Genomic DNA, 57,671 nt, shown 5'->3' with positions numbered 1-57,671 from the left:
GGAAACAGCAGCTGTAAATCACCGTCAGAAGAAGATGGGCTATAACGCAGCAGAAGCGCTTTATAAAAGAGTACAGGAAAACCTGTCAAAAAATAGTTAGGGAGGAATAGGATACCATGAGACATTGTTTCGGGGTTGATATTGGTGGAACCACAGTAAAAATCGGCTTCTTTGCCCAAGATGGGACCCTAATAGACAAATGGGAGATAAAGAGCCGCACAGAAAACGGCGGTGAGAATATCTTGCCGGATATTACGAAATCACTGAATGATTATTTAACAGAAAAGAATTTGGATAAAAAACGCATGATGGGAATTGGCGTAGGCATTCCCGGACCCGTTAATAAGCAAGGCATCGTTCAGCAAACGGCCAACCTAGGTTGGGGTTATAAAAATATTAAAGCGGAATTCGAAGAGCTTTCAGGGATGAAGGTGAGAGTCGAAAATGACGCTAATGTAGCTGCTCTTGGCGAAATGTGGAAGGGTGGTGGTGATGGTTATGGTAATCTAGTCCTTATTACCCTAGGTACTGGTGTTGGTGGCGGTATCCTTGTGGGCGGTGAGGCCGTTGTCGGCGAGCACGGCGGTGGCGGTGAAATCGGCCATATGCAGGTGAATCCTTACGAGAAAGAAGTCTGTGGCTGTGGTCGTCGGGGCTGTCTTGAGCAATACGCTTCGGCTACCGGGATTGCTAGGCTAACCAGACGTCGTCTTGAAAAAGACGATTCTCCGTCAACACTTAGAGGCGGAGAAATTTCGGCCAAGACGGTCTTTGACGCCATGAAAGAAGGCGATGTCGTCGCTACAGAAGTGGTGGAAGAATTCGGAAGCTACTTAGGTAAGGCGATTGAAACCATTGCGGTTATCATTGATCCTCACATCGTCGTAATCGGCGGTGGGGTTAGTAAGGCTGGTGAGATTCTCTTAGATTACGTTAAGAAGAATTTTAGAAAAGAAGCCTTCTTTGCTAATAAAGAGCTGAAGTTTTCTTTGGCAAAGCTAGGCAATGATGCCGGTATTTATGGCGCTGCCAAGTTGTTTATAAACTAAAGATAGGTTAAAAAGAGGCACTAGAGCGAAAGTTTACTCTAGTGCCTTTTAATGAGTTTTATTAAGGGGTAGTGCCGCCTTCTGCCGGTGGTTCGGTAGTGCCGCCACCAGTATCGCCGCCATCACCCGTGTTACCTCCGGTATCGCCGCCATCGCCTGTGTTGCCTCCAGTATCACCGCCATTGCCAGTATTGTCTGTTGGGGTTTCACTATTGCTGTCGGAGCTTCCCGTACTTGGGGTACTCGGGGCTACGTAGTGGCCGCTACATACTTCTGTTGGTGCCGTGTCTTTGGCAAACCATTCGGTTATGACTGAGCAACCGGTACCAGCTAGCTTGCCAGTGATGCGACATACGCTTAGCTGTTCTACTGAAGCAGGTGGATCAAAGCCGAGAGGAGCCAGCCCTTCGTGAATACGATTCATAATGCTAGTCCAAATCAGCGGGTTAAAGTTATATGGCATATGTTTATTTTCGTCAAAACCAACCCAAACGGTACAGGTATAATACCGGGTAAAACCAGCAAACCAGTAATCCACGCTATCATCCGTGGTTCCTGTCTTTCCAGCAACGGCCATATCGCCCATACTATAGGCGGTTCCTGTACCATCTTTAACGACAGATTCCATGGCGCTTGTTAGTAAATAAGCAGTGCTATCTTTAATGGCTTGATGTTGTTCGCCAGTACCGTCTAAAAGGAGATGGCCATCCATGTCCAGAACCTTAGTATAAAGGGTCGGGGCGTTGTAGACACCGCCGTTAGCGATAGCCGCAAAGGCAGAGCATACTTCGTAGTTGCGTACCCCCTTTGTTAGTGAGCCTAAAGGTAAGCCGCCGGTCAGATCAGAAAAGACTTCTCCGTTAATTACCTCTGATTCAATCAAAGTAGTAATACCGAGTTTTTTAGCATAATCAAAGGCAACAGGTAAGCCCACCTTTTCGGTGATTTTATAAGCTACCGTATTGATGGATTCGTTAATGGCTGTACGTAGGGTTACGCTTCCTAAGTAACCGGAGTAAGCGTTCACCAGAGTAGTGCCATCAGATTTTTTAATAGCCTCGTCCTTTTCAACAGTCGAGAGGGTGGACATTCCCGTATCAAAAGCGGGCGCATAGGCGGTAATAATCTTAAAGACGGAACCAGGTTGTCTGGTGGTATCTTTATACGCTCTATTTAAGCTTTGGCTAGACGATTTCTCGCCACGGCCGCCCACAATCCCCTTAATCTGTCCGTTTGTCTGGTCGATTACAGTTACGGAAGCTTGAGGTTGAGGTGAGATATTAACCCGTTCGTCGTACGTATCACCGTCTCTCGCAACGGTGGCCTTCCATTGGTCGATTACCACTTGGGCTTCTTCAGGCGAAGAGAAAATCAACCCGTAGGGTCTTCCTAGTACTCCTTTAGAGAAATTGAAGATATGACCGCTACTATAGTTCTCTACAGTACCGTCGGCCCGGTGGATAGTACACAAGTAATCGAGCCCGTATTCGACGGCAGCCGGATAATTCGCGGCATTATTCATTTCTTGTTCACACACACCTTGGACATGTAAGCTTTGGGTAGACTGAATATTAAGGCCGCCACCGTAGAGCATGTGATAAGCCTTAGCTTGTGAATAGCTCAAATTAGTCTGTAAATCCTCAAGAATCTGTTGGGACAGGGCGTCCACAAAATAGCTGTTTGGCGAAGTGACTTGAGCAGAATAATTCTGCTGAATCCTAGCGTAGACATCGTCAGCTAAAGCTTCGTCATAGGCCGCTTTTTCAATATAACCCTGGGCTAACATTTTATCGAGAATGATTTGACGTCTGGCCTTGTTTAAGTCGGGATTGGTAATCGGGTTATAACGGGTAGGGTTTTGTGTAATCCCGGCAATTACCGTAGCCTCTGACAGGGTGATATCCTTAACGTCCTTGCTGAAGTAGGTCTTGGAAGCGGTCTGAACGCCTAAGGCATTTTGACCTAAGTTAACGGTGTTCATGTAGCTTTCGAGAATCATATTCTTATCCATCTCTTTTTCAATCTTTAAGGATAAGTACATCTCTTGGATTTTACGTTCTACTTTTTCGACTTTGGACTCGCCCTCAGCAAACTCAGGAAAGACCATGTTCTTAACTAACTGCTGGGTAATGGTACTACCACCACCGCCGTCAAAGCTTCCGGACGCGAGAACCGATACAGCGGCTCTTAAGGTACCCTGAGGATCCACACCCTTATGCTTATAGAAACGCTCATCCTCGACAGCCACAAAAGCGTGCTGTAAGTCGGCAGGAATCTCGTCGATGGTGCGGTAAATCCGGTTAGAGCCAGAAGTAACAAAGCGGTCAATCTCCGTGGTGTTATCATCAGCGTAAGCGATGGAAGTAAAGTTTTGGGGTTGCACATCTTTTGGCGTGATTTCTGGGGCGTCATCGATAATCTTCTTTAAGAAGATACCACCGCCGATTAGGGTAGCGATGCCGACGAATAATATAATCAATAAAAAGGCCTTAAAAAGTCGAACGCCGACACGCTTTTTCTGCCGGGTTGATTTTGAAGCCACGCGTTTTTGTTTTTGTTGGGTTTTTTTGTTACTATAGTTCATAATAAGTATACCCTCCTTCACAGTATTAAATTATAACATAAAGGTTAGGGTGGGAAAAGCTAATAATTTTCGTTAAAGTAATAAATAGAGGAGAATGTGCAGATGGAAAAGAAGATTTTATATAATGGGGGACAAGGCGAGGTGATCGAGAAAAAGTCCCGTTTTATCGCCACTACTTATCCGGTTAAGACGGAAGAAGAGGCCCTTAAGTTTATCGGGGAGATAAAGAAAAAGTATTGGGATGCTAGGCACAACTGTTACGCCTTCGTCTGTGGCGAGAACAATGAGCTTCAGCGCTTTAGTGATGATGGCGAGCCAAGTGGTACTGCCGGCAAGCCGATTTTAGAAATTCTCTTGAAAGAAGAGGTGCACGACGCCCTGGTCGTGGTAACTAGGTACTTCGGAGGTGTGTTGTTAGGGGCCGGCGGCCTTGTAAGAGCGTACTCAAAGTCAGCGAAGGCGGGTCTTGATGCATCGGCGGTAGCGGTTAAAAGAAAGGGATGGATGGTAGAAATTATAACTAGCTATCAAGATCACGGTAAAATTAAGAACGCCATAGAACTAGGAGAGTATTCGCTTTTAGATACCGAGTTTTCCCAGGACGTTTGCCTTAAGCTAATCGTTGCTACGGATAAAGTCTCAGAGTTAGAAAAACTCACCGCCAATTTAAGCAGTGGAAAAGCGGAGTTTACCTTAGGGGATGCGTGCTGGTTCGTAGAGAGCGAAGGGAAAGTTGTGGTATTATAAAAGGGCCATCGCTTGCGCGAGTAGCCCTTGTTTTTCGTATTTAGTTTAGTTGAACTCCGGTTCGATTAACCCGAAAGTTCCGTTCTTTCTTTTGTAGACTACATTTACTTCATCGGTCTCAGCGTTACTAAAGACGAAGAAGTCGTGTCCGAGAAGCTCCATTTGAATACAAGCATCTTCTGGGAACATGGGCTTAATGCCAAAGCGTTTCGTTCTAACGATTTTGATGTCGCCGTCGTTCGTATCATCGGCATCAGAATCATTGAAGAATTCTTGCTTAAAGCTACCGCTATCCCGGTGCTTCTCTACTAATTTATTCTTGTATTTACGTAGCTGACGTTCGATCACTTCTTCAACTAAGTCGATGGATACATACATATCGCTGCTGACTTGTTCGGAACGAACGATACTTCCTTTTACAGGAATAGTTACTTCGATTTTTTGCCTTTCTTTTTCTACACTTAAGGTTACGATAACTTCGGTTTCAGGAGTAAAATACCTTTCCAGCTTCCCCAATTTGCTTTCTACGGCTTCTCTTAAGCCGCTTGTTACTTCGATGTTTTTCCCACTAATAATAAATTTCATGGCGTCCAACTCCTTAAATAGATATTTCAGATATGTCTGACAAAGAGGTTCTAAAATCATGATTTATCTGATATATAGAGTATATCATGAATGTTTTCGTTTGTTAAGATAAAATTTGAAAATGAAAGGATAGAAAAAGATAATCCATAGTATCAAGACAAAGTAGGCAGAAAAGACAAAAGCTGGGTTCCCTTTAGGGAGTAATCCTAGGACTACTTTTAGAAGAGCAGTCGTAAGGAGACCGACGCCTAACTTTAATCCTTGTAAACTAAGCTTAGGACAGCGGGTACTAAATTTTAGCTTCGTACGCTCCAAATACCAACCAAGGGCGAAGCCTGTTCCCGCCCCGGCGGCCTTAAAAGCATCTAAAGCGATTGTCAAATCCAAACCTGGCCTAGTGGCCAGAATAGAGGCATAGATTAAGACACCTAAGGAAAGGATAAAAAGTCCGAGGGCGACCTTCTTGGTGTGCTTGTACTTTAAAAGGGTGTAGCGCTTATACCAAATGATAAAGGCTACTACTAGGGAGAGGGTCATCGAAACAAGCACGTCTTTGGGGGTGTGAACACCTAGGTACATTCGTGAAAACCCCACTAGTAAGAAAGCGCAGGAAAATACTATTTTAAGCCAGCGTTTTTGAGTTTTTAAAGCTAGGTTCGTATAAAGAGAAGTGGCACCCTGGGTGTGGCCACTGGGAAATGAATAGCCAGTGGCACCAGGGAGAGCGCTTTCAACCGCCTTAAAGTTCGGATCAAGAATCCAGGGCCGAGGTATGCGAAAGGTAATCTTTAACGTCTGGACAAAGAGTCCAGCGACGAAGTAGTTAAGCGCTAGCAAGTAGGCAAAGCGCTTATTCACGCACCAGTATAAGGTGCAGACGACACAGATAATCACCAGTTCTTCACCGAAGAAGGTGATTCCTTGCATAAGCACATCGAGGATCGGTATTCGGATTTTCTCTAAGGTCTGGAGGAAGTTCATCTATTTTTTGACTCTCTTTCGCATTTTGGCATCTAAAATCTTCTTCCGGATTCGTAAGTGGGTAGGGGTTACTTCTAATAGTTCGTCGGTCTCGATAAAGTCCAGGGCTTCTTCAAGGCTTAAGATTTTCGGCGGGCTAAGTCGCAGGGCATCATCAGCACCTGAGGATCTGGTGTTGGTCAGATGCTTCGTCTTGCAGACGTTAACCTCGATATCTTCGGCCTTGGCATTTTCACCAATAATCATGCCCGCGTACACTTTCTCACCTGCCCCGATAAAGAGAACGCCTCTTTCCTGGGCGCTGAAGAGGCCATAGGTGACGGCTTCGCCGGTTTCAAAGGCGATTAGCGAACCCAGCTTCCGGTAGGAGATATCGCCTTTATAAGGAGCGTATCCTTCATAAGCCGTATTGATAATCCCGTTTCCTTTGGTATCCGTTAGGAATTCGCCGCGATATCCGATTAAGCCACGAGCGGGAATGGCAAACTCGATCCGGGTGTAGCCACCGTTGGAAGCGCTCATGTTTCGAAGCTCCCCTTTGCGCATACTAAGCTTTTCGATAACGGCACCGGTAAATTCGTCGGGAACGTCGATGTAAGCCACTTCCATTGGTTCTAAGAGCTTATCGTTCTCGTCTCGGCGGTAGAGGACTTCGGCTTTACTGACGGCAAATTCATAGCCTTCTCGGCGCATGTTTTCGATTAAAACAGATAAATGAAGCTCGCCACGACCGGACACCTTAAAGCTATCGCCGTTTTCGCTTTCTTCCACCCGCAAGCTAACATCGGTATTCAGCTCTCTAAAGAGGCGCTCCCGGATATGCCTGGAGGTAACAAATTTGCCCTCAAGCCCGGCAAAGGGACTGTCGTTTACTAAGAACTGCATGGCAATCGTCGGTTCCGAGATTTTCTGGAAGGGGATTGCCTGGGGATTTTCGGGAGAGGCGATAGTATCGCCAATGGAGATATCGGCAATGCCAGAGATGGCAACAATAGAGCCAATGCTGGCTTCCTTTACATCTACCTTATCCAAACCGTCAAATTCATAAAGTTTGTTGATGCGTACTTTTTCTACTCGTTCAGGATCGTGAGCGTTGACCACTACAGCATCCATGCCCACCTTGATTACGCCGTTATCCACCTTCCCAACGCCGATACGACCTACATATTCATTATAGTCAATGGTGCTAATCATCACTTGGCAAGCAGCGTCGGGATCGCCAACGGGCGCAGGGATATGTTCTAAAATCGCCTCAAATAAAGGCTTCATATTCTTGTGATCGTCTTCAAGCTCTACAATTGCGTAGCCGGACTTGGCAGAAGCGTAGACCAAGGGGAATTCAATCTGCTCATCATCGGCATCAAGGTCGATAAAGAGCTCGAGGATTTCATCGATAACCTCTGTCGGCCGAGCCTCCGGGCGGTCAATTTTATTTACGCAGACGATAACGGGAAGCCCTAGTTCTAACGCTTTTCTAAGGACGAATTTGGTCTGGGGCATAGCGCCTTCAAAAGCGTCTACCACTAAGACCACCCCGTTGACCATCTTTAGGACTCGTTCAACCTCACCGCCAAAGTCGGCGTGACCGGGAGTGTCGATAATATTGATTTTAGTATTTTTATAAGTAACCGCTGTATTCTTCGAAAGGATGGTAATACCCCTTTCTCTTTCGATATCATTAGAGTCCATCACCCGCTCTCTAACTTCTTGATTTTCTCTAAAAACGCCGCTTTGCTTTAATAGCTCGTCTACTAGGGTTGTCTTACCGTGGTCGACGTGGGCGATAATAGCTATATTTCTAATGTCTTCTCTTTGTTTATTCATTTTAACCACCTTCTATGTTTGAATCGTTAACTAATGTAGTCTAGCACAAATGGAAGCAATAATAAAGAAAGTATTGAAAATCCGTATAGTTACCGCTATAATTGTTTGGTTGAAGCTAGCTTAAGAAAGAGGTATGTATGAAAAAGTTAATTGGACAAATTATCAAATTTGGTCTGGTCGGAATTATTTGTTTTTTTATCGATTATGGAGTAATGATTTTTTTGAAAGAAATAATTGGAGTTAATTATTTGCTTTCATCTGGGATTTCTTTTTCTATCTCTGTTATTATTAACTATATCTTAAACATGAAGTATGTTTTTGTATCTGAACCTGGCCGTAATAAGTTCGTGGAGTTTTTGATTTATTTGATTCTAAGCGTAATTGGTCTAGGTATTAACCAACTGGTAATGTGGCTAGGTGTAGACAAGCTGGGAATTAACTATATGTTTGTTAAAATTGGCGCCACAGCCATTGTGATGGTTTATAATTTTATTACGAGAAAACTTTTTTTGGAAAAGAAAGAGAAGAGCGAATAGTTATTGGGGATACCTATTTTGTTGAGGAAACTTTACAAATATGGTATCCTTTTTATTATGTAATTGCCGAGCGCAAATTCGATATCAATCAGGAAAAACACGGGAGGAATTAAGATGGTAAGAGCAATAATGCACGGTTGTAACGGGAAGATGGGTCAGGTTATCACGGGACTTGCACAGGATGACGAAGGGATCGCTATCGTTGCGGGAGTGGATCAATATACGGAACAAAAGAACGATTACCCGGTCTTTAAGAGCCTTGCGCAGTGTGATGTGGAGGCCGATGTGGTTATCGATTTTTCAAATGCTGCAGCTGTTGATGCATTAATTAGCGACTGCGTGGCGAAGAAGATACCGGTCGTTCTCTGTACTACCGGACTTACAGAAGCACAGCTAGAGAAGGCTGCTGCAGCAGCAAAAGAAGTTGCCGTTCTTAAATCCGCTAATATGTCGCTGGGAATCAATTTGCTCCTTAAGCTAGTGAAAGAAGCGACAAAGGTCTTGGTTCCTGCAGGCTTTGATACGGAGATTGTGGAAAAACACCATCGCCTAAAGGTAGATGCCCCTAGTGGAACGGCCCTTGCTCTGGCAGACTCCATCAATGAGGAATTGAATAATGAATATGCCTATAACTACGATCGTAGCCAGGTGAGAGAACCACGAAAAAAAGAAGAAATCGGTATTTCGGCGGTTCGCGGGGGAACGATTGTGGGCGAGCACGAAGTAATCTACGCCGGTCCTGATGAAGTAATCGAATTTAAGCATACGGCGTATTCAAAAACGGTGTTTGCTAAAGGGGCAGTAGAAGCAGCAAAATTCTTAGCTGGCAAAGCCCCAGGTCGCTATGGCATGGAGGATGTAATCTAGGAGGATGTAAGCCATGAAGAGTTTGGACAGGAAGTATCTGGAGCGGTTATCACAGCTGTTTCCGACGATTGCTAGCGCTTCTACAGAAGCGATTAACCTACAGGCAATCCTTAACTTACCTAAGGGTACTGAGCATTTTATGACCGATATTCACGGGGAAGATGAAGCGTTCTACCACGTGTTAAAGAATGGGTCTGGGGCGGTTCGCCGGAAGATTGGCGATGTGTTTGGAAAAACCCTTAGTGAGCAGGATAAGCGGGGACTAGCAACGCTGATTTACTATCCAAAAGAGAAGATGGAAATTATTAAAGAGCAAAGGGTGGATATGGAAGAGTGGTACCGTATTACCTTGTATCGCTTAGTGGAGGTGTGCAAAGCAGCCGCCAGTAAGTATACCCGCTCGAAGGTGCGTAAGGCACTACCAAGTGATTTTGCTTATATTATCGAAGAATTGATGACCGAGGTAAACGACGGCACCGATAAGGAACATTATTACAGCGAGATTGTTAATACGATTATCAGAGTTGGCCGGGCGGAGGATTTTATCGTGGCGATTAGTGAGCTGATTCAGCGTCTCGTTATCGACCACTTGCATATCGTCGGTGATATTTTTGATCGTGGTCCTGGACCCCATAAGATTATGGATAAGCTGATGACGTACCATTCGCTGGATATTCAGTGGGGCAACCACGACGTTCTCTGGATGGGCGCAGCAGCCGGTCAGCGCAGCTGCATTGCCAACGTAATCCGGATTTGTGCTCGCTATGGCAATATGGACATTTTAGAAGATAGCTACGGCATCAACCTGTTACCGCTGGCGACGTACGCTCTTAATACCTATAAAGACGATCCTTGTACCTGTTTTCAGCTAAAGGGCGATCCCTGTATTAACGAGAAGGAACAGGAACTCAATATAAAGATGCATAAGGCGATTGCCATTTTACAGTTCAAGGTGGAAGGGCAGATTGTTAAGAAGCGAGGAAGCTTTAAGATGGAAGACCGTAACCTCCTGGAATGCATTGACTACGAACGGGGGATAATCACTTTAGGTGGGAAGGAGTATCCTCTTAAGGATACATACCTGCCAACAGTCAATCCGCTAGACCCGCTGGCGTTAACAGAAGAGGAAGAAGAGATTATGAGTCGCCTGGAGTCCGCCTTTATCGGGTGTGAAAAGCTTCAGGCCCATATGCGGTTTTTGCTAAATAAGGGCAATCTCTTTAAGGTTTATAATAACAACTTGCTATACCACGGCTGCGTACCGCTAACGGCGGAAGGAAAACTGAAAGAAGTAGAAGTCTTCGGGAAGAAGTATCGTGGCAAAAAGCTATATGAAGTTTTGGAAAGCTATGTGCGAAAAGGTTTCTTTGAATTAGACCCTGAGGAAAGAGAAAAGGGACGGGACATGATGTGGTTTATCTGGTGTCATGAGAATTCGCCGCTATTTGGGAAAGACAAGATGACCACCTTCGAGCGATATTTTATCGCCGATAAGGAGACTCATAAAGAGAAGAAGAACCCGTACTACGTGCTCTCGGATAATGAGGAAACAGCCGATATGATCTTGGCAGAATTTGGCTTAGATGTGGCAACGGGACATATTGTCAATGGTCACGTACCGGTAAAATCTATTGAAGGAGAGAGTCCCTCTAAAGCAGGTGGCAAGATTCTTGTTATCGACGGCGGCTTCTCGAAAGCCTATCAGAAAGAGACAGGGATTGCTGGCTATACCTTAATCTACAACTCTTACGGCTTGATTTTGGTTTCTCACAATCCTTTTGAATCGAAGGAACAAGCTCTCGTCCATGAAAGCGATATTCACTCAGAGACCATCGTGGTGGAGCGCACACTGGTGCGGCAGCAGGTAGGGGATACGGATATCGGCAAAGAGCTCCGTGCCCAGATTGAGGATTTAGAACTACTGCTTAGCGCTTATAGAAGCGGTGAGATTGCAGAAAGGTATTGATTATTTGTCAATAACCCACGCCCATAATTCTATGGACGGAGCTTGTTAAAAGCTCTTGTTGACTAGCCTGAGTCTTAACTGACTACGTTATGTAAGAATATATAGACACCCGTGGATGCCTGTTCTAGTCTGCGGCTCTGTGGCATATGGTTAAACAGTTTTGATGGGTAGGAACCGTGCTGTATGCGTAAAACCTTATATAACATTGGCGAAGAACAACTAACCGTCTAATGGCGGAGTTATGCATTAAGTTGCAGAAAGGAGTGTCTTATGGTTTATGTCATAAGCAGAGAAGGACAGCCACTTATGCCGACCACTAGGCACGGTAAAGTGAAACACCTTCTTAGAGAAGGGAAGGTAAAAGTAATAAAACGCTGTCCGTTTACCATACAACTTACGTATGAGAGCACGACTCATACACAGCCAATCACTCTAGGAGTGGATGCTGGTAGTAAGACCGTCGGTCTTTCTGCCACAACTGAAACTGAGGAACTATACGCTTCTGAGACAAAGCTACGCACAGATATTGTTGAGCTATTAGCTACTAAAAGACAGTATCGCCGTAGTAAACGAAGTCGCAAAACAAGATATCGGAAACCTAGATTCTCGAACCGTGTTAGATCCAAGAATAAGGGGTGGTTTGCTCCGAGCGTTGAGCATAAGGTTAACAGTCATTTAAAACTAGTGGCTGACGTCTACAAAATATTGCCGATTACAGAATTGGTAGTAGAGGTGGCAAGCTTTGATATTCAGAAAATCAAAAACCCTAATATATCTGGGGCAGAATATCAGCAAGGCGAAAAATTGGATGCTTGGAATGTAAGAGAATACGTTCTCTGGCGTGATGGTCATACTTGTCAACATTGTAAGGGCAAGAGCAAAGATAAAATCTTACAGACTCATCACTTAGAGAGTCGTAAAGTAGGCGGTGATGCGCCGAATAACCTAGTTACGTTATGTAAGACGTGTCATGACGCTTATCATGCGGGAAAAATCCAATTAAACCTAAAGAGAGGAGCATCTTTCCGAGATGCCGCCTTTATGGGGATTATGCGTTGGGCCTTTTATAACAAGCTAAAGGAGGTGTATCCAAATGTAAGCATGACTTACGGATATATCACAAAGCACGTGCGGATTAATAACGACCTAGAGAAAACTCATGCCGTTGACGCAAGGTGCATCAGCGGACATCCGTTAGCGGAACCTTTAGGTGTTATTTACAACCAAAAATTCGTCAGATGTAATAACCGCAGCTTGCATAAGGCAAACCCTAAAAAGGGTGTGCGTAAGAGTAATCAGGCTCCTCGATATGTACAAGGTTATCAGTTGTTTGACAAAGTAAAGTTCGAAGATAAAGAATGTTTTGTATTTGGCAGACGGAGTTCAGGTTATTTCGACATTCGTTTATTAGACGGCACAAGTGTCCACAAGAGTGTTGGATACAAAAAACTAAGATTGTTAGAGCAAAGGAGCTCTCTATTGACAGAAAGGAGACAAGCGTAGGATGCAATTCCTCCCCACCTAAATTTTAGATGGGGTATCCTTGCTATAAAAAAGATGAAGTTTAGACCATGCATTGATATCCACGATGGAAAAGTGAAGCAGATCGTTGGCGGCTCCCTTACAGAGGCTGAAGTAAAAGAAAACTTCGCCTCCGATAAGGGGGCGGCTTTTTATGCGGAGCTTTATAAAAGAGATCATCTCTTTGGTGGCCACGTGATTATGCTCAATAAAGTCGGCAGCGAAGAGTACGAAAAGTCGAAGAGGGAAGCCCTGAACGCTCTTCGTACCTATCCCGGCGGCTTGCAAATCGGCGGCGGCTTAAATGCGGACAACGGCCATGAGTTCCTAGAGGCAGGAGCTAAGGGGTTAATCTTTACTTCTTACGTCTTTCAGGAGGGCAGAATCCGCTACGACCGCTTAGAAAAGCTAGTGATGAACTACGGCAAAGAGCAGATTGTCTTAGATCTTAGCTGCCGGAGAAAGGGCGATAGCTACTACATTGTGACGGATCGTTGGCAGCAGTATACGGAAGAGAAGGTGAGTGCGTCGCTACTGGAAAAACTGGCGGGTTACTGCCAGGAATACTTAGTTCACGGTGTGGACGTAGAGGGCACCGGCGTAGGTATGGAGGCCGATTTGGTAGCCGAGCTAGCGAAATATCACGGGAATCCTATAACGTATGCCGGCGGGTTGGCAAGTTTCGAAGAGATTGAACGTTTTCGTGAGCTTTCTTCAGGGCGACTGGATTTTACCGTCGGGAGCGCTCTTGATATCTTCGGCGGAACACTTTCTTACGAGGGTGTAAAAAGTGTGTGAACACTTCATGAAAACCTTGTATAAAGCACGTCTTAGTGCTATTATGAAGTTTGGGTAAATACGTTTAAGGAGTAAAGAAAAAACATGGGTTTATTACAAAAAATCTTCGGAACGCATAGCGAAAATGAGCTGAAAAGAATCTACCCCTTAGTAGATTCCATGGAGGCTCTTGAGCCAGAGATGCAAAAGCTTTCCGATGAAGAGTTGAAGAATAAGACAGCAGAATTTAAAAAGCGACTAGCAGAAGGTGAGACCTTAGATGATCTGATGGTGGAAGCCTATGCAGTTGTAAGAGAGGCGGCTTTTCGTGCCTTAGGAATGAAGCATTACCGGGTGCAATTAATCGGTGGTGTTATTTTACATCAAGGTCGTATTGCTGAGATGAAGACCGGTGAGGGTAAGACACTTGTATCTACCTTACCGGCTTATTTAAATGCGCTTGCTGGAGAAGGGGTCCACATCGTAACCGTCAACGATTACTTAGCGAAGCGTGATGCCGAGTGGATGGGGAAGGTACATGAGTTCCTCGGTCTTAGCGTGGGTGTTATCTTAAATGAGATGGATAACGATGAGCGCCGGGAGGCTTATAAATGCGACATCACGTATGTGACGAATAACGAACTTGGTTTTGATTACCTTAGAGATAACATGGTGATCTATAAAGAACAATTAGTCCAAAGAGGGCTTAATTACGCCGTTATTGATGAGGTGGATTCCGTTTTAATCGATGAAGCGAGAACTCCCCTGATTATTTCCGGACAAAGTGGCAAGTCCACCAAGCTTTACGAAGCTTGTGATATTCTCGCTAGGCAGCTAGAACGAGGCGAGGCGGAAAAAGAATTCTCGAAGATGGATGCAATCATGGGTGAAATGGTAGCAGAGACCGGGGACTATATTGTTAACGAAAAGGAGAAGAACGTATCCTTAACCGAAGAAGGTGTAAAGAAGGTAGAGCGGTTCTTCCACATCGACAACCTAGCTGATGCCGAGAATCTTGAGATTCAGCATAATACGATTTTAGCTCTGCGGGCTCACAACTTGATGTTTAAAGATCAAGACTACGTGGTAAAAGACGATGAAGTGTTAATCGTTGATGAATTTACCGGGCGTATTATGCCGGGACGTCGCTACTCCGACGGCTTACACCAAGCGATTGAAGCGAAAGAACACGTGAAGGTAAACCGGGAAAGTAAGACCCTGGCTACGATTACCTTCCAGAACCTATTTAATAAATACGATAAAAAGTCCGGTATGACCGGTACGGCACTCACTGAGGAGAAGGAGTTCCGGGAAATCTACGGCATGGACGTAGTCGAGATTCCTACCAATGTGCCAGTGCAGCGTCAAGACTTTGAGGATGCGGTATACAGCACCCAGAAGGAAAAGTATAAAGCTGTCTGCGATGAGATCGCATTGGCCCACGAGAAGGGACAACCGGTTCTTGTAGGTACCATAACCATCGAAGTCTCCGAGCTTCTTAGCAGTATGCTAAAGAAGCGAGGGATTAAGCACAATGTCTTAAATGCCAAGTTCCACGAGCTTGAGGCTGAGATTGTAGCTGGCGCTGGTGAGTTCGGAGCCGTGACGATTGCTACTAACATGGCCGGTCGTGGTACGGATATTAAGCTAGAAGACAAGTCAAAAGAGGCAGGCGGACTGAAGATTATCGGTACGGAGAGACATGAGTCAAGGCGGATTGATAATCAGCTTCGCGGTCGAGCTGGTCGTCAAGGCGATCCTGGTGAATCCCGGTTCTTTATTTCTCTCGAGGATGAACTGATGCGTCTGTTTGGTTCGGAGCGACTAATGGGTGTTTTCAGTGCCCTTGGCGTAGAAGAAGGGGAGCAGATTGAGCATAAGATGCTTTCTAATGCTATTGAAAAGGCCCAGGAGCGAATCGAGAGCAACAACTTCGGAATTCGTAAAAACCTGTTAGAGTACGACCAGGTCATGAATGAGCAAAGGGAGATCATCTACGAGGAGCGCCGCCGGGTGCTGGACGGAGAGAATATGCGTGACTCTGTCCTGCATATGGTTAGCGATTACCTAGATAAGACCGTGGATATGATTATTCCAAGTGATACTCCTAGTGAAGAGTGGAACGTAGGCGAGCTTTTAACGACGATTGATAACGTAATTCCTTTTGAGAAGATCTCCAAGACGGAAATCGAAGACTTAAAGCAAAGTGAACTTAAGCAGTATTTGAAAGAGAAGGCGGGAAGGCTCTACGAGCGTAAGGAAGAAGAGTTCCCTGAGCCTGATCAGATGCGGGAAATCGAGCGCGTAGTACTGCTTAAGGTGATTGATAACAAGTGGATGGATCACATTGATGATATGGATCAGCTTCGCCAAGGAATTGGCCTACAAGCGTACGGCCAGCGGGATCCAAAAGTGGAATACAAGATGCTCGGCTATGAGATGTTCGACGAGATGACCAGTGCGATTACCGAAGCCACTGTGCGGACCTTATTCCACGTGCGTATCGAACAGAAGGTAGAGCGGGAAGAGGTGGCGAAAGTCACCGGTACCAACCGGGGAGAAGAGACCGCGAAGGCTCCCAAGGTACGGGATGAGAAGAAAGTCTATCCCAACGATCCTTGCCCCTGCGGTAGCGGCAAGAAGTACAAACAATGCCACGGACGGAGGTGAGAAGGTGGTTCAATTAGAACAATATAAAAGTCTATTACAGGCTTATGAATCTCCACTTGCTGAAATGAGGGATTCACTTTGACCCGGCGGGGAAGAAGGCAAAACTAGAAGAGTTAAACAAACAGACGGAAGCGCCAGGCTTTTGGGAAGATAGCGAAAAGTCAGGTAAGCTAATGCGCAAGATTAAAAGCTTGCAAAATGCTATTGAGACAGCTGATGAGCTGACAACGAGCTTTGAGGATTTAAATCTTCTGATTGAATTAGCTACAGAAGAGGCGGATGAATCACTGATTCCCGAGATTAAGGAGGAAGCATCACGCTTTGAAAAGCGCTTCGAGGAAGTGCGAACGGCCACCCTCTTAGCAGGCGAGTACGATAGCCTGGATGCGATTATGACCATCCATGCCGGTGCCGGTGGCACGGAAAGCTGCGACTGGGCGGAAATGCTTTATCGGATGTATAGCCGCTTTGCCGAGAAAAAAGGCTTTGGGATGACGGTTTTAGATTTTCAAGACGGTGATGTAACGGGGATTAAGGATATTACTATCGAGGTGAGCGGTGAGAACGCTTACGGGTATCTCAAGTCAGAAAAAGGCGTTCATCGCTTAGTGCGAATTTCGCCCTTTAATTCGGCGGGGAAACGCCAGACATCCTTTACTTCCGTGGATGTTGTACCAGATATTGAAGAGACAACCGATATTGAGATTGCTGATGACGAGCTGAAGATAGATACCTACCGGGCTAGTGGTGCCGGCGGGCAACACGTCAACAAGACCTCCTCAGCGATTCGAATTACCCACCTCCCTACCGGGATTGTGGTTCAGTGTCAAAACGAGCGCTCCCAGCATTTTAACCGGGAGAAGGCCATGCAGATGCTAAAAGGAAGACTAAAGTTATTAAAGGAACAGGAACAAGCTGAAAAGCTCTCTGATATTCGTGGGGAAGTAGGAGACATCGGCTTCGGTAACCAGATTCGTTCTTACGTCATGCAGCCCTATACGTTGGTGAAGGACCACCGGACTGGGGCAGAGATGGGCAATGTAAACGCCGTTCTTGACGGAGACTTAGATCTGTTTATCAACGAGTATTTAAAAGGAGTGAAGAAAAAATGAGAAAAATAGCTGTATTAGGATATGGAACCGTAGGTTCAGGAGTAGTAAAGGTACTGACCGTTAATGGTGAAAAAATCGCTGAACGGGTGGGCGAATCCGTAGAAGTAAAAAAAGTCTTAGATTTACGCGATTTTTACGGGGATCCGATTCAAGATAAAATCACCCACGATTATGAAGAAATCATTGGCGATGAGGAGATTGAAGTCGTTGTGGAAACCATGGGTGGGGTAAATCCCGCCTATGAATTTGTGAAAAAAGCTCTGCTAGCAGGAAAAAGCGTAGCCACTTCTAATAAGGCCTTAGTGGAAGCAAAAGGCGGCGAGCTTCTAGAAATCGCTAGAGAAAAGCAGGTTCACTTTCTCTTTGAAGCCAGTGTTGGTGGCGGCATCCCCATTATCAGACCCATGCTCACTTCACTGACCGCGGATGAAATCAAAGAAATTACGGGAATCCTCAACGGAACCACCAATTATATGATGACCAAGATGTTCTACGAAGACGCCGATTACGATGAGGTGTTAAAAGAGGCTCAGGAAAAAGGGTATGCGGAAGCCAATCCAGAAGCTGACGTAGAAGGTCATGACGCCAGCCGAAAGATTGCCATTCTTTCTTCTTTGGCTACTGGCCGGCAAGTAAGCTTTGAAGACGTTTACTGTCAGGGAATCACTAAGGTTACCGCTACCGATATGAAGTACGCGAAAGAGTTAAAAGGAACGATTAAGCTCCTGGCAACGGCGAAATTTAAGCACGGCAAGCTAAAAGCGATGGTGGCGCCGTTTTTCATCAAGAAGGATCACCCTCTTTACAGTGTAAACGACGTGTTTAACGCCATCTTCGTAGTGGGCAACATGGTGGGTGACACGATGTACTACGGCAGTGGTGCTGGCAAATTACCGACGGCTAGCGCAGTTGTGGGCGATGTGATCGATGCCCTAAGAAACCCAGGACGCAATTACATTAGGCCTTGGTCGAAGGAAAAGCTTGTGCCAGAAGATAGAGGTACGTTAAAGTGGCGCTTCTTTATTCGCTTGCAAGACTCCGTTTCGGAGAAAGATGTACTTGGCGCTTTTACGGAAGCCAGAGTCATAAAGTTAGCTGACGTAGCCGGCGAATACGCTGTCGTGACGCCGCTACTATCAGAAGCCGAATACGAAGACAAAATCGTTCCTTTCAAAGAGGGGATTCTGCAGATGATTCGCGTTGAAGGAGAGTTATAAGATGAAGTACGTAGTGCTATTAAGCGACGGTATGGCAGGAGAGCCTTTAGCACAGTTAGATGGGAAAACCACAATGGAAGCGGCCGCTAAGCCGGTTATGGATGAGCTAGCTAGGGATGGCTTGGTAGGCCTAGCTAACACCGTACCCGCAGGCATGTCGCCAGGTAGCGATGTGGCTAATCTAGGGGTGTGCGGTTACGACCCTAAAGTGTACTACACGGGACGCTCGCCACTAGAAGCACTAAGTATCGGTGCTGATTTAAAGGAAGAGGATTTATCTCTGCGGATGAATCTAGTGACCTTGTCTTCAGAAGAAGCGGCTTACGCCGACAAGCGTATTTTAGATCATAGTGCTGGTGAGATTAGCGATGAGGAAGCAAAAGAGCTAGTAAGTGCTGTAAGCGCGGCCTTTACCAGACCAGGATATACCTTTTATCCAGGAACTAGTTATCGCCATTTGTTAGTGACGAAGAAGCGAGAAATCGGCGAGCTTACGCCCCCTCATGACATTCTGGAAAAAGTGATTGGCGATTATCTGCCCGCGGATGCTATCCTAGGGGACATGATGGCAAAAAGCTATGAGATTTTAAAGGACCACCCCATTAATGCTGCACGCCGGGAAAAAGGCTTAAACGAGGCCAATTCCCTTTGGTTTTGGGGAGCGGGTACGAAGCCACTTCTTACCTCTTTTACCGAAAAGACAGGAAAGAAGGGGGCCATGATTTCTGCGGTTGATTTATTAAAAGGAATCGCCATTGGCGCTGGTATGGAAACCATCGAAGTAGAAGGTGCCAACGGTGGTCTTCACACCAATTATGAAGGTAAGGCAGCGGCAGCGGCAAAAACCTTATTAGAAGACGGAAATGACTTCGTCTATATTCACGTTGAGGCACCCGATGAGATGGGACATCAAGGCTTAATTAACGAAAAGGTAGAAGCGATTGAGAATGTGGATAGGCGGGTATTAGCGCCACTTCTTAAAGAGCTGCGGGCATCCGGAGAAGCGTTTCGCATCATGATTTTGCCGGATCACCCAACGCCGATTGCCCTGCGGACCCACACAGCGGCAGCGGTACCGTTTTTACTATACGATTCCGAAAAGCCGGAAAAAGGACCGGTCTCCTTTAGCGAAAAGAGTGCCAAAGAGACCGGATACGTGGTGGAAAAAGGGTATACGTTAATCGACTACTTGCTTAAATAGCTATTGTGGTAACGGCCGTCAAAGGTGACGTCCTCGCCGAACCAAGAAGGCGGTGTGAAGTTTTCGGCATCTTCGGCTGTAGGAAACTCCACTTCGGCCAAAATAAGGGGAGCGAGTTCGCCGGAAAAGACGTCCAGTTCAATGGTGTACTGTTTATAAGGGATGAGATACCGCTTTTTGGTGATTAGTTTGCCATCGATTTTCCTGCGAAGGTTTTCGTAAGACTGGGCATCAAGAGGAAGATTGACCTCTTCGCGAATCATGAGACCGCTAGATTTATAAGTGAGGATAAAGTCGTTATCCTCTCGGCGAATACGGATGACGGGTTCCCGATTAAGATACCCTTGTTGGATCCTGCGAACTGGGTATTCCTCTAGATTAGACGGTAGCTCTGAGACTAAATATTTACGTTCAATTTCCATTATAAACCTCCTTCGTGAGTATTGATTAATTATAACGAGAAGGGGTAAGAAAGACAAGGAGAGTTAATTTTTATGAAGAAAGTATGTGTACTATTAGCAGATGGCTTTGAAGAGATTGAAGCCATTACCGTGATTGACTTGCTACGCCGAGCCAATGTTTTTGTCGATACCGTATCGATTACGGGAGACCATACGGTTCACGGCGGACACGGTATCAATGTTCAAAGCGAGGACTTATTTGAAGAGGCGGACTTTGCCGAGATGGATATGGTGGTCCTACCTGGTGGCGGTGTTGGCACCGCTAATTTAGCGGAGCACCCCGGTGTTAGACGGTTAATTCTGGATTTTAACAAGGACGAGAAGCCCTTAGCCGCTATCTGTGCCGCTCCCAGTATTTTTGGCAAGCTAGGCATCCTAAAAGGTCGGCGAGCTACGTGCTATCCCGGCGTCGAGAAGGATCTTCACGGTACGGTCATTATGGATCGCAGCGTCGTTGTTGATGGCAACATTATCACTGGTCGTAGTGCCGGGGGCGCCATTGATTTTGCGCTGGCATTAATCGAAGCCTTGTTTGACAGGAAGAAGGCTAAGGAGATAGCGGATGCCATTGTCTACTAAAACGAGTTTACTAAGCCTGTTATTAGTGGGCGTGCTTTTCCTTGGGGGCTGTGGTCGCAGCGATGAGGCGGCAGATTACGTCGAGTCGATTCTCGATTTGACCTTTCAAGGAGATGTGAAGAAAGCGCTTAGTGCTGATAAAGAGACGACTAGGGCGGATTTGCAAGCTCTCTATGAAGAAAATATCGACAGCTTCGTCTATGATAATATCACAGGTCAACTAGAAGAGGACGGCAGTAGCGTTTCTCATTTTGCGGACGTAGTAAAGGATATTTATCGCAGCCAGCGTTACCGGGTGATAAGTAGCAAGCGTACCGGTACGGGCGCGTACGAAGTGGAGGTAGAGATCGAGCCTACCGATGCGTTTTTACTGTTTCAGGAGCAACTGACAGAAGACGGTAAACGTCTAGGTGAAAAGGCCCAGACTGGTGGCTATACGGGTAGCGATGAACAGATAGAAGCGCAGATCAAGCGGGATATTCTAAATCATGCCTATGATTTCCTCTACGCCGCTCAGCTTGATAGTAGCTACGCCAAGAAGGAAAGGATAACCCTTAGAGTCAGTAGAAAAGACGGAAAATACGAGATCAACGAAAAAGATATGCACGAATTTACCGTTCAAATATTACGTTTGGACGAAATACAATAACTATGGTATAATATGAGGGTTAAACCCGAAACAAACTAGGAGGAAGTAAATAAAATGAGTTTACAAGTAGAAAAGTTAGAAAAAGGTATGGCAAAACTTACAATAGAGGTTCCCGCCAGCGAAGTAGAAAAAGCCCTTCAGGCTGCTTACAACAAGCAGAAAAACAGTATTTCCCTACCAGGATTTCGCAAGGGGAAAGTGCCAAGAGCGATGATTGAGAAAATGTATGGTGCGGAAGTGTTTTACGATGACGCTGCCAATGCCATGATTCCTGATGCCTATGCAAAGGCTTACGATGAAAGCGAATTAAATATCGTTTCTCGCCCACAGGTAGACGTAGTCCAGATTGAAAAGGGCAAACCGTTTATCTTTACGGCTGAGGTGGCTCTCAAACCAGAAGTGACCTTAGGCGAATACAAAGGCGTTGAAGTAGAAAAAATCAGTAACCGGGTGACCGCTAAAGAAGTGGACGAAAAGCTTAAAGAAGAAGCGGCTAAGAACTCAAGAACAGTTACCGTAGAGCGAGCAGTAGAAGATGGTGATGATGTGATTATCGACTTTGAAGGCTTTGTAGACGGTGTGGCTTTTGAAGGTGGTAAAGGGGAGAACTACCCACTAACCATCGGTTCCGGTTCTTTCATCCCTGGTTTTGAAGAACAGTTAATCGGCAAGAAGGCGGATGAGGAAGTAGAAGTAAACGTCACCTTCCCAGAAGAATATCACGCGGAGGACTTAAAGGGAAAAGAAGCGCTCTTTAAGTGTAAGATTCACGAAGTGAAGACGAAAGAATTGCCGGAAATCGACGACGAATTTGCGGCTGAAGTATCAGAATTTGACACTTTAGAAGAATACAAAGCAGACATTAAAGAAAAGCTCAAAGAAGAAAAGGAAAAAGAAGGCAAGGCGAAGCAAGAAGATGCAGCGGTAGAAGCGGCAGTTAAGGCAGCAACCTTTGAAATTCCTGAGCCGATGATCGAAACTCAAGTGATGCAGATGAGCGATGACTTTGCGAATCGTATCCAGTCTCAAGGTCTATCCATGGAACAATACTTCCAGTTTACCGGAATGACAGCTGAGAAGATGATGGAAGATATGAAGCCACAAGCGATCAAGCGCATCGAGACTCGTCTCGTTCTCGAGGCAATTGCTAAAGCTGAGAAAATCGAAATCAGCGATGAGCGCCTCGACGAAGAAATTAGCAAAATGGCAGAAAGCTACCAAATGGAAGCTGACAAGTTAAAAGAGCTGATGGGTGACGCTGAAAAAGAGCAGATGAAAGAAGATATGGCAGTTCAAGAGGCAGTTACTTTCCTTGTAGATAACGCCAAGATTAAATAAATTAGCACAATTGTTAGATAATTAATAAGGAGGATTTTGCGATGAGTTTAGTACCTTACGTAGTGGAACAAACAAGTCAGGGAGAACGGTCTTACGATATCTATTCAAGATTATTGAAAGACAGAATTATTTTTCTCGGGGAAGAAGTTAACGATGTGAGTGCCAGTATTGTTGTGGCCCAGTTACTTTTCTTAGAGGCGGAAGATCCAGATAAAGACATCAATATCTATATCAATAGCCCCGGCGGCTCAGTTACGGCCGGCATGGCAATCTACGATACGATGCAGTATATTAAGTGTGACGTCTCAACCATGTGTATCGGTATGTGTGCCAGCATGGGCGCCTTCCTGTTAGCAGGCGGGACGAAAGGCAAGCGCCTAGCACTGCCTAATTCCGAGATTATGATTCACCAACCCTCAGGTGGAGCCCAGGGACAAGCGACGGAAATTCAAATCGCAGCTGAGCACATCCTGCGGACGAAACAAAAGTTAAACGAGATTCTTGCGGCTAACACCGGTCAGCCTCTTGAAGTCGTGAAGCAAGATACAGAAAGAGATTATTTTATGTCAGCAGCGGAGGCCAAGGCTTACGGATTAGTCGACGAAGTAATTGAAAAGAGGTAAATATGGCAGGGAGAAATGAAGAGCAAATCAGATGTTCATTTTGTAACAAAACCCAGTCACAGGTCCGAAAGCTGATTGCCGGACCGAATGGGGCCTACATCTGTGATGAATGTATAGATGTATGCTCGGAGATTCTTGAAGAAGAATTAGAATACGGAGATAAGAAGCACTGGAATCCTTATTCAGAGATTAACTTATTAAAACCAGAAGAGATTAAAGAATTCTTAGATGAGTACGTGATTGGTCAAAATGAAGCGAAGAAAGTACTCTCGGTAGCCGTTTATAATCACTATAAGCGGATTATGGCCCAGAAGGACCTAGGGGTAGAGCTTAGTAAGAGCAATATCTTAATGCTTGGTCCTACTGGCTGTGGCAAGACCCTTTTAGCGCAAACGCTAGCCAAGATTCTTAACGTGCCATTTGCTATCGCTGATGCCACGGCGCTAACAGAGGCCGGCTACGTAGGCGAAGATGTGGAGAATATTCTCTTAAAGATTATTCAAGCTGCCGATGGCGACATCGAGAAGGCAGAGTATGGAATTATCTACATCGATGAAATCGATAAGATTACGAGAAAATCAGAGAATCCCTCAATTACCCGGGATGTCTCCGGCGAAGGCGTACAACAGGCCCTTTTAAAAATCGTCGAAGGAACGGTAGCGAACGTACCGCCTCAAGGTGGTCGCAAGCATCCCCATCAAGAGCTTATCCAGATTGATACGACGAATATTTTGTTTATCTGTGGCGGTGCTTTTGAAGGAATCGATAAGATTATCGAACGTCGAGTAAATAAGAAATCAATCGGCTTTGGGGCTGAGATTGCTGATAAGAATAGTGCGTTAATGGACAGTCTTTTGGCACAGGTATTGCCACAGGACTTGGTTAAATACGGTCTGATTCCTGAGCTTGTGGGGAGAATGCCAGTGAATGTAGCGCTATCCCTTTTGCAGGAAAAGGATTTGATTTCAATCTTAACAGAACCAAAGAACTCGCTAGTGAAGCAGTATCAAAAGCTGATGGAACTAGACGATGTAGAAGTAGTTTTCGACGAAGAAGCTTTGACGGAAATCGCGAAAATTTCGCTCAAGCGAAAGACTGGCGCGAGAGGCTTGCGGGCGATTATGGAGAACGTCATGATGGATATCATGTACGAAGCGCCATCGGACCCGGATCTTAAAACTTGCCTAATCACCAAAGAAGTGGTCGAAGGAAAGACAGCACCAAAATTAGAAGCGTTTGCAGAAGTAGAATCTGAAAGCGCTTAAGAGAAGGGCGGGTACAAAACGAAACTTAGTTGTGTACTTGCCTTTTTTGAAAGGAGTATAGATATGCCAGAGCAAATACGATTGCCGATGATCCCTTTAAGAGGGATGGTGATTTTACCGGAAATGGTCACTCATTTCGACGTGAGTAGAGAGCGGTCCTTAAAAGCCTTAGAAGAAGCCATGCAAGGAGAGCAGAAGGTGTTTTTAACGGCGCAAAGGGAGATTGAGACCGAGGTTCCGGAAATAGAAGATGTGTTCGCCTACGGGTGTGTGGCGACGGTGAAGCAGATTATTAAGCTGCCGAATAAAATCAGTCGGGTCTTAGTAGCGGGGGAATACCGCGGCGTGTTAGACGAGATGGTGACAGAAGATGACATCGTCTATGGCATAATCCACGTTCTTGAAGATGTGGACCAGCCAGAGTACTTAGACGAAGAAGCGATGAGACGCAGTCTGATCGATCTTTATAAAGTGTATTTAGGAAGAAATCCGAAAGCGGCTAAGGAGTTGGCTGCTCAGGTTGAAGATATAAAATCGTTACAGGTTGTATTGGATGAAATTGCGGCGAATGTACCTTTTGCGTTAGCTCAGTCGCAAGCCATTCTTGAAGAAAACAGCTTGATTAAGCGCTACGAGCTGATTAGTGAGCTGCTGACCAATGAGGTCCGCATTCAGGAGATTAAAGAGGAAATTCAGAGCAAGGTCAAAGAACGAGTAGATAAGAACCAGCGGGAGTATATTCTCCGGGAGCAGATTAAACTGATTCGCGAAGAGCTAGGAGATGATTCTACGATTAGTGACGCCGATGAATTTAGCGCTGAGGCCGCTAAGCTAAAGGCGCCTCAGGAGGTTAAGGATAAGCTAGCCAAAGAGATTAAGCGGTTCCGCAGCTCGATGAGCTCACCAGCGGAAAGCGGGGTGACGCGCACCTATATCGAAACGCTTTTAGAGATGCCTTGGGATAAGCGAGCCAAGGAGCATAACGATATCGCCTACGCGAAGCAAGTCTTAGATGAGGACCATTACGGTCTTGACCAGGTTAAGGAGCGGATTCTGGAGTATCTAGCGGTGCGTTCCCTAACTAAGAAGGGGGATGCTCCGATACTTTGCTTAGTGGGACCGCCGGGCACTGGTAAAACATCCATTGCCAAGTCGTTAAGCCGAGCCCTTAAGAAACCTTACGTGCGGATTTCCCTTGGTGGTGTCCGCGACGAGGCCGAGATTCGCGGTCACAGAAAGACGTATGTAGGGGCAATGCCCGGCAGAATAGCTACGTCGATTCGCAGTGCTGGCGTAAAGAATCCCTTAATGCTCTTAGATGAAATCGACAAAGTTAGTAACGACTATAAAGGGGATACTTTTTCCGCCCTTTTAGAGGTTCTCGATAGTGAGCAAAATGTTAAATTCAGAGATCACTACCTAGAGGTTCCCCTGGATTTATCAGAAGTACTTTTTATCACCACGGCGAATAGCCTCCAGACGATTCCTAGACCCTTATTAGACCGGATGGAAGTGATCGAAATTAGCAGCTATACCGGGAATGAAAAGATGCATATTGCTACCGAGCATTTATTGCCAAAGCAGATTAAGCGTCACGGTCTAAAGCCAGACCAGTTTACCATTAGTAAGAACGCTCTTTGGTCCTTGATAAATGGATATACGAAAGAGGCTGGGGTCCGTCAGTTAGAAAGACGCCTCGGCGAGCTGTGCCGAAAAGCGGCACGGGAAATGCTAGAGGATAAGAAGAAGGCAGTTCAGATTACCGAACGCAACTTGGTTGCGTACCTTGGTAAGGTGAAGTATAAAGCCCAGCAAAAGAACGGGGAAGATGAAATCGGGATTGTGAGAGGTCTGGCGTGGACGCCGGTAGGTGGCGACACCCTCCAGATAGAAGTGAACGTAATGCCGGGTACTGGTGAGGTCTCCTTAACTGGTCAACTAGGCGACGTGATGAAAGAGTCGGCGAAGACGGGAATCAGTTATTTGCGTTCCGTTGCCGAGCGTCATCAAATCGCTGAAGATTACTTTAAGAAACATGACGTGCATATACATATACCGGAAGGAGCCGTGCCAAAGGACGGCCCTTCCGCGGGAATTACCATGGCTACCGCCATGCTCTCAGCAATTACGGAGAAATACGTGAGAGCGGACCTGGCGATGACCGGCGAAATCACCTTGAGAGGGCGAGTGTTACCAATTGGTGGACTAAAAGAAAAGCTCCTGGCCGCTAAAAATGCGGGAATTATGCACGTGATTATTCCAAAGGAGAACGAGGTAGACTTAGGCGAATTGTCCTCGGAGATTACCAAAGGGCTTACCATCCATCCGGTTAGTACCATGGACGAAGTAGAGAAGCTTGCTTTCGTCTAAAGAAAATGGAGAATGTATGAAAATAAAAAATGTAGAACTTGAAACCGTCTGTGGTATCACCAGTGTCTTGCCAGATAATGAGCTACCGGAAATCGCTTTTGCGGGCAAATCCAATGTGGGCAAATCGTCTCTAATTAACGCGTTGATGAACCGTAAAGCCTTAGCGAGAACTTCTCAGAAACCGGGAAAAACCCAGACGATTAACTTTTATAACATCAATCAGGAATTATACTTGGTGGATTTGCCCGGTTACGGCTACGCAAAGGTGGCAGAGGCCGAGAAGCGAAAGTGGGGACAGCTAATTGAGCGCTACCTCCACGGCTCGAAGCAGTTAAAGGCTCTTTTCTTATTGATAGATATTCGCCACGAACCAGGGACGAACGACAAGGTTATGTACAATTTTATCGTGGAGATGGGGTACAAGCCCATTATTATCGCCACGAAGCTAGATAAGCTGAAACGTTCACAAGTAGCCAAGCACTTAAAACAAATCAAGGTCGGACTAGACTTATTGCCTGAGACCATCCTTATTCCTTTTTCGGCTACTTCGAAGCAAGGGCGAGAGGAGATTTGGGATTTTGTAGACAAGCACGTCCTAGGAGGTGAGGAGATTGTCGACGAATAGATCACTAGGAAAAATACTAATTAGTTTATTTTTTGGAGTTTTAGCGACGGTGCTCTTTGTGCTGGCGGGAGTGGGCGTCTTTAAGTATTTTATGCCCTTTATTATCGGCTGGTTTATTTCCTATATTGCGGGTCCGGTCATCCGTTTTTTGGAAAAAAGAGTGAAAATCGTTAAAAAGATTGGCTCAGCTTTGATTATCATCATTGTTCTTGGCGGGGTAGTTGTGGGCCTTTACTTTATCGGTCTCTTTCTCTACCGGGAGCTTAGCGGCTTGGTCAAAGACCTTCCCGAGATTTACCGCTCAGCATCCTCGGCAGTAGATAATCTGGTGGCATCTCTCAATCAGATAGTAGACGGTTTACCAGGTGGGGTGCAGGAGTCACTGCGAACCTTCGTCAATAATTTCGGTACCTATATTAATGATTTCATTAAGGATTTGGGAACACCGACCTTTCAAATGGCAGGAAACGTGGCCAAGCGCATCCCTAGCATTTTTATCAGCATTATCATTACCGTGATTGCCGCTTATTTCTTCATTGCCGAAAGGGATGAAATTCTGGTATGGTTAAAGAAGGTAGCGCCGCAAGCGATCGTTAACAAGATGACTCTGATTATGGCCAACTTAAAGTTTGCCGTTGGCGGGTATTTTAAAGCTCAGTTTAAGATTATGGGAGTTGTTTTTATTCTTCTAAACATCGGCTTTGTCATTCTTAGTGTGCCGTATTATGTGCTGTTAGCACTTTTGGTAGCGTTTTTAGACTTTCTCCCTTTTTTTGGAACGGGTACGGCCCTAATACCTTGGGCAGTCTACGAGCTAGTAACAAAGGATTATAAAATGGCTATAGGCCTTCTAATTATCTACGGGGTTACCCAACTGGTACGGCAACTCATACAGCCCAAATTAGTGGGGGACAGCATGGGACTTAATCCTCTGGTGACGCTGATTTTTCTCTATATCGGTTACCGAATAGGGGGCGTCTTAGGAATGATTTTCTCTGTGCCAATCGGGATGATTATTATTAATCTATATAAGGCAGGTGGCTTTGACTATCTGCTACAAGACATTAAGGATTTAGCAGCAGCCATTAGCGAGCTGAGAAAATAAGGAGTTAAAAAAGGGGTAATTAATATGCGTTTTCGCAGAATAGGAATGGGGGTTCTCCTAGCACTAGGGATCATACTAACACCGGTAAAGGAAGCAGAAGCGGCGATTGCTAGCGATGCGCCTTTTGAAGGCGTAAGCTGGGAGCTAGCTTTTGAACAGGAAATGGCGGCGGGCATTGTCCAGTCTTTGTGTGTGACGAGGGATTACATCGTTACGCTTGAGAATGTCAATGACGAAGCGGGAACACCGGATATCCTAAGGGCTTATGAAAAAAAAGCACCCTATAATTTGGCAATAAGTATCGATACCATGAATTTTGAGCACTGTAACGGTATGGCGTACAATCCTCAGACCGAAGAGATTGTCGTGGCGCTCTATACCGCCGCCAATCCAGAGAATCGGGGGTGCTTATTCGTTATGGATGCCAATAGCTTTGAGTTAAAAGAAAAGGTGAAAATCGCCGATGACTACAATATTCTCGGAATAGATTATGACGGAGAGCAGGACCGCTATATTATTCAGACCAATAGCGAGGGCGGCTATAGCTTTAAAATTCTAACTAGCGACTTTCAAATCGCGGAGGATTTGGGAGAATACGCTCATACGGCCAAGGGCGATAATTTTCAGGATCTTTGTGTCAGCGGCGATTATATTATCAATTTTCCCTTAACTTTAGGCCTGGGAATCGGTGACTACATGAATGTCTATTCTATCTCCCGCAAAGAGATGGTCTCCAGTAGCCATTTAGACTTTGGCTTTGAAGGGGTTACCTGGGACGAACCAGAGTCACTGTGTGAAATTAGCCCAGGGAAGTTTATGGCCGTAGTAAATGTAAAGACAGCCGAAGGAAAGACCGTGGCTCGCTATTATCAGACTACGGTGCCTTATAACTACGAAGTGAAGGTGGTGGAGAAAACTGCCGAGGAAGAAGAGTTAAAGACCAAGGCTTTTAGCGTTCTTGGTGGTGAAGGCCTGGCATTAAATTTTACGGAGCATAAGGGGTATCACGTCGAGCAGGTCCTGGTTGGCGGGAAGCCGGTGGATTTAGACGAAGACGCCGCAGCTTACAAGTTAAGTAACGTGGGTGCCTCGCAAGTGATAGAGGTGGTTTATGGGAAAAGCGTTTCGCTCGTGCTAGTAATCCTCGGCATTTTAGTAGCCTTCTTTGTTATTAGCACAGGACTATTGCTGTATTACCGGCACTTACAGATTATTAGGCGTCGGAAGTTAAAGAGAGCTAGAAATATGCGGTATCGGTTGCAACAAGAACAAATTATGATATAGGGAGATGACTATGGAAGAAATGCGCATTATTAATACGGTTAATGAAATTTCCGCCGTACTCTTAGGAACCTCAGTTGAGGATTTTGATCAGAATCTGTTCACGTCAATGGGTAGGCTTGGCGAGTCTCTTAAGATGGATCGGGTGTACATTTGGCATAACCACATGGTAGGAGATGAGCTTTACTGCACCCAGATACACGAATGGTCAGGGAATGCGGAACCGCAGCAGGGAAACGAGTTGACGGTATCGGTGCCTTTTCCGGCAGATTGGTACCCTAACTTATCGGCGGACCTTTGTATCAATGGCGTGGTAACGTCCTTTCCAGAATACGAACGAGAGCACTTACAGGCGCAAGGCATCGTTTCGATTCTTGTAGTACCGATCTTTTTATATAATGAATTTTGGGGCTTTATGGGCTTTGATGACTGTCAGAAGGAACGGATATTTACGGATGCTGAAGAAGCGATTTTACGTACCGCCGGCCTATTGTTTGGTCATGCTTGGGTGCGTAATGAGACGACCCTTGATCTGGTGAAAGCCAAAGAAGAGGCTTTAGCAAGCGCCAAAGCAAAGACGGATTTTCTCGCCAATATGTCTCATGAGATTCGGACACCGATTAATGCCATTATGGGGATGGCAGAAATCGCAAGAAAGAGTGAGGATAAAGAACGGGTCGAAGAGTGCCTGGAGCGGATTAAGACAGCCTCCCAGCAGCTCTTATCCATTATTAACGATGTTTTGGATATGAGCAAAATCACCGCTGGAAAGATGACCCTTAGCCACAAACCGTTTAAGCTTAGAGAAGTCATTCAAAATCTGGAGGATATCGTAGCTGCCCAGGTAGCAGAAAAGAACCAAACCTTTGATATTCGCTTTTATGGTGAATTTGCTCCGGTCTTAATTGGTGATGAGGTGCGTTTGACCCAGGTGCTTCTAAATTTGCTCGCCAATGCCGTTAAGTTTACAGGAGAAGGCGGTGCTATTGGACTGACCATTGAAGTAAGCGAACGTCAAGAAGGAAGAGAGAAGTACCAGTTTGTGGTAGCCGATAACGGCATCGGCATCAACGCCGATAGAATCGACGTGCTATTTAGCGAATTTGAGCAAGAAGACCAGAGCACTTCCAGAGAATACGGCGGTACAGGCCTAGGCCTATCCATCTCCAAAGGAATCGCGGCAGAGATGAACGGCCAGATTGAAGTGGAAAGCGAACAAGGAAAAGGAAGTCGCTTTACGGTGACGGTTTGGCTCGAGACGGGTGCAGAAGAACAGATGGATAAGCCAGAGAAGGAGCCAGAGCTAGAGAAAACCGCAAGTTATGATTTTAGCGGCAAGCGGGCCCTACTGGTAGAAGACATGGAGATTAACCGCCAGATTGTTACCGCTATGTTAACGGGTTACGGCTTAGAAATCGAAATTGCGGTTAACGGTCAGGAGGCGGTAGAAAAGATGGCAGCTGCTCCCGAGCGCTATGATCTAATCTTTATGGACTTACAGATGCCGGTGATGGATGGATATGAAGCGACCAAGAGAATTCGTCAAGGCGACTCCCGGCAGAGCAGGCAGATTCCGATTATTGCGATGACGGCCAATGCTTTTGCTGAGGATGCTAAGCGGTGTCTCGAAGCAGGAATGAATAGCCATATCGCCAAACCGATAGATTTTGAAAAGTTGTTGTTAACGATTGCCCAGTATTTATAAATAATAGATTGGTTAAAAAGGCATTCCGATATAAAAGGAGTGTCTTTTATAATTACACGAACAAAAAAGAACTAATGTTCCCTTGTGTCTGTACTTTTACCTATGGCTATGATAAAATATAGAAGATAAAATCGGCTTAAGTGTTTAGCAAAAAGAGAGGTGCCCATGAGTGAAGAACTATTTAAACTGAAATCAGAGTATAAGCCCACTGGCGACCAGCCTCAGGCGATAGAACAACTAGTTGCGGGATTTGCAGAGGGGAATCAAGCCCAGACGCTTTTAGGGGTTACAGGATCAGGTAAGACCTTTACCATGGCAAATGTCATCCAAAGACTTCAGAAGCCGGCGCTGATTATTGCCCATAACAAGACATTGGCAGGTCAGCTCTACGGTGAATTCAAGGAGTTTTTTCCTGAGAATGCTGTTGAATATTTTGTGTCCTACTACGATTACTATCAGCCCGAGGCCTATGTGCCGTCTTCGGATACGTATATCGCTAAGGATTCCTCTATTAATGATGAAATCGATAAGCTGCGCCACAGTGCCACCGCGGCTCTATCAGAGCGTAAAGATGTAATTATTATCGCCAGTGTATCTTGTATCTACGGTCTAGGAAGTCCTATTGATTATCAGGAGATGGTTATCTCGTTGCGACCAGGAATGGAGAGGGACCGTGACGATATTATTCGTAAGCTGATAGAGATTCAGTACGACCGCAATGAAATGGATTTTAAGCGGGGAACCTTTAGGGTTCGGGGCGATGTCTTAGAAGTGTTTCCGGCCTATTCAGGAGACGAAGCTTATCGGGTAGAGTTTTTTGGCGATGAGATAGAGCGCATCACCCAGATCGATGTGTTGACCGGTGAGATTAAGAAAGAGTTAGGTCATATTGCCATCTTCCCGGCTTCTCATTATGTGGTGGCCAAAGATAGCATGGAGCGGGCGATTAAGGCGATTGAAGAAGAGTTAGAAGAGCAGGTGGCCTACTTTAAAAGTGAAGGAAAGCTTTTAGAGGCCCAGCGTATTGCTGAGCGGACGAATTTTGATATCGAGATGCTTAGAGAGACGGGTTTTTGCTCAGGAATAGAAAACTATTCAAGACATTTGACTGGTTTGGCGCCGGGAGTACCGCCTCATACTTTGATTGATTATTTCCCTGATGAATTTATGATTATGATTGATGAGTCTCATAAGACGATTCCTCAGATTGGTGGTATGTATAATGGCGACAGGGCGCGTAAGACCACTCTGGTAGAGTATGGCTTTCGTTTGCCCTCAGCCCTCGATAATAGACCCCTTTCCTTTGCAGAATTTGAAGGCAAAGTGGATCAGCAGTTATTTGTCTCGGCCACTCCTGGGACGTATGAGGAAGAGCATGAGCTTTTACGGGCGGAACAGGTCATTAGACCGACTGGGTTATTAGATCCGCAAGTAGAAGTGCGTCCGGTTATGGGTCAGATTGATGACCTAATCGGTGAAGTGAATAAAGAAATTGCACAGAAGCATAAGATTTTGATTACTACTTTAACGAAGCGAATGGCAGAGGATCTCACTGAGTATATGCGGGAGTTAGGAATTCGGGTGCGTTACCTTCACTCGGATATTGAGACGCTGGAGCGAGCGGAGATTGTTCGGGATATGCGCTTAGACGTCTTTGATGTGCTAGTGGGTATCAACCTCCTAAGAGAAGGATTAGATATTCCAGAGATCACGCTAGTAGCCATTCTAGATGCTGACAAAGAAGGGTTCCTGCGTTCGGGCACATCGCTAATCCAGACCATTGGTCGGGCGGCCCGTAATTCAGAAGGCCGGGTACTGATGTACGCAGATAAGATGACGGACTCGATGAAGCTGGCTATCGATGAGACGAAAAGACGGCGAGAGATTCAGGAGAAGTACAACCAGGAACACGGAATTACCCCTCAGACGATTCAGAAGGCCGTTAGAGACCTGATTAGTATCTCTAAGAAAGTGGCCAGTGAGGAACTTAACTTTAGCAAAGATCCAGAATCTATGAATAAGAAAGAGCTAGAGAAGCTAATAGGCGAAGTCCAGAAGCAGATGAAGAAGGCCGCAGCTGAGCTTAACTTCGAAGCCGCAGCAGAACTTCGGGATAAGCTAATAATATTAAAACAACAATTACAAGACAATTAAAGGACAAGGCGATTATGGCAACGACAGATAAAAAGAAATACATTAAAATTAAAGGGGCAAATGAGAATAATTTAAAGAATATCAGTCTCGATATTCCGCGAAATGAGTTAGTGGTACTGACCGGTGTATCGGGTTCGGGAAAGACTTCACTAGCCTTTGACACAATCTACGCAGAAGGACAAAGACGCTATATGGAATCCCTGTCTTCCTATGCAAGACAGTTCCTCGGTCAGATGGAGAAGCCAGATGTAGAAAGCATTGAAGGGTTATCCCCAGCGATTTCCATCGATCAGAAGTCGACCAATAAGAATCCCCGTTCAACGGTGGGTACGGTAACGGAGATTTATGACTATTTCCGTTTGCTGTACGCCCGTGCCGGTACGCCCCATTGTCCTAACTGTGGGAAGGTAATTGAGCGCCAAAGTGTAGATCAGATGGTAGACCGGATTATGGAATTAAAGGACGGTACAAAGATTCAGCTGATGGCTCCTGTAGTTAGAGGCCGTAAAGGAACTCATGAAAAGATGCTTGATAGCGCTAAGAAGAGTGGCTATGTGAGAGCGCGTGTAGACGGCAACCTTTATGAGCTGACAGAAGAGATTAAGCTAGATAAGAATATCAAGCATAATATCGAAATTATCGTGGATCGCTTGGTGGTCAAAGAAGGGATAGAGAAAAGGCTTTCGGATTCGGTTGAAGATGTCTTACGACTAGCAGATGGACTTCTAGAAGTTGATGTAATTGACGGGGAGCAGTTGAATTTTAGTCAAAGCTTCTCCTGTCCGGATTGTGGAATCAGTATCGACGAAATCGAACCCCGAAGCTTTTCGTTTAACAATCCTTTCGGGGCTTGCCCGGCGTGTGCAGGGCTTGGCTACAAGATGGAATTTGACGAAGACTTAATTATTCCTAATAAAAAACTCAGTATTAACGAAGGTGCGATTGCCGCTATGGGCTGGCAATCCGCTCATGATAAAAAGAGCTTTACCAACGCTATTTTAGTGGCGCTAGCCAAGGAATATAAATTTTCTCTAGATACCCCTTATAAGGATTACCCTAAGAAAATCAGAGACATACTGATTCGGGGAACTGGCGGTAAGGAAGTGAAGGTTCACTACAAAGGCCAGCGGGGAGAAGGGGTATACGATGTGGCGTTTGAAGGCATTATCGAAAACCTAAAGCGTCGTTACCGGGAGACGGGCTCAGAAGTGATCAAGGGCGAATATGAGCAGTATATGCAGATTACCCCTTGTGACGTGTGCCATGGTCAGAGACTTAAGCCGGGCGCCTTGGCTGTTACTATCGGTGGTAAGAATATCGCGGAAGTGACGGCATACTCTATCGAGAGGTTAAAAAAGTATCTCGATAACTTAAAGCTTAGTAAGCAACGAGCGCTAATCGCTGATCAGGTACTTCGGGAAATTCACGCCCGGATTCAGTTTTTAATCGATGTTGGCTTAGACTACTTGACCCTTTCAAGGGCTACCGGTAGCCTCTCTGGCGGTGAGGCGCAGCGGATTCGTCTAGCGACCCAGATTGGCTCGGGGCTAGTGGGCGTCGCCTATATTCTCGATGAACCTAGTATTGGGCTTCATCAGCGAGATAATGGCAAGCTCCTAGGAACGCTGCGTCACTTACGAGATTTGGGCAACTCGGTACTGGTGGTAGAGCACGACGAAGAGACCATGCTAGAGGCAGATTGTATTGTCGATATTGGCCCTGGTGCCGGTGAACACGGCGGTGAAGTGGTAGCGGTGGGAACGGCCAAAGAGATTGAGAAGTGCAAAGATTCGCTGACAGGAGCTTATTTAAGCGGAAAGATTACTATTCCGGTGCCGAAGACGCGGATGAAGCCTACCGGCACGCTAAAGATTAAGGGAGCCAAGCAGAATAACCTAAAGAATATCGATGTGAACATTCCACTAGGAGTCATGACTTGCGTTACCGGGGTCTCCGGCTCAGGTAAAAGCTCGCTCATTAATGAGATTTTATACAAAACCTTGGCAAGAGACTTAAATCACGCCCGAACAATTCCCGGTAAGCATCGCAGTATGGAAGGTATAGACCAACTTGATAAGGTAATCAATATCGATCAGTCACCGATAGGCCGGACGCCTCGGTCAAATCCAGCTACTTATACAGGGGTTTTTGATTTGATTCGTGACTTATTTGCTGCCACTCCAGATGCCAAGGCAAAGGGCTATAAGAAGGGACGCTTTAGCTTTAACGTAAAAGGGGGACGCTGTGAGGCCTGTAGTGGTGACGGGATTATCAAGATTGAGATGCATTTCTTACCTGATGTCTATGTACCTTGTGAAGTGTGTAAAGGAAAGCGGTATAACCGGGAGACTTTAGATGTAAAGTACAAAGGGAAAAGCATTTATGATGTCTTGCATATGACGGTGGAAGAGGCGGTTACGTTCTTTGAGCCGGTGCCTAGCATTAGCCGGAAGCTACAGACCCTTTATGATGTGGGGCTAGGATACATCCGCTTAGGACAGCCTTCCACCACCTTATCTGGGGGCGAGGCCCAGCGGATTAAGTTGGCTACGGAGCTTAGTCGTCGTAGTACCGGCAAGACCATCTATATTCTCGATGAGCCAACCACGGGTCTACATTTTGCAGATGTTCATAAGTTGACGGAGATTCTCAAGCGGCTTTCTGCTGATGGGAATACGGTGGTGGTTATCGAACATAACTTAGATGTGATTAAGACAGCGGACTATATTATTGATATTGGCCCAGAAGGCGGCGATAAAGGTGGTACGGTGATTGCTAAGGGTACGCCAGAAGAAGTTGCTAAAGTTCCGGCTTCCTATACAGGAGCGTATATTGCCAAAATGCTATAGTTATGAATAAGGATTTGTGTTAGAATAAAAAGTACTTATTTTGAATATTAAGAGGAAGAATAATGGCAATTAACATAGGAATCGATATGGGTACTTCTAGTACCTTAATCTACGTAAGAGGCAAGGGTGTGGTGTTAAAGGAGCCAACCATTGTCGCTTTTGACCGGGACACCAATAAAAGTCGAGCGTTCGGTGAAGAGGCCAGAGCGTTATTAGAACGGGCTTCTGGCAGCATCATCGCCATCAGACCGCTACAAAAGGGAGCTATTGCGGATTATACTGTGGCCGAGGAGATGCTAGGTTACTTTATCAGCAAGGCGCTGGGTAGAAGGACGCTTTCAAAACCCAATATCTATATCAATGTACAAGAGCACGTAACCGAGGTAGAGCGTAAGGCAGCGATTGAGGCGGCGTATGGTGCGGGAGCTCGGGATGTGGTAGTGGTCCGTGAACCGATTGCGGCGGCAATCGGTATCGGTCTTGATATGGCCAAACCCTTCGGTAATATGCTGGTGGATATCGGTGGTGGAACCACCGATGTAGCGATTGTCTCCTTAGGGGGCGTGGTGGCTAGCGAATCGGTTAAGGTAGCCGGCAATGATATGGATGAAGCCATCCTACAGTATATTAAGCAGACCCACGATGTGGTAATCGGCGAGAAGATGGCTGAAGATATTAAGATTAAGATTGGCTCGGCCTTCCCTTTAATTGAAGACGAATTTATGATTGTCACGGGACGAGACGTCAACTCAGGCTTGCCGCGAGAAGTGGAGGTTACTTCTGGAGAGATTGAAAGCCTAGTAGTAGAAAAGGCCAATCTGATTATCGATACGATTATTAGCGTACTGGAGCAGGCTCCCCCGGAGGTGTCTGTCGATATTCTTGAACGGGGTATCATTTTAACCGGCGGCGGTTCTTTGCTTCGGGGCTTGGACGAGTTAATCGAAGAGCGGACAGGTATTCATACGGTTAAAGTAGAAGAACCACTGCTGGTAATTGCCAAGGGAACGGGCCGGTATTCGGAAGTAATGGAGTAAGAAGGCGCTATGGAGACAGTCAAAGGCTACGTAGATCATATTATATATCGCAGCGAAGATACCGGATATTCGGTGTTTATATTAGAAAATAAGGATGGAGAATCAACTTGCGTCGGCAACTTTCCGGTGATTGAAGAAGGTGAGCTATTAGAGCTTGACGGCGAGACGGTTCTGCATCCTTCTTACGGTACCCAGTTTAAGGTGAAGGAGTCTAGAAGGTGTGAACCGGACGATCTCCACAGTATGGAAGTGTATTTAGGCTCGGGTACTATCAAAGGGTTAGGTGCCGTGTTAGCCGGTAAGATTGTGGAACATTTCGGTGAGGAAACCTTTAAGGTTATCGAGGAAGAGCCAGAGCGTCTAGCGGAGATTAAAGGAATTAGCGGCAAAAAAGCGATGGAAATCGCGTTCCAAATGGAGAGCAAGAAGGAGCTGCGACGAGGCATGATCTATTTGCAGAAATTCGGTATCAGTACGAATTTGGCAGTAAAGATCTACAAAGAGTACGGTGAGAGTGTCTACAATGTGATTGAGGAGAATCCATATAAACTGGCGGAAACGGTGGATGGCATCGGCTTTAAAATCGCCGATCAGATTGCCATAAACGCGGGCTTTAGACTAGATTCCGAGTTTCGCATCCAAAGTGGCATTCTTTATGCCTTGCAACAAGGCATAGCTAGTGGTAGTGTCTATATGTTAGAAGCAGAATTAATGGGGCTAACAGCCAGCCTTTTGGAGGTGGAGCTTTCGGAAATCACCCGCTTTTTAATGGATCTTGCTATCGATAAAAAAATTGTTATTAAGGATGAAGAGGGCGGTAAAAAGATTTATCTATCTCATTTTTATTATATGGAATTAGAGGTAGCTGCAAGACTGAAGGAATTAGATCAGAAATTCTCGATTGACCAAGAACGGGTGAGTGAAGACATTAAGAAAATAGAAAAGGAAGCGACCACCGTCCTTGATGAAACTCAGCAGCTAGCAATTCTTCGAGCGATGGAAAATGGGGTTAGTATCTTAACCGGTGGTCCGGGAACGGGAAAGACGACCACGATTAGCACCATGATTCGCTTATTTATAGAAAATGGTTTGGAAGTACTGCTAGCAGCGCCTACGGGAAGAGCAGCTAAGCGAATGAGTGAAACCACAGGCTATGAGGCAAAGACGATTCACCGTCTTCTTGAAGTTAGTGGGGCGCCAGAGGGAAGAGGCAGTAGCTTTTCAAGGAATGAGGAGAATCCCTTAGAGGCAGATGTTATCATCGTTGATGAGATGTCCATGATCGATATCTCACTGATGCATTCGCTGCTTAAGGCTGTTCTTAAAGGCTGTCGCTTGGTATTTGTCGGCGACCGTAACCAATTGCCCTCAGTAGGAGCGGGGGCGGTGCTCGAAGATATGATAAAAGCAGATCAGTTTGCGACCACCACTCTCGAGAAGATTTTTCGCCAGGCTAGTAAGAGCGATATCGTCGTAAACGCCCACAAGATTAATCGCGGGGAAGAGGTTATGCTAGATAATAAATCTGCGGATTTCTTTTTCTTAAAGCGGTATGATCCCCGGGTGATTGTGGCGGTGATTATTCGCTTGATTACAGAAAATCTTCCCCAGTATCTGAAGCTCTCACCGCTTGACATCCAGGTGATTACCCCGACGAGAATAGGCGCAGTAGGTGTGGAGCAGTTAAATGTGGCTCTCCAGGAGCGACTTAACCCACCGACAGCCGGGAAAGCTGAAAAGAAAGTCAGCTTTGGGGTTCTCCGAGTTGGCGATAAAGTCATGCAAACAAAGAATAACTATCAGCTAGAGTGGCAAGTCCGCACGAAATTTGGCTTAACTATCGATAAAGGGGTGGGGATTTTTAATGGCGACATCGGCATTGTCAAGAGAATCGACAACTACCAAATGGAAGTCGAGATCGAATTTGACGATGAGCGGGTGGTGTCTTACCCTTTTGGCAATCTAGATGAACTGGAACTGGCTTATGCGATTACGGTGCATAAGTCTCAAGGCAGCGAATATCCAGCGGTCGTTATGCCTATGTATAGCGGTCCGCGAATGTTAATGCACCGCAATCTTCTTTATACGGCGATCACGAGAGCGAAGAATTTAGTCACCTTAGTAGGGGATGAAAAGGTTTTTGCCCAGATGATTAGCAATGAGTATATCAGCGAACGAAACACGTCTTTGTCAGAACGAATCCAAGAACTATATGAAGAATATCAGTAAGCTTTTATGGCCTACCACCTGTCCCTTTTGCTTTCAGGCAAATCGGACAGGCATTTGTGCCGCCTGTAAAGTGCGGCTTGTTGCCCTAGAGATTCGGGAGACTGGGTGTGCTTTGTGCTCGAAAGAGCTTTCAGATGAGGAGAACGAATTATGCTGTGATTGTCAACGAGAAGGGCGTTATTTTGATGGGGGCACAGCGCTTTGGCGCCACGAACTACCGGTTTCCAAATCCCTTTACTATTTTAAATATAAGAATATGCGGTTCCTTGTAGGGGATTATGTGGGTAATCTGCTTTGTCGCAAGGAGCGAATTTTAAAGGAGTGGTGCGTGGATTTGATTGTTCCTGTGCCCCTTAGTCAAAAAAGAAGAAAAAAACGAGGGTACAATCAAAGTGAACTTATCGCCAGACAACTGGGAGAGCGAATGGGAATTCCAGTAAAGGAGATAGCCAAGCGAACCAAGGAGACGCGTCCTCAGCGAACATTAGACCGCAAAAGGCGTAAACGAAATGTAGCAGGGGTGTTTGAAGTTACCGAGGAAGTTAAAGAAAAGCGGATCTTGATTGTCGATGATATTTATACTACAGGGGCGACCATCGATGAACTCAGCCAAGAAATGAAGAAAAGAGGAGCAAGCAAGGTCTATTTTTTGACCGTATCTATTGGACAAGGAAACTGATTTTTGCTATAATTTGAATAGTGTGTAAATCATTCGATTTCAGGAGTAAACCATATGATAGATAAACGAAAAGTACAGCTATTAACAAAGCTTTCTATGTACGAGAAAAACGAAGGCAAGGAAGATATCAAAGTTAGCGACTATTACCGGAAGGATTACATTAGTTATAATGTGATTGCTCAGCTACTTTGGATGACCCTTGCTTATGTTATGATTTGGGCCTTGGTAGCACTCATCATTCTTCAAGGAAGCAAGGAAAATCTAGATCTAACGCTGATGATTATCTTAGGACTGCTTGCCTTAGGCGGATATCTTATACTACTGTTAGTATATGGTATTGGTTCGTATCAGTTCTATAGTAAGAAACACGCACGCGCAAGACACCGTGTGAAGCAGTATAATAACGGTCTTATTAGATTACTAAGGATATACGAAAGGGAGAATAAGGGAAATGGAAAACGTACTGAAAATTAAAGGCAGGATTCAAGAAATATACGGAGAGCATACGGGACTTATCGACCGCGCAATTAACGTTATCCTGGCTCTGCTTACCTTTTATTTTATCAATAGTAAAATCGGCTATATGAAGATGGCGGCTTCACCTTTTGTAGCCGTTGGCTTAGCACTTATCTGTGCCTTTTTACCAAGAGGCTTTATCGTCCTAATTGCTTGTGGCTTGATACTGGCCCATGCCTCAGCCCTTTCCTTAGGAGTCATGGGGGTTACCGCAGGGATATTTGTGGTGATGTACGCCTTATACTTTCGCTTATCGGGCAGTGTCCTTCTAGTGGCACTTTTATCGCCTTTAGCGTTTATGCTTAAAGTTCCCTATCTAATTCCGATTGTCTTCGGCTTGACAAGTGTACCAGTTGCTGCTATCCCCATGTCTTTCGGAACGATTGTCTTTTACATGATAGCTTACTTGCAGAAGTCGGGAGCAACGCTTAAGGAAAAGAGTTTGATGGATGGCGTCATAAAGTATGCCAAGGGCGTCTTTATGAATAAAGAAATGTATGTGATGCTAATAGCGATGATTGTCTGCTTTTTCGTTGTATATACGGTGCGCCACCTAGCCATTAATTACGCTTGGAAGGTAGCGATGATATGCGGGGTACTAGCCAATCTTATTATTGTCACTGCCGGTAAAGTTACTCTTAAGTTAGATTTATCAGCAATGTGGATGATTGTAGGAAACTTACTAGCGATAGCTATTAGTTTGGCCCTTGAGCTATTCTTCTTTTCGGTAGACTATAGTAGAAGAGAAAACTTGGAGTTTGAAGATGATAATTACGTCTACTACGTAAAGGCGATTCCTAAAGTGGCAGTTGCTGCTAAGCAAAAGAGCGTGCGGACCATTAATAAGAGCCAAACGACGGCAGAAAGCGACCCATCAAGTGTAGATGAAAGAACGCGAGTGTTAAGCGAGGGAGCAGTTTCCGAAAAGAAATAAACAGAAATTTGTGACAGAAAAGGGGTGTCGAAATGGGTCAGTTTATTAATAACTTTATATTGAAATATTTTGATACTTCTTTGTATTTCCCCTCGATTAGATGGGTGGATATTTTGGAGATTATTATCATTACGATTCTAATCTACCAGTTAATCAATTGGATTAATAACACGAAAGCCTGGATGCTTCTAAAAGGGATTCTGGTAATGGCAGTTTTTGTACTGGTTGCGTATCTATTAGAGATGCATACCATTCTCTACATTGTGAAACACTCGGTAACGGTGATGGCAACGGCTGCCATCGTAGTTTTCCAGCCGGAGCTTAGAAGAGCGTTAGAGAAATTAGGGGAAAAGCAGTTCCTGTCATCGGTGCTGGCCCTTGATAAGAATACTCAGGCAAGATTTAACGACGAGACGAAAGAAGATATTATCGCTGCTTGCTTTGCTATGGGAAGGGTAAAGACGGGAGCGCTTATTGTGGTGGAGCGAGCTATTCAGCTGACCGAGTATGAAAGTACGGGAATCAAGGTGGACGCGGTGCTTTCTAAGCAACTATTGCTTAATATATTTGAACACAATACACCTCTTCACGATGGGGCGATTATTGTGCGTGGCGATCGCATTGTAGCAGCAACCTGTTATCTGCCCCTTTCTGATAATACGGCTATTAGTAAAGAGTTAGGCACGAGACACAGAGCCGCCCTAGGACTTACGGAGGTTAGCGATGCGGTAGTAATTGTGGTGTCCGAAGAGACAGGGAATGTGTCTCTAGCTAGTGGCGGCGATTTATATCGCAATATCGATGAAACATTGTTACGGGATAAGCTGACCGAGTTACAGGCGAAGATGACGAAAGAAAATAGAATACTGAAATTCATCAGAAGGAGGAAGGCTAATGAGAGATAAACTTCTTAATAACTGGAAACTTAAGCTACTAGCCTTCGTAATCGCCTTCTTTATGTGGTTTATTATAGTGAATACAGATAATCCTGAGCAGACAAAAACCTTTAGTGACTTTAAGGTGGAGGATATTCACGGAGAGACCCTTAGAGAGAACGGGATGGAGTATAAGAAGACGGGCAATGATGTGGTCAACGTGACGATTAAAGCAAAGCGAGAGACCATGCGTAAGATTAGCAAAGCGGATATTACCGTAGTAGCGGATATGCGGGAGCTAACAGCGAAATCCTTGGTACCTTTAGAAGTAATTGTCAAAGGATATGAGGATAATGAAAGCGTGGTAGCAACGGCAACCCCAGGAAATCTGCTGGTGGAGATAGAGAACCAGACGACCCAGAGCTTTCCGTTAACGCCGTCACCGACAGGTGAAGTCAGTTCCGGGTATGTACTACTTGAAGGGGAAATGAAGGTAGAGCCAGAATCGATTAAATTCCAAGGTGCCGAGTCAGAGATTGGCAATATTGGTAAAGTGGCGGCTGAGGTTAATGTGACCGGCCTGTCAAAAGAAACCACTTTGCCGGCGAAGATTCGCGTGTACGACCATAACGGCGAAGAGATGGATATGACTACCTTGACGACCACTACGAAAGATGAGGATGTTAAGGTTACGGTTAAGCTATTACATAAGAAAAAAGTACCTCTTAATTTCGATACCTCGGAGGTGAAAGTGAAAGATGGCTACCATAACGGCGGTATCAGCTATGAGCCAAAAGAGATTGAAATTGCGGGAACGAAAGAGGTTATCAATAAGATTGAACAGATAGATATTCCGGCTTCGGCGCTAAAAACGGAAGAATTAACGGAAAAGACGGAGTATACTATAGATATAACCAAGTATTTACCAGAAGATGTAGAGTTAGTAGATAAAAATATGGGCTCAGTAGTGGTTACTGTTACGGTGGATGAGCCAGGCACGAAGCGGATGGAAGTAGCCACGACCGCTATAACGGCTGTTAATTTAAAGAATGATCTGGCTTATGAGTTTGCCAAGGATGTAAATGTAGAGATTATTCTTAAAGGTGAGGAAAAAGAATTAGAAAAAATCACAACATTAACGGGCAAGGTAGTGGTGGATTTGACGGAGTTTACGGAGCCAGGAACGTATGTGGTACCGATTCAGGTGAACGATTTACCGACAGGCATTACCTATAAAGAAATAAGTATTGAAATTACGATTTCAGAAAGTGTGGAGGAGAATAATGGTTAATCAGAAGGTAAGAATTATAAATACGACGGGACTGCATTTGCGTCCAGCGGGAATTTTTTGCAACACGGCAGGAAGGTTTAAGTGTAAAGTGGCATTTAAATACGCAGGTGATTCGGAAGCCAACGCCAAAAGCGTCCTAAGTGTCCTTGGCGCTTGCATAAAGAAAGGTGACGAAATAGAGCTTTTCTGTGAAGGCGAGGATGAAGAGGAAGCGTTAGCAGCAATGGTTGAGGCAATAGAAAGTGGTTTGGGAGAATAGTTATGAAGGAAATATCTCTAGTGATTATGGCGGCAGGTATAGGAAGTCGCTTTGGTGGCGGGATTAAGCAGCTAGAGCCAGTTGGCCCAAAGGGAGAATTGATTATCGATTATTCGATTGATGACGCTATTAAGGCTGGGTTTAATAAGGTGGTCTTTGTGATTCGTAAGGATCTAGAAAAAGACTTTAGAGAAGTGATCGGTGATCGGACCGAGAAGAAAGTAAACACAGCTTATGCTTTTCAGGAAATCGATGATATCCCTAGTGAGTATAGCGAGTTAGCAAAAGCGCGCAAAAAACCTTGGGGTACAGGACAAGCAATTCTTTGCTGTAAAGAGCTAGTAACAGGACCTTTCTTAGTTATTAATGCCGATGATTTCTATGGCTATGAAGCGTATGCCAAAGCGTTTGCATATCTAAGTAGTGATATGAGAGGGAGTGATGCTTGTTCGGTAGCCTTTAAGCTTAAGAATACACTTAGTGAAAATGGCGGCGTGACTAGAGGCGTCTGTGTTACGAAAGAGAATATCCTAGAAGATATCAATGAAACAAGTGGTATTAGAAAGAGTGCAGACGGTATTATTCGCGACGAAGACGGAAACGAGCTAGGAGCAGACACCGTGGTGTCCATGAATATGTGGGGGCTAAAGGCAGAGATTATGAAAGAGTTAGAGACTCGTTTTACTCAGTTCTTAGCCAATCAAGAAATCGGTGATACGAAAGAATTCCTTTTACCAATTGTTTTTGACGAGATGATTAAGAAGGAGAACTTCAAAATCGAGGTTTTGCAGACGAATGACCGCTGGTTTGGGGTTACTTATCAAGAGGATAAAGAGTCTGTTCAAGAGGAGTTACAAAAAATATTACAGTAAGGGAAGGAAATCTAAATGAGAAAACTTCAAAAAACATTTTTATCAATTGTACTTATTGCGTTTTGTATTGTTAATGTGAAAATAAATGTCTTTGCTGCTAGCAACCTTTACTTTGATGATCCAACAGTAAGGGTAGGCGAAGAAATAAGTATACGCATTTTCGTTAGCGAGCCGGAAAATGTAACGGATGGTAAGGGGACGTTACAATATGATACCTCTATGTTAGAGTTTGTAAGTGGAACGAATGCATCTGCGTCTGGTGGGAGTATTGTTCTGGAGGGAACAAAGAACGGTGAGGGAAAGTTGGAATTTTATATTGTCTTGAGAGCGCTAAAAACAGGTACAACGACAATTGCACCAACGGACTTCACTGCGACCAATAATGGTAGTGCGGTTGATGTGGTTTTAGGCAATTCGACGGTTACAATCGAACAGGGAGCAAATGGTGAGACGGAAGTAGCGCCAACAAGTGTATCACCGACAACGGAGACGGGAACTACTATAGATATTGGCGGAGTAAAATATTCTATCGCTCAGGACTTTGAAGATATTCAGATACCAGAAGGGTTTGTCGCTTCTGAGGTTAGTTTTGAGGGTGCACAAGTTAGGTCGGTTAAACAAGAGAATGGTAGTGTAGAACTGCTTTACCTTATGTCGGATACGGGGGATAAAAATTTCTTTGTATATGATACAGAAGATGGATCTTTTTGTCCTTTTGAACAAATATATTTGACAGATGATTCATATATTATTCTGCTAGATGATGATGCTAAAGGCCTTCCTTCCTATTATGAAAAAACACAGATGACCATTAATGGCAAAGATTTTCCGGCGTGGCAAAATACAAAATATCCAGATTTTTTTGCAGTTTCAGCAGTTAATAGTACCGGAGAAAAAGGGGCGTATAGCTATGATTCTGTGGCGGGTACGTATCAACGCTTTATAAATGTCCCAGTGGAAGAAAATGCTTCTAGTAGTCAGCTGATAAAGCTACTCCAGAATTATGAAGGGATTTTACCTTTTGCTCTCGCGGCTGTTGTTCTTGTTGTGTTTTTACTATTCATTTTCTTAATTATTCTAGGGGTTAAGTTGCGTCATCGTAACCTAGAACTTGATGATTTGTATGATGAATATGGAATTGAAGATGAGGAAGAGAATGAAGAACAGAAACCGAAGAGTAAGGCGAAACGTCAAAAGTATGAAGAAGATGAAATAAGTACTTACGAGGATAGTGACTTTGAAGACGATGATTTTGAAGAGGATGCCGATCTTTTTTCTTTTGATGACGATTTTGAAGATGATGAATTTAGCGAAACTGAGGAAATGGATTTTGATATAGATGACATAGATGGCAGTGAGGAATTGGAGGATTTGCGTCAAGATCTAGAGTTAGATGGAGATGAGGTTCAATCTCAACTAAGAAAGAAAGATCAAAGTAGTCGAAAGGTATTTGATACGGATTTTATTGATTTAGATTAGTTGTTTGCATAAGGGGATGCTTAACGGCGTCCCCTTATGCTGTGACAGAGGAGGTTAATGATTATGTGTGGAATTGTAGGATATATCGGTGAACAGCAAGCAGCGCCGATTCTGTTAGACGGTTTGGAAAAGCTAGAATATCGTGGATATGATTCGGCTGGCATGGCTATCTATAATGAAGGAAAAATCGAGGTAGTCAAATCCAAAGGACGCCTAAAAGTTCTAAGCGAATTGACCCATGAAGGTGCACTGTTACCAGGTAACTTAGGCGTAGGCCATACCCGTTGGGCAACTCATGGCGCACCTTCTGATTTAAATGCGCATCCTCATGAAAATACTGAGGAAACCATCGCGGTAGTCCATAATGGCATTATTGAAAACTATCTAAAGCTTCGGGAGCGGTTAGAAGGAAAGGGTTACCGGTTTATCTCGGATACGGATACAGAAGTGGTTGCCCATTTATTGGACTATTACTATAAGGGCGATCCATTAGAAGCAATTACGAGAATTATCCACCGTGTGGAAGGGTCCTATGCCTTAGGTATTATTTTTAAGGAACACCCCGAAGAGTTTTATGCCGTTCGTAAAGATAGTCCGTTAATTGCCGGACATGCCCAAGGGGGCAATATTATTGCTTCTGATGTGCCAGCGGTGCTTAAGTATACAAGAGATGTGTATTTTATCGAGAATGAAGAGATTGCCCGTCTAAGAAAGAATGATATAAGTTTTTTTAATAGCGATGGTGAGCCCTTAACGAAGATGTCTAAAAAGATCGATTGGGACGTAGATGCGGCTGAAAAAGGTGGCTATGAACACTTTATGTTAAAGGAAATGTACGAGCAGCCAAAAGCCATTACGGATACCTTCTCACCTCGACTGAAAGATGGCATGATTGAAATTGAAGAGCTAAATATGACCGAAGAGGAGATAAAGAGCATTCAGAAGATTATGATTGTTGCCTGTGGCTCGGCCTACCATACGGGAATGACCGCAAAGTATGTCTTTGAGGAGATGGCGAGAATACCGGTGGAAGTTGATGTGGCTTCTGAATTTCGTTATCGTAATCCTATTATTACAGACAATACTTTAGTAATGGTTATCTCCCAGTCAGGAGAGACGGCGGATACTCTAGCGGCCCTTCGAGAAGCAAAAGAACGCGGAGCAAAGGTCCTAGGCGTGGTTAATGTAGTTGGTAGTTCGATTGCTAGAGAAGCAGACGGGGTTATGTACACCTGGGCAGGACCGGAAATCGCGGTGGCTACAACGAAAGCCTATTCCGCCCAGTTAATCGCTCTTTATCTCTTGGCTATGAAAATGAGTCAGGTGCGAGGAACGATAGACGCAGATCAATTAACCGGTATGATAGAAGATCTAAAAAGCTTGCCGACGCAAGTAGAAATGCTTTTGGAGAATAAGAAAAAAATTCAAAAGTTTGCAAATCGCTATCAAGCAGCGGAGCAAATCTTCTTTATCGGTCGAGGCATTGATTATGCTATTTCTCAAGAAGGCTCACTTAAGTTAAAGGAAATCTCTTATATACATTCAGAAGCATATGCAGCAGGAGAGTTAAAACACGGTACTATCTCACTAGTGGAAGAAGGAACCTTGGTGGTATCGGTGTTAACCCAAGAACCTCTATATAAAAAGATGATTAGTAATATGGAAGAGGTGCGTACGCGCGGAGCTTTTGTAATGGCGGTGACGGTGGAAGGGAACTTAGAGGCAGAGAAGGCAGCGGATTACGTTCTTTACATCCCTAAGACCAATGAGTACTTTATGAACTCTTTAGCGATTATTCCGTTACAGCTTTTTGCATATGAAATTGCCGTTGGTAGAGGCTGTGATGTAGATAAACCGAGAAACTTAGCAAAGTCGGTAACGGTAGAATAATCAATACTCCTTTTTTTCAAGTTTACTTCACATTTTTTACACATCTAAAGTGTAAACTAGGTTTAGAAACTTGAAAGAAAGGGGTTTTTTTATGGATAATTATAATTATGAAGTGCCTAACCACGAACCGGTTAGCGATGAAGACAATAGAGGAACCAAAAAGCAAAAAAAGAAAGTACCAGGATTGGTAAAGGCGATTTGCTTTGGTTTAATCTTTGGCCTGGTTGGCGGTCTGACTTTCACAGGAACAAATGCTGTTCTTAATAATGTGATCGGTGATAAGGACACAGGGAAATCAGTGGTGGAAACCAAGACCACGGATAAAGTTGCCTTAGATGTAAATGCATCAGGTACGGTGAATACGGATATTTCCGAGATTGCTAAGAATGTAATGCCTTCGGTAGTCTCGATTACCAATATGAGCGTGTCTCAGGTAATGGACTTTTTCGGTGGTGTTAGAGAAAGAGAAAGTGAGAGCGCAGGCTCAGGCATCATCATATCTGAGAATGATGACGAACTACTAATTGTGACAAACAATCACGTAGTGGAAGGAAACACGACTTTGACGGTATCCTTTATCGATGAAGAAAGTGTGGAGGCTAGTGTAAAGGGTACGGATTCTACCAAGGATTTGGCAGTCATTGCGGTTAAAAAGGATGATGTAAAGGCTAGTACAAAAGAAGAGATTAAGGTAGCGACGATAGGCGATTCTACAAAGCTACAAGTTGGTGAGCCGGTGGTGGCAATCGGTAATGCCCTTGGCTATGGACAATCCGTTACAACGGGAATTGTCTCAGCAACAAATAGAAAGCTTGATATGGAAGGGTTTGATAGTGAGCTGATTCAGACGGATGCAGCAATTAACCCTGGTAATAGCGGTGGTGCTCTTTTGAATATTAAAGGTGAATTAATCGGTATCAATACTGTAAAGGCCAATGATGTTGCCGTAGAAGGTATGGGATATGCGATTCCGATTTCTGATGCTAGCGAAGTGATTACCACTTTGATGAATAAAGAGACCAGAGAAGTGGTGCCAGAGGATGAGCGCGGTTCAGTGGGTGTAAGCGGTGTGGATGTAACCGCCGAGAATGCCAAGCTTTATAATATTCCTCAAGGTGTCTACGTTTCGGAAGTAGTGAAAGGCTCAGGTGCTGCTAAAGCGGATATTAAAAAAGGCTCTGTTATTACCGCAATCGACGGCACCAGCGTGGGCAATTATCAAGCCTTAAGCGAAGAGCTTCAGTACTACCGGGTAGGCGATAAGGTCACCTTAACAGTGCAGGTTCCTGATGAAGATGGTAGCTATTCAGAAAGTGAAGTTGAAGTTACACTTGGAACCCGGAAGTAAAAATGATATAATAACTCCTAATTAGGTTTTTATCTATTAGGAGTTATTTTTATGGAGGAAAGAAATGTATAGTTTTGAAGAGATTGAAAAGTATGACCCAGAGATTGCAGAAGTAATCACGAAAGAAATTGCGAGACAAGGAGACCACGTGGAGCTAATCGCTTCTGAGAACTGGGTGAGCAAGGCTGTTATGGCAGCAATGGGTAGCCCCTTAACTAATAAATACGCAGAAGGATATCCGGGTAAGCGTTATTATGGCGGCTGTGAGTGGGTTGATGTAGCTGAGAATCTGGCAATTGAAAGAGCAAAGCAGATTTTTGGCTGTGAGTATGCCAATGTACAACCACACTCTGGTGCGCAAGCCAATACAGCGGTATTTTTTGCTATGCTAGAACCAGGAGATAAGGTTTTAGGAATGAACTTGAATCACGGTGGTCATCTCACTCATGGCTCGCCAGTTAATATATCAGGTAAGTACTTCCACATCATTCCCTATGGTGTAAATGAGGAAGGATATATCGATTATGACGCTCTTGAAGAGTTAGCGGTAGCGGAACAGCCTAAGCTAATTATTGCTGGTGCTAGTGCCTATGCAAGAACGATAGATTTCAAGCGATTCCGTGAGATTGCGGATAAGGTGGGCGCGTATTTTATGGTAGATATGGCGCATATTGCGGGTCTGGTTGCTGCTGGCCTTCATCCTAGTCCGATTCCGTATGCTGACGTAACCACTACTACCACTCATAAGACCCTTAGAGGGCCTAGAGGAGGAATGATTCTTGCAAGCGCGGAAGCCAATGAGAAGTTCAACTTTAATAAGGCCGTCTTCCCAGGAATTCAGGGTGGACCTTTAGAGCACGTGATTGCGGCCAAAGCAGTAAGCTTTAAAGAAGCTCTTGAGCCAGAGTTTAAAGCGTACCAAGAGCAAACGGTAAAGAATGCTAAAGCATTAAGCGAAGGGTTAATGAGCCGCGGCGTTAAGCTGGTTTCAGACGGTACAGATAACCACTTGATGCTAGTAGACCTTAAGGATACGGAGCTGACAGGTAAAGAGTTAGAAGCACGACTTGAAAAGGCGAACATAACCGCCAATAAGAATACGGTGCCAAACGATCCTCGCTCACCATTTGTAACTAGTGGTGTCCGTCTAGGAACTCCAGCGGTAACCACAAGAGGCTTTAAGGAAGCGGAAATGGACGTGATTGCGGAAGCCATCAGCCTAGTGGTAGCTAGTGAAGATAATGTAGAGAAAGCCAAAGCGTTAGTAAATGGTTTGACAGATAAATTTCCATTAAATGCATAGTAAGACGAAGAGGAACAGCTGTGAAAGGCTGTTCTTTTTGTGTAATCGAAAAGTTCTCTGAACTTTCCGGTTACACAAAAAGCGCTCCGCTAGAGATGCGCACTTCGGCGATAGGAATTTTGTGCAACAGCACACGCCGAAGGCGCAAGAATTTGCCAAGCGCAAATTCTATCTTACCATGATATAGAGTTTGACATATACGGGTAGGGGGTATATAATGAATTAGAAAGAAAGGAGTGAAGACCAATGGTAACGAAACAATTTGATGTAAAAGGCATGACCTGTGCTGCGTGTTCGTCGGCAGTAGAGCGGGTAACGGGGAAGCTAGACGGCGTTGTGCAGTCCAGTGTTAACCTTACCACTAACCGTTTGACGATTACTTTTGACGAAGGGAAGGTAGCTGACGAGGATATTATAAAGAAAGTCGACCGTGCCGGTTTTAGTGCCACTTTACATATTGATAAGTCGAAAGAAGAGCGAGAAAAGGCAGCCAAAGCGGAAGAGGAAGAAGTAGAGAAAGTGAAAAGACGAGTATTAACGAGCATTATTCTTGCAATTCCCCTTCTCTATATTTCGATGGGACACATGCTTCCGTTTACTTTGCCTTTGCCGAAAGTGTTGGATATGCACAGCGCACCGCTTAATTTTGCGCTAGCACAACTTATTCTGACGACAATTATTTTAATTAACGGTCGTAAGTTTTATATTGTAGGGATAAAAAGTCTCTTAAAAGGGAATCCCAATATGGACTCCTTAGTAGCCGTCGGTACGGGGAGCGCCTTTATTTATAGTTTGATTATGACGATACGTATTCCGATAGATAGTAGTGGGGTCCACCGGCTTTACTACGAGTCGGCGGCAGTGGTGGTAACGCTAGTTATGCTTGGTAAGTATTTGGAAGGGCGTAGCAAAAGCCGAACAGGACAGGCGATTAAGAAGCTAATTGAGTTAACTCCAGATACAGCTCTTTTAGTAACCGGTGAGGGGGCTAAGGAAGTCCCGGTAGAATCGATTAAGGTGGACGATAGGATTTTAATAAAGCCAGGCAGCCGGGTTCCTCTTGATGGCATTATTGTGGAAGGGGAGACCAGCATTGATGAGAGCATGCTTACAGGAGAGAGCATCCCTGTTGAGAAAAAAGAGGATGACCAGGTAATCGGTGGAAGTATGAATTATCAAGGGGCAGTGACGGTACGAGTGAACCGTGTTGGTGAGGATACGACGCTTGCTAAGATTGTCAAGATGATGGAAGATGCCCAGGGCAAGAAAGCGCCGATTTCTAAGCTGGCAGATAAAGTTGCTGGTATTTTTGTTCCGGCGGTAATGATTATCGCTATCCTAGCCGCTGTTATCTGGGCATTGCTTGGCCATGATTTGGCTTTTTGTCTTACAATCTTTGTGTCTGTGCTAGTCATTGCGTGTCCGTGTGCTTTAGGCTTAGCTACACCAACGGCTATTATGGTAGGAACGGGCATTGGTGCAGAACACGGAATTCTGATTAAAAGCGGCGAAGCCCTTGAGCTTGCCCACGAAGTAAAGAGAGTGATACTTGATAAGACGGGGACAATTACAGAAGGAAAACCAGCAGTAGTGGATATTATAACCCGGGAGCCGCCAGAAGAACTTTTAAGAGTAGCGGCTACTTTAGAAGCTTCTTCCGAACATCCCTTAGCCTTAGCGATTGTCGCAAAAGCCGCAGAAGAAGGAATTAAGCTTGCCAGCGTTAAGGAGTTTAACTCGGTGACTGGTAAAGGGGTTGTTGGTAAGATTGAAGGAAATAAGTATTATATCGGCAATGAGAAGATTTTAGAACTTGCCGGCGTCAGTGACCATGAGTATAGAGAAAAGGCGGACCAGGCAGCCAGTCAGGGGCAGACGCCAATGTTTGTGGCTAAAGAAGGGCATGTAATCGGAATGATAGCCGTTGCTGATAAGGTGAAAGAAACCAGTAAAGAAGCCATTCAGAAGATGAAAGATTTGGGGGTTCAGGTGTATATGGTCACAGGGGACCGAGAAAAGACGGCGAAAGCGATTGCTGGGGAAGTAGGAGTAGACGAAGTGATCGCTGAGGTACTTCCAGGGGATAAAGCGAAGGTGGTAGAGAGCTTACAGACAAAGGGCGACAAGGTGATGATGGTGGGGGATGGCATCAATGATGCGCCTGCCCTTGTACAGGCCGATGTGGGAGTGGCTATTGGTAGCGGTAGTGATATCGCTATTGAATCGGCAGATATGGTCGTGGTAAAATCAGATTTAATGGATGTCTATAAGGCAATTAAGCTAAGTAAGGCGACGATCCGTAAGATCCGCCAGAATCTGTTCTGGGCGTTCTTTTACAATGTGATTGGTATTCCGCTTGCTGCGGGGGCGTTATATGCGCTGAATGGTTCTTTGCTTAGTCCCATGTTTGCCGGATTAGCGATGTCTTTAAGTTCTGTTAGTGTGGTTTCGAATGCGCTCTTATTAAAGCGGATAAAGTTGTAGAGGAGACAAATGGATAAGACGAAAGAAAGAACAGTTGTAGAAAAGAAAGATTTAATCACTAGACTTAACCGTATTGAAGGTCAGGTGCGAGGCGTAAAGAAGATGGTGGAAGAGGAGCGCTATTGTATGGACATAATCACCCAGGTGATGGCGGTGACAGCAGCCCTTAATTCCTTTAATAAGAAGCTGTTAAATGAACATCTGCATACTTGTGTAGTCAATGATATTCGTGCAGGTGATACCGAAGTGGTAGATGAACTATGTGAAACTATTCAAAAATTAATGAAATAAAGGAGGATCTTAAAAATGGTAAAAATTGCTGTAGAAGGAATGCACTGCGGGAACTGTGTAGCGAGGATTGAAAAGTTGTTTGCTGAGGAGAACATCATAGGAAGCGTAAGTCTAGACGAGGAGCAGGTTACTCTTAATGAGGAAAGCCAGGTGACCGCGGCGTTGGAAGCCTTGGAGGATTTGGGTTTTAGCGGAAAAGTCGTTGAATAGTGGGCGAAAATGTAGTAGAATGTCCTAGTAAACAAAAGGAGGGACGTTTGATGAAGTGTCCAAAATGCGGTAGAGAACTTATTCAAAGCGAGAAGAATCCAGAATACTGGCTTTGCTTTACGTGTAAGCAGAAATATAAGAAAAAAAGACAAACGTATTCCAATATACCGGAAAAAGAAGTGCGTGCAGCTGGAGAGGCGAAAGTAAAGCGTCGTTATAGCCAGATGTTAGAAGCAGAAGAGCAATCAAAGAAGAAAAAACGTAGCAAGAAATCTTCGAAGAACGATATTGATAATTACGATGATGGCGGTTCCATCGTGCCACTGGTGGTTTTGGGAGTGCTTATTATAATCGTTGCGGCTTTAATTGCTTATATGTACTTCAAATAGCACTTGAAAATAGCTTGAGTTAATGTTACAATTTGATTAATTACAAAGATCCTTTATTACTGACGGAACAAGTGGGGTTTACCACAAGGGAATAAAGGATGTCAGGAAGTCGACCGTCTGGGCAGCATCTTATGATGTTGCCCTTTTTTGTGGCCATATTGTAGGATGTTTAACAAAGTGGAAAGGATGTTAATGATGAAAAAAGAATGGGCAGGTTTTGTAACAGGCGATTGGGAGAATGAAGTAAATGTAAGCGATTTTATTAAGAAAAATTACCAGGCTTACGATGGGGATGAAAGTTTTTTGGAAGAGGCTACGCCTCGCACCAAGGATTTGCTTTCGCAATACGAAGCGCTTCAAAAGAAAGAAAGAGAGAATAACGGGGTCTTAGATATCGATACTTCTACAGCCTCGTCATTGCTTAACTATAAAGCCGGCTATCTGGACAAGGAAAAGGAATTGATTTATGGACTACAAACCGATGCGCCACTGAAAAGAGGAGTACATCCTTTTGGGGGGATTCGGATGACGCGAGATGCTTGTAGAGCGTACGGTTATGAATTGTCTGAAGAGGTAGAAAACGAGTTTAAATACCGCACGACGCATAACGATGGTGTCTTCCGGGTCTACAATGAGGAGACGAAGAAGCTTCGCCGTTGTGGCCTGATTACCGGTCTGCCGGATGCCTACGGCCGTGGTAGAATTATCGGTGATTATCGTCGTGTACCTTTATACGGAGTGGATTATCTAATCGCTATGAAGCAAAAGGAAAAGGAAGAACTTAGTTACAACGTAATGGATGTTGACTCAATTCGTCAGCAAGAAGAGCTTTTCCAACAGATTAGCTTTTTGGGTAAGCTTAAAGATATGGCCCTTTTATACGGCATTGATATAAGTGGACCAGCAACAACGGCTAGAGAAGCGGTTCAATGGTTGTATTTTGCCTACCTTGCCGTTATCAAAGAGCAAAATGGCGCGGCCATGAGCCTTGGTAGAACATCGACTTTCTTAGATATCTATTTTGAAAGAGACCTAAAGAATGGCGTTCTGGATGAAGTGGCAGCTCAGGAGCTAATTGATGATTTTGTTTTAAAGCTACGGATGGCAAGAATTCTTAGAACCCCGGATTACAATGAGCTATTTGCAGGAGATCCGATGTGGATTACGGAAGTGCTCGGTGGGGTTACAGAAGACGGACGTCATCTGGTGACGAAGACCACCTATCGCTACTTGCACACACTATATAATTTGAATCCAGCAGCAGAGCCTAACTTAACGGTGCTTTGGAGCAAAGATTTGCCAGCAGCCTTTAAGCGGTATTGCGCGAAGGTATCATCAGATACGGATTCGATTCAATATGAAAATGATGATTTGATGCGCCCAGATTACGGTGATGACTATGGAATCGCTTGTTGCGTATCGGCTATGCGTCTGGGAAAAGAAATGCAGTTCTTTGGTGCCCGAGTAAATATTGCGAAGCTTTTACTGGTAGCGCTGAACGGCGGGGTTGATGAAAAGCAGGGGATAAAAGTAGGACCGCAAATGAACGTGTATGAGGATGAGTACTTAGATTACGATAAGGTGATTGAAAGACTTAATATCTATCGTCCATGGCTAGCCAAGGCTTATGCAAACACCATGAATATCATCCACTATATGCATGATAAATACGCGTATGAGAAGACGCAAATGGCTCTTCATGATAACGAGGTGACACGCTACATGGCCTTTGGCATGGCAGGCCTTAGCGTACTGACAGATTCCTTATCGGCAATTCGCTATGGCAAGGTTAAAGTGGTAAGAGATGAGGAAACTGGCCTGATCAGCGACTTTATCAATGAAGAGGAATACCCAACTTATGGAAATGATGATGACCGTGCAGATAATATTGCCAAAGAACAGGTGCGCTTATTCTATGAAGATTTAAGCTCGAATAAACTATATCGTCATGCTGTTCCTACGCTTTCTATTTTGACGATTACCTCCAATGTGGTCTATGGTAAGAAGACAGGAGCAACCCCAGATGGTCGCAAAGACGGTGAGGCTTTCGCGCCTGGAGCAAATCCTATGCATGGGAGAGAAAAGAACGGGGCTTTAGCAGCTCTTAATTCCGTAGCAAAGCTTGAATATAAGTACTGCCGAGATGGGATTTCTAATACCTTCTCCATTGTTCCAGAAGCGTTAGGAAAGAGTGAAGAAGAACGCTTGCAGAACCTTGTCGCGATCCTTGACGGTTACTTTGGGTTAGCGGCTCATCACTTAAATGTAAATGTGCTGAATAAGGAAGTGCTCATGGATGCCTACGAGAATCCGGAGAAGTATCCGAATCTTACCATTCGGGTGTCGGGATACGCAGTGACTTTCAATAAGCTAACAAAGGCGCAACAAAGAGAAGTAATTGCCAGAACTTTCCACGATAAAATGTAAACAAAGAATATGTGCAGGTCTTCAAGCGATGCTTGAAGACCTGTTTTCTTTAAGAAACCTATCCATTGATATGTAATTTACGATATGATATAATGCGAGATGGTGGATGAGAGGCGAGTTATTTATCTGATGCAAATAATGAGGAAGAATAGTTATAAATGTTTTATTGCACGTGTGCGTAGAATCTTTAAATAAGAGGAGACAAATACATGAAAAAGAAAAAGGTATTAGTAACGGGTGCTGGCGGGTATATAGGCCGACATGTTGTAAAAACTTTATTGGATTTAGGAATGGAAGTATCGGCAGTTGACATTAGACTGGACGGTATAGATCAAAGGGCAGAGTTGATAGAGATGTCGCTGTTCGATGGTGATGAGGATATATATGAAAAGCTAGGAAAACCAGATGTGTGTATCCACATGGCATGGAGAAATGGCTTTAATCACGCGGCAGATAGTCATATGGAGGACTTGAGCGCTCATTATACCTTTGTCAAAAATATGGTTGCTGGTGGATT

The 57,671-nt window shown here is 44.8% G+C and carries 48 protein-coding genes and 1 riboswitch (2 of these 49 cut by a window edge); of the genes, 43 read left to right on the top strand and 5 right to left on the bottom strand.

Features of this window, described 5'->3' with window-relative positions; all coding sequences use genetic code 11:
- Together hprK and NHH16_RS00450 are read left to right on the top strand one after the other, a co-directional pair.
- On the top strand, positions 1-100 hold the 3' portion of the coding sequence (hprK, locus tag NHH16_RS00455) for an HPr(Ser) kinase/phosphatase (protein WP_262067630.1). 830 nt of this gene lie to the left of the window's left edge; the window shows 100 of its 930 coding nt (coding positions 831-930); the start codon falls outside the window, past its left edge; its stop codon occupies positions 98-100.
- A 16-nt stretch (positions 101-116) separates the two neighbouring features.
- Complete coding sequence (locus NHH16_RS00450; protein ID WP_262067629.1) at positions 117-1,049, top strand: ROK family glucokinase; 933 nt, start codon at positions 117-119, stop codon at positions 1,047-1,049.
- Between the two features lie 61 nt (positions 1,050-1,110).
- Here the strand turns inward: NHH16_RS00450 and NHH16_RS00445 are convergent, their stop codons facing one another.
- Positions 1,111-3,633, bottom strand: coding sequence for a transglycosylase domain-containing protein (locus tag NHH16_RS00445; RefSeq protein ID WP_262067628.1), 2,523 nt, complete (start codon positions 3,631-3,633; stop codon positions 1,111-1,113).
- Positions 3,634-3,735: 102 nt separating this feature from the next.
- Here NHH16_RS00445 and NHH16_RS00440 point away from each other — a divergent pair, with 102 nt between their 5' ends.
- A complete protein-coding gene (locus tag NHH16_RS00440; RefSeq protein ID WP_262067627.1) occupies positions 3,736-4,380 on the top strand; it encodes a YigZ family protein in 645 nt (214 codons plus the stop codon).
- Between the two features lie 45 nt (positions 4,381-4,425).
- On the opposite strand, the gene hpf is transcribed toward NHH16_RS00440, so the two are convergent.
- From hpf to typA, 3 genes are all read right to left on the bottom strand, one after another.
- Positions 4,426-4,965, bottom strand: coding sequence for a ribosome hibernation-promoting factor, HPF/YfiA family (hpf, locus tag NHH16_RS00435; RefSeq protein WP_262067626.1), 540 nt, complete (start codon positions 4,963-4,965; stop codon positions 4,426-4,428).
- An 84-nt stretch (positions 4,966-5,049) separates the two neighbouring features.
- On the bottom strand, positions 5,050-5,946 hold the full coding sequence (locus NHH16_RS00430) for a phosphatase PAP2 family protein (protein ID WP_262067625.1): 897 nt from the start codon (positions 5,944-5,946) through the stop codon (positions 5,050-5,052).
- A complete protein-coding gene (gene typA, locus NHH16_RS00425; protein WP_262067624.1) occupies positions 5,947-7,770 on the bottom strand; it encodes a translational GTPase TypA in 1,824 nt (607 codons plus the stop codon).
- Positions 7,771-7,907: 137 nt separating this feature from the next.
- Between typA and NHH16_RS00420 the strand changes: the two genes are divergently transcribed.
- The 9 genes from NHH16_RS00420 to NHH16_RS00380 all read left to right on the top strand — a co-directional run bounded on the left by NHH16_RS00420 (position 7,908) and on the right by NHH16_RS00380 (position 19,637).
- Entirely contained in the window at positions 7,908-8,306 is a 399-nt protein-coding gene (locus NHH16_RS00420) for a GtrA family protein (protein WP_262067623.1), read from the top strand.
- A 114-nt stretch (positions 8,307-8,420) separates the two neighbouring features.
- The gene (gene dapB / locus NHH16_RS00415; protein WP_262067622.1) at positions 8,421-9,173 is read left to right on the top strand and encodes a 4-hydroxy-tetrahydrodipicolinate reductase; all 753 of its coding nucleotides are present in this window, start codon (positions 8,421-8,423) and stop codon (positions 9,171-9,173) included.
- A gap of 13 nt (positions 9,174-9,186) precedes the next feature.
- The gene (locus NHH16_RS00410) at positions 9,187-11,139 is read left to right on the top strand and encodes a fructose-1,6-bisphosphatase (protein WP_262067621.1); all 1,953 of its coding nucleotides are present in this window, start codon (positions 9,187-9,189) and stop codon (positions 11,137-11,139) included.
- A 270-nt stretch (positions 11,140-11,409) separates the two neighbouring features.
- Positions 11,410-12,642, top strand: a complete 1,233-nt coding sequence (gene iscB / locus NHH16_RS00405) for an RNA-guided endonuclease IscB (RefSeq protein WP_262067620.1) — start codon at positions 11,410-11,412, stop codon at positions 12,640-12,642.
- Positions 12,643-12,696: 54 nt separating this feature from the next.
- The gene (hisA, locus tag NHH16_RS00400) at positions 12,697-13,458 is read left to right on the top strand and encodes a phosphoribosylformimino-5-aminoimidazole carboxamide ribotide isomerase (RefSeq protein WP_262067619.1); all 762 of its coding nucleotides are present in this window, start codon (positions 12,697-12,699) and stop codon (positions 13,456-13,458) included.
- An 84-nt stretch (positions 13,459-13,542) separates the two neighbouring features.
- Positions 13,543-16,107 (top strand): preprotein translocase subunit SecA, encoded by a 2,565-nt coding sequence (gene secA / locus NHH16_RS00395; RefSeq protein WP_262067618.1) that lies wholly within the window; start codon positions 13,543-13,545, stop codon positions 16,105-16,107.
- A gap of 4 nt (positions 16,108-16,111) precedes the next feature.
- Positions 16,112-17,219 (top strand): peptide chain release factor 2 gene (gene prfB / locus NHH16_RS00390; RefSeq protein ID WP_262067617.1). Its coding sequence is split into 2 segments (ribosomal slippage): positions 16,112-16,186 and positions 16,188-17,219, totalling 1,107 coding nucleotides; the frame shifts between segments, so codons are not numbered across the junction.
- Positions 17,216-18,436, top strand: coding sequence for a homoserine dehydrogenase (locus NHH16_RS00385; protein WP_262067616.1), 1,221 nt, complete (start codon positions 17,216-17,218; stop codon positions 18,434-18,436). The genes prfB and NHH16_RS00385 overlap by 4 nt, the downstream gene beginning before the upstream one ends.
- A gap of 1 nt (position 18,437) precedes the next feature.
- Entirely contained in the window at positions 18,438-19,637 is a 1,200-nt protein-coding gene (locus tag NHH16_RS00380) for a cofactor-independent phosphoglycerate mutase (protein WP_262067615.1), read from the top strand.
- On the opposite strand, the gene NHH16_RS00375 is transcribed toward NHH16_RS00380, so the two are convergent.
- Entirely contained in the window at positions 19,622-20,059 is a 438-nt protein-coding gene (locus NHH16_RS00375; RefSeq protein WP_262067614.1) for a CYTH domain-containing protein, read from the bottom strand. The two genes, NHH16_RS00380 and NHH16_RS00375, sit on opposite strands and share 16 nt — an antisense overlap.
- A 72-nt stretch (positions 20,060-20,131) precedes the next feature.
- Here NHH16_RS00375 and NHH16_RS00370 point away from each other — a divergent pair, with 72 nt between their 5' ends.
- The 31 genes from NHH16_RS00370 to NHH16_RS00220 form a co-directional block, all read left to right on the top strand.
- Entirely contained in the window at positions 20,132-20,677 is a 546-nt protein-coding gene (locus NHH16_RS00370; RefSeq protein WP_262067613.1) for a DJ-1 family glyoxalase III, read from the top strand.
- Complete coding sequence (locus NHH16_RS00365) at positions 20,661-21,326, top strand: hypothetical protein (protein ID WP_262067612.1); 666 nt, start codon at positions 20,661-20,663, stop codon at positions 21,324-21,326. The genes NHH16_RS00370 and NHH16_RS00365 overlap by 17 nt, the downstream gene beginning before the upstream one ends.
- 54 nt (positions 21,327-21,380) lie before the next feature.
- A complete protein-coding gene (gene tig / locus NHH16_RS00360) occupies positions 21,381-22,664 on the top strand; it encodes a trigger factor (RefSeq protein WP_262067611.1) in 1,284 nt (427 codons plus the stop codon).
- 41 nt (positions 22,665-22,705) lie between these two features.
- Positions 22,706-23,287, top strand: coding sequence for an ATP-dependent Clp endopeptidase proteolytic subunit ClpP (gene clpP, locus NHH16_RS00355; RefSeq protein WP_262067610.1), 582 nt, complete (start codon positions 22,706-22,708; stop codon positions 23,285-23,287).
- A 2-nt stretch (positions 23,288-23,289) separates the two neighbouring features.
- A complete protein-coding gene (clpX, locus tag NHH16_RS00350) occupies positions 23,290-24,552 on the top strand; it encodes an ATP-dependent Clp protease ATP-binding subunit ClpX (protein WP_262067609.1) in 1,263 nt (420 codons plus the stop codon).
- A gap of 63 nt (positions 24,553-24,615) precedes the next feature.
- Complete coding sequence (gene lon, locus NHH16_RS00345; protein ID WP_262067608.1) at positions 24,616-26,922, top strand: endopeptidase La; 2,307 nt, start codon at positions 24,616-24,618, stop codon at positions 26,920-26,922.
- A 16-nt stretch (positions 26,923-26,938) separates the two neighbouring features.
- Complete coding sequence (gene yihA / locus NHH16_RS00340; protein WP_262067607.1) at positions 26,939-27,547, top strand: ribosome biogenesis GTP-binding protein YihA/YsxC; 609 nt, start codon at positions 26,939-26,941, stop codon at positions 27,545-27,547.
- Positions 27,525-28,652: a sporulation integral membrane protein YtvI gene (gene ytvI, locus NHH16_RS00335; protein WP_416389381.1), complete on the top strand. Its 1,128-nt coding sequence runs from the start codon at positions 27,525-27,527 to the stop codon at positions 28,650-28,652. The genes yihA and ytvI overlap by 23 nt, the downstream gene beginning before the upstream one ends.
- 24 nt (positions 28,653-28,676) lie before the next feature.
- Entirely contained in the window at positions 28,677-29,936 is a 1,260-nt protein-coding gene (locus NHH16_RS00330) for a hypothetical protein (RefSeq protein ID WP_262067605.1), read from the top strand.
- 10 nt (positions 29,937-29,946) lie between these two features.
- On the top strand, positions 29,947-31,638 hold the full coding sequence (locus NHH16_RS00325; RefSeq protein WP_262067604.1) for an ATP-binding protein: 1,692 nt from the start codon (positions 29,947-29,949) through the stop codon (positions 31,636-31,638).
- A gap of 165 nt (positions 31,639-31,803) precedes the next feature.
- Positions 31,804-33,792 carry an excinuclease ABC subunit UvrB gene (uvrB, locus tag NHH16_RS00320; RefSeq protein ID WP_262067603.1) on the top strand — a complete coding sequence of 663 codons (1,989 nt, stop codon included), beginning with the start codon at positions 31,804-31,806 and terminating at the stop codon, positions 33,790-33,792.
- 14 nt (positions 33,793-33,806) lie between these two features.
- Positions 33,807-36,641, top strand: coding sequence for an excinuclease ABC subunit UvrA (uvrA, locus tag NHH16_RS00315; protein ID WP_262067602.1), 2,835 nt, complete (start codon positions 33,807-33,809; stop codon positions 36,639-36,641).
- A 62-nt stretch (positions 36,642-36,703) separates the two neighbouring features.
- Positions 36,704-37,678: a rod shape-determining protein gene (mreB, locus tag NHH16_RS00310; RefSeq protein ID WP_262067601.1), complete on the top strand. Its 975-nt coding sequence runs from the start codon at positions 36,704-36,706 to the stop codon at positions 37,676-37,678.
- A 9-nt stretch (positions 37,679-37,687) separates the two neighbouring features.
- Entirely contained in the window at positions 37,688-39,907 is a 2,220-nt protein-coding gene (gene recD2 / locus NHH16_RS00305; protein WP_262067600.1) for an SF1B family DNA helicase RecD2, read from the top strand.
- On the top strand, positions 39,891-40,586 hold the full coding sequence (locus NHH16_RS00300; protein ID WP_262067599.1) for a ComF family protein: 696 nt from the start codon (positions 39,891-39,893) through the stop codon (positions 40,584-40,586). The genes recD2 and NHH16_RS00300 overlap by 17 nt, the downstream gene beginning before the upstream one ends.
- Positions 40,587-40,640: 54 nt before the next feature.
- Positions 40,641-41,060 (top strand): hypothetical protein, encoded by a 420-nt coding sequence (locus NHH16_RS00295; RefSeq protein ID WP_262067598.1) that lies wholly within the window; start codon positions 40,641-40,643, stop codon positions 41,058-41,060.
- On the top strand, positions 41,038-42,036 hold the full coding sequence (locus tag NHH16_RS00290) for a hypothetical protein (protein ID WP_262067597.1): 999 nt from the start codon (positions 41,038-41,040) through the stop codon (positions 42,034-42,036). Before NHH16_RS00295 ends, NHH16_RS00290 begins: the two co-directional genes overlap by 23 nt.
- 32 nt (positions 42,037-42,068) lie before the next feature.
- Complete coding sequence (cdaA, locus tag NHH16_RS00285) at positions 42,069-42,941, top strand: diadenylate cyclase CdaA (protein ID WP_262067596.1); 873 nt, start codon at positions 42,069-42,071, stop codon at positions 42,939-42,941.
- Entirely contained in the window at positions 42,931-44,202 is a 1,272-nt protein-coding gene (locus NHH16_RS00280; protein ID WP_262067595.1) for a CdaR family protein, read from the top strand. The genes cdaA and NHH16_RS00280 overlap by 11 nt, the downstream gene beginning before the upstream one ends.
- Positions 44,195-44,461, top strand: coding sequence for an HPr family phosphocarrier protein (locus tag NHH16_RS00275; protein ID WP_262067594.1), 267 nt, complete (start codon positions 44,195-44,197; stop codon positions 44,459-44,461). The genes NHH16_RS00280 and NHH16_RS00275 overlap by 8 nt, the downstream gene beginning before the upstream one ends.
- Before the next feature lie 2 nt (positions 44,462-44,463).
- Complete coding sequence (locus tag NHH16_RS00270) at positions 44,464-45,333, top strand: nucleotidyltransferase family protein (RefSeq protein WP_262067593.1); 870 nt, start codon at positions 44,464-44,466, stop codon at positions 45,331-45,333.
- 15 nt (positions 45,334-45,348) lie between these two features.
- A complete protein-coding gene (locus tag NHH16_RS00265) occupies positions 45,349-46,812 on the top strand; it encodes a cohesin domain-containing protein (protein WP_262067592.1) in 1,464 nt (487 codons plus the stop codon).
- Between the two features lie 63 nt (positions 46,813-46,875).
- Positions 46,876-48,702, top strand: coding sequence for a glutamine--fructose-6-phosphate transaminase (isomerizing) (gene glmS, locus NHH16_RS00260; protein WP_262067591.1), 1,827 nt, complete (start codon positions 46,876-46,878; stop codon positions 48,700-48,702).
- A gap of 91 nt (positions 48,703-48,793) precedes the next feature.
- On the top strand, positions 48,794-50,050 hold the full coding sequence (locus NHH16_RS00255; protein WP_262067590.1) for a S1C family serine protease: 1,257 nt from the start codon (positions 48,794-48,796) through the stop codon (positions 50,048-50,050).
- Positions 50,051-50,114: 64 nt separating this feature from the next.
- The gene (glyA, locus tag NHH16_RS00250) at positions 50,115-51,353 is read left to right on the top strand and encodes a serine hydroxymethyltransferase (RefSeq protein ID WP_262067589.1); all 1,239 of its coding nucleotides are present in this window, start codon (positions 50,115-50,117) and stop codon (positions 51,351-51,353) included.
- Between the two features lie 246 nt (positions 51,354-51,599).
- Positions 51,600-53,837, top strand: coding sequence for a heavy metal translocating P-type ATPase (locus NHH16_RS00245; RefSeq protein WP_262067588.1), 2,238 nt, complete (start codon positions 51,600-51,602; stop codon positions 53,835-53,837).
- Between the two features lie 9 nt (positions 53,838-53,846).
- Positions 53,847-54,128, top strand: coding sequence for a metal-sensing transcriptional repressor (locus NHH16_RS00240; RefSeq protein WP_262067587.1), 282 nt, complete (start codon positions 53,847-53,849; stop codon positions 54,126-54,128).
- Positions 54,129-54,143: 15 nt separating this feature from the next.
- A complete protein-coding gene (locus NHH16_RS00235; RefSeq protein WP_262067586.1) occupies positions 54,144-54,338 on the top strand; it encodes a heavy-metal-associated domain-containing protein in 195 nt (64 codons plus the stop codon).
- A 50-nt stretch (positions 54,339-54,388) separates the two neighbouring features.
- Positions 54,389-54,727, top strand: a complete 339-nt coding sequence (locus NHH16_RS00230) for a TFIIB-type zinc ribbon-containing protein (RefSeq protein ID WP_262067585.1) — start codon at positions 54,389-54,391, stop codon at positions 54,725-54,727.
- A gap of 45 nt (positions 54,728-54,772) precedes the next feature.
- Positions 54,773-54,857: riboswitch (ZMP/ZTP riboswitch) on the top strand.
- 65 nt (positions 54,858-54,922) lie between these two features.
- Positions 54,923-57,154, top strand: coding sequence for a formate C-acetyltransferase (gene pflB, locus NHH16_RS00225; RefSeq protein ID WP_262067943.1), 2,232 nt, complete (start codon positions 54,923-54,925; stop codon positions 57,152-57,154).
- A gap of 209 nt (positions 57,155-57,363) precedes the next feature.
- On the top strand, positions 57,364-57,671 hold the 5' portion of the coding sequence (locus tag NHH16_RS00220) for an NAD-dependent epimerase/dehydratase family protein (protein ID WP_262067584.1). Its footprint extends 532 nt past the window's final position; only the first 308 of its 840 coding nucleotides appear in the window; it begins with the start codon at positions 57,364-57,366; its stop codon lies beyond the right edge, outside the window.

It is taken from the genome of Ohessyouella blattaphilus, assembly GCF_024721265.1.
In the GTDB taxonomy this organism is placed as follows: domain Bacteria; phylum Bacillota; class Clostridia; order Lachnospirales; family Lachnospiraceae; genus Aequitasia; species Aequitasia blattaphilus_A.
Note: the sequence above shows the minus strand (reverse complement) of the source record. Positions and strands in the feature narration are given on the sequence as shown.

Coding starts and splice junctions, on each gene's coding strand:
- NHH16_RS00365 (WP_262067612.1), top strand. CDS start 20,661: ATGCCATTGTCTACTAAAACGAGTTTACTAAGCCTGTTATTAGTGGGC.
- NHH16_RS00280 (WP_262067595.1), top strand. CDS start 42,931: ATGAGAGATAAACTTCTTAATAACTGGAAACTTAAGCTACTAGCCTTC.
- NHH16_RS00300 (WP_262067599.1), top strand. CDS start 39,891: ATGAAGAATATCAGTAAGCTTTTATGGCCTACCACCTGTCCCTTTTGC.
- NHH16_RS00410 (WP_262067621.1), top strand. CDS start 9,187: ATGAAGAGTTTGGACAGGAAGTATCTGGAGCGGTTATCACAGCTGTTT.
- NHH16_RS00265 (WP_262067592.1), top strand. CDS start 45,349: ATGAGAAAACTTCAAAAAACATTTTTATCAATTGTACTTATTGCGTTT.
- pflB (WP_262067943.1), top strand. CDS start 54,923: ATGAAAAAAGAATGGGCAGGTTTTGTAACAGGCGATTGGGAGAATGAA.
- NHH16_RS00325 (WP_262067604.1), top strand. CDS start 29,947: ATGGAAGAAATGCGCATTATTAATACGGTTAATGAAATTTCCGCCGTA.
- NHH16_RS00420 (WP_262067623.1), top strand. CDS start 7,908: ATGAAAAAGTTAATTGGACAAATTATCAAATTTGGTCTGGTCGGAATT.
- NHH16_RS00380 (WP_262067615.1), top strand. CDS start 18,438: ATGAAGTACGTAGTGCTATTAAGCGACGGTATGGCAGGAGAGCCTTTA.
- cdaA (WP_262067596.1), top strand. CDS start 42,069: ATGGGTCAGTTTATTAATAACTTTATATTGAAATATTTTGATACTTCT.
- glmS (WP_262067591.1), top strand. CDS start 46,876: ATGTGTGGAATTGTAGGATATATCGGTGAACAGCAAGCAGCGCCGATT.
- mreB (WP_262067601.1), top strand. CDS start 36,704: ATGGCAATTAACATAGGAATCGATATGGGTACTTCTAGTACCTTAATC.
- NHH16_RS00270 (WP_262067593.1), top strand. CDS start 44,464: ATGAAGGAAATATCTCTAGTGATTATGGCGGCAGGTATAGGAAGTCGC.
- NHH16_RS00230 (WP_262067585.1), top strand. CDS start 54,389: ATGAAGTGTCCAAAATGCGGTAGAGAACTTATTCAAAGCGAGAAGAAT.
- NHH16_RS00375 (WP_262067614.1), bottom strand. CDS start 20,059: ATGGAAATTGAACGTAAATATTTAGTCTCAGAGCTACCGTCTAATCTA.
- NHH16_RS00255 (WP_262067590.1), top strand. CDS start 48,794: ATGGATAATTATAATTATGAAGTGCCTAACCACGAACCGGTTAGCGAT.
- NHH16_RS00235 (WP_262067586.1), top strand. CDS start 54,144: ATGGTAAAAATTGCTGTAGAAGGAATGCACTGCGGGAACTGTGTAGCG.
- NHH16_RS00430 (WP_262067625.1), bottom strand. CDS start 5,946: ATGAACTTCCTCCAGACCTTAGAGAAAATCCGAATACCGATCCTCGAT.
- recD2 (WP_262067600.1), top strand. CDS start 37,688: ATGGAGACAGTCAAAGGCTACGTAGATCATATTATATATCGCAGCGAA.
- NHH16_RS00290 (WP_262067597.1), top strand. CDS start 41,038: ATGGAAAACGTACTGAAAATTAAAGGCAGGATTCAAGAAATATACGGA.
- clpX (WP_262067609.1), top strand. CDS start 23,290: ATGGCAGGGAGAAATGAAGAGCAAATCAGATGTTCATTTTGTAACAAA.
- NHH16_RS00330 (WP_262067605.1), top strand. CDS start 28,677: ATGCGTTTTCGCAGAATAGGAATGGGGGTTCTCCTAGCACTAGGGATC.
- lon (WP_262067608.1), top strand. CDS start 24,616: ATGCCAGAGCAAATACGATTGCCGATGATCCCTTTAAGAGGGATGGTG.
- NHH16_RS00370 (WP_262067613.1), top strand. CDS start 20,132: ATGAAGAAAGTATGTGTACTATTAGCAGATGGCTTTGAAGAGATTGAA.
- NHH16_RS00450 (WP_262067629.1), top strand. CDS start 117: ATGAGACATTGTTTCGGGGTTGATATTGGTGGAACCACAGTAAAAATC.
- iscB (WP_262067620.1), top strand. CDS start 11,410: ATGGTTTATGTCATAAGCAGAGAAGGACAGCCACTTATGCCGACCACT.
- NHH16_RS00385 (WP_262067616.1), top strand. CDS start 17,216: ATGAGAAAAATAGCTGTATTAGGATATGGAACCGTAGGTTCAGGAGTA.
- NHH16_RS00275 (WP_262067594.1), top strand. CDS start 44,195: ATGGTTAATCAGAAGGTAAGAATTATAAATACGACGGGACTGCATTTG.
- tig (WP_262067611.1), top strand. CDS start 21,381: ATGAGTTTACAAGTAGAAAAGTTAGAAAAAGGTATGGCAAAACTTACA.
- yihA (WP_262067607.1), top strand. CDS start 26,939: ATGAAAATAAAAAATGTAGAACTTGAAACCGTCTGTGGTATCACCAGT.
- glyA (WP_262067589.1), top strand. CDS start 50,115: ATGTATAGTTTTGAAGAGATTGAAAAGTATGACCCAGAGATTGCAGAA.
- secA (WP_262067618.1), top strand. CDS start 13,543: ATGGGTTTATTACAAAAAATCTTCGGAACGCATAGCGAAAATGAGCTG.
- hisA (WP_262067619.1), top strand. CDS start 12,697: ATGAAGTTTAGACCATGCATTGATATCCACGATGGAAAAGTGAAGCAG.
- NHH16_RS00295 (WP_262067598.1), top strand. CDS start 40,641: ATGATAGATAAACGAAAAGTACAGCTATTAACAAAGCTTTCTATGTAC.
- NHH16_RS00440 (WP_262067627.1), top strand. CDS start 3,736: ATGGAAAAGAAGATTTTATATAATGGGGGACAAGGCGAGGTGATCGAG.
- NHH16_RS00240 (WP_262067587.1), top strand. CDS start 53,847: ATGGATAAGACGAAAGAAAGAACAGTTGTAGAAAAGAAAGATTTAATC.
- typA (WP_262067624.1), bottom strand. CDS start 7,770: ATGAATAAACAAAGAGAAGACATTAGAAATATAGCTATTATCGCCCAC.
- clpP (WP_262067610.1), top strand. CDS start 22,706: ATGAGTTTAGTACCTTACGTAGTGGAACAAACAAGTCAGGGAGAACGG.
- uvrB (WP_262067603.1), top strand. CDS start 31,804: ATGAGTGAAGAACTATTTAAACTGAAATCAGAGTATAAGCCCACTGGC.
- hpf (WP_262067626.1), bottom strand. CDS start 4,965: ATGAAATTTATTATTAGTGGGAAAAACATCGAAGTAACAAGCGGCTTA.
- NHH16_RS00245 (WP_262067588.1), top strand. CDS start 51,600: ATGGTAACGAAACAATTTGATGTAAAAGGCATGACCTGTGCTGCGTGT.
- dapB (WP_262067622.1), top strand. CDS start 8,421: ATGGTAAGAGCAATAATGCACGGTTGTAACGGGAAGATGGGTCAGGTT.
- NHH16_RS00445 (WP_262067628.1), bottom strand. CDS start 3,633: ATGAACTATAGTAACAAAAAAACCCAACAAAAACAAAAACGCGTGGCT.
- uvrA (WP_262067602.1), top strand. CDS start 33,807: ATGGCAACGACAGATAAAAAGAAATACATTAAAATTAAAGGGGCAAAT.